The sequence below is a fragment of the Mesorhizobium sp. M1088 genome, from assembly GCF_040318575.1.
GTDB lineage: Bacteria > Pseudomonadota > Alphaproteobacteria > Rhizobiales > Rhizobiaceae > Mesorhizobium.
The window spans coordinates 1-57274 of sequence record NZ_JAMYMO010000012.1 but is presented as its reverse complement, the minus strand read 5'-3'; the positions used below and the strand labels follow the sequence as shown (position 1 = coordinate 57274).

Genomic DNA, 57274 nt, shown 5'->3' with positions numbered 1-57274 from the left:
ACCGGGGCCGAGACGCTTGCCGTGCTCAGGCTGGGTGACCTGGAGATCACCGGCCGTTTCGAGCCGGATGACGCTCCCGTCATGGGCGAGACGATAACGCTCGGCATCGACATGTCGCGCGCCTGTCTGTTCGATCCAACAACCAAGGCGCTTCTGTAGTTTGATGTCCGTACAATTCGCGACTTATCCAAGCTTGACCGATCGGGTCGTGCTGATCTCCGGCGGCGCCTCCGGTATTGGCGCCGATATGGTCCGCGCCTTCGTGGCGAACGGCGCCCGGATAGCCTTTCTCGATGTGCAGGACGAACCAGCGGAGGCGTTGGTGCGCGAGCTCGCTGGTGCCGCCGGGCCGGCTCCGTTATATCTCCATTGCGATGTGACCGACGTCGATGCGCTGAAGGCGTCGGTAGCACGCGTACGCGCGCGGCTTGGTCCGGTCGCCGTCCTGGTGAATAACGCAGCCAATGATCAGCGCCATCCCCTCGACGCGATAACGGCCGACTATTGGGACCGCAGCTTCGATGTCAATCTGAGGCATCACTTCTTCGCCGCGCAGGCAGTGCATCCGCATATGAAGGAACTCGGCTTCGGCTCGATCATAAACTTCTCCTCCATTGCCTGGCGGTTCGGAGCGGACCAGATGGTGGCCTATGCCACCGCCAAGGGGGCCGTGGTGGCGCTGACGCGTGCGTTGGCGCGGTCGTTCGGACCGGATAACATCCGCGTCAATGCGATCGAACCCGGCGCCGTCATGACCGAGCGGCAGCGCGAGCTGTGGTTCAAGACGCGGGAGGCAGTCGACCAGACGGTGCAGCGGCAATTGATCCGCCGCGTCCTTCTGGGCGAGGAGATTGCACGCACGGTGCTCTTCCTGGCAGCCGACGACAGCCGCATGATCACCAAACAGTCCATTACCGTCGATGCCGGTCTGCGCTAGTGACGCCTCTCCGCTCTCCATTGGAACCGCCAAGCTGATGCTTCGTCTCGGCCTCAACCCCTACGGACTGACCTATCATCTCGGACTGCAGGGCCGCGGCACGCCGCGGCACAATCCGCACGGCGCGGGGCTGGAAGGCTTCATCACGCTGGGGCAGGAACTGGGCGCACGCACGCTCGAGATCTACGAACCCTGGTTGACCGACTTGACTGACGCCGAAATCGTCGCGCTGCGCAGGCGTCTTGCCGCGCTGGACATCGTCCCGGTGGTGAGCGGCGGACTGCTGGTGGCAGGTCCGCTGGACACCGCCTTCCGGGCTGCGCGCCTGCTCGAGGCGACGACGATCCGTATCGCACTGACGCCTGTCCTGTGCGGCGACCGCAATGCGTGGGGTCCGAAATGGAGCGAGTTCAACGCAACGATTCGCGCTGCCTTGACGGAATGGGGGCCGCGTGCGGCGGCCGAGGGACGCGTGCTCGGCATCGAGAACCATCAGGACTTCGGCAGCGACGAACTGGTTGCCTTCTGCGAACTTGGCGGGCCGGGTGTCGGCATCACCTACGACACCGGCAACACCTTTCCTGTCGGCGAGGCGCCGCTTGCCTTCACGCGCCGGATCGCGCCCCATGTCCGCCACGTTCACCTCAAGGACTATCGCGTCCAGTTCACGGATGAGGGCTACCGCCTGGTCCGCTGCGCGATCGGCGACGGCGCCGTGCCTTTCGCCGAACTGGCAGCCATCCTTGGCGAGCACCACGACACGCTGACGGCGGTGCTTGAGCCCGGCGCGCTGGAGGCCCGTCACGTTCGCTGTCTCACCGACGACTGGTGGAACGGATATGCGCCGAAGACCGCCCGCGAATTCGCGGCCTGCCTGAGTGCTGCGCGCCTGAACCGCCTTGCGGACGACGCCGACTACCGCACGCCATGGGAGCGCGATGATGACGGTGCGCTCGTTTCGTACGAACTCGACATGATCCGGCGCAGCGCCGCCAACATGATGAAATTCGATTTCATTGCAATGGAGAAATCAGCATGACTGCCCGAGAACTCAGCGGCCTGACCGCCTTCGTCACCGGCTCGGGACGCGGCCTCGGCCGCGTGATGGCCGACCGCTTGGCCGAACTTGGCGCAAACGTCGCGGTCCACGACCTCGATTGGGCCCGGCCATCCCAATATGGCGAATTCGCGGACCTCGGCGACTCTGCCAGGGGCTTGGAGAAGCACGGGACGCGCATCACCGCGGTCACCGGCAACATCGGCGACAAGCAAGCTGTCGCGGAAATGAAGAAGAAGATCGAGGCGGAGCTCGGCGATGTGCACGTCTTGGTAAACTGCGCCGGCGGCGACATCGGCGCCAAGGGCATAAAGCCCAATCCCAACAACGCACTGGACATCGACTACGAAGACATCAAGGTTCTAACCGAGAACAACCTCATCGGCACGATGCTGGTCTGCCAGGCATTCGTTCCGCCGATGGTCAAGCGTGGCTCAGGCTCGGTGATCAACATCGCCTCGGCGGCAGCGCATATCGGATGTTCGCCCGAGGTGGTCTACTCGACGCTCAAGGCGGCTGTCGTCCATTATACGCGCTGCCTCGCCAAGGAACTGATCGACGATGGCGTACGCGTCAATGCGGTGAGCCCCGGCGCCACCAAGACGGCACGGTTCCAGGCGAGCCGCGTGGTCGATCCGCAGCGCATGGATTCGAGCAAGAAATCGCTGAACCGGTACGCGGAGCCTGAAGAGATCGCCGAAGCGGTGGCCTTCCTAGCCGGTCCGCGCGCGCGCTTCATCAACGGGCAGGTAATCCGAGTCGATGGCGGTTTCACGATCTTTCCAGGTTAGGCCGCCATCGTCCATACCGGGTACCGGAAGCAACTTCGCCATCGCGCGCTGCAGATAGCTCCGCCCGAGTTCGGCCAGAACTATGCACTGCATTACAGTCGGAGCTTGACAAAAACTGCGGTATGGCGGGTATATTAATCGAATAATATGACGCCATCCATTGTGAGGAAGGCGGGGCAAACCAGGGAGGAGACCAAGATGAGCCGCTACAAGTCAGTCGGATTCCTGCACGGTGTGGTTTTAGGCGTGGCCCTGACGACCGTGACTGCGGCCCATGCCGAGACCTTGACGCTCTATTGGAACGCCGGCCACGCCTATCAAGCTTATGCCGATGCAATAGCAAAGTTCGAGGCCGATCATCCCGGATGGTCGGTGCAGTGGGAGAAATTCCAGTGGCCGGATATGCGCACCAAGCTGGTGGCGGATTTTGCGGCGAAGAGCGCGCCCGATCTCGTCGCCGAACCCGGCGGCTGGGTGCAGGAATTCGGCCAGCGGAATCTGCTGCGGCCGCTGAACGACTTCATCGAACAAGACGGCAAGGCGATCGGCTATCCCGACGACTGGCAAGCCTATTCCGTCGAGCGCAACAAACTCGGCGACCAGTACTATGGCGTCCAGATCCACCTCACCTGCGCCGCCCTCGTGTACAACGTCGATATGCTTAAGCAGGCGGGCTTCGACGCGCCGCCTGCGACCTGGGAGGAGTTCCTGAAGGTTGCCAAGGCGACGACGACCGGCGCCCGCTTCGGCTTCGCTCCCAACCCGAGCATCGGATATTATTCGTCGTGGCTGCTGCAGAACGGCGTAAGCTATTACGATCCCAAGACAAACAAGGTCAATCTCGACAGTCCTGAGGCGATCGAAGCGATCCAGTTCCTCGCCGACCTGATCCACAAGGAAAAAGCAGCGACCAAGCCGGCGGCGGGTGCTGACTATGAGGGTCCGCAAAAGCTGTTCACGGCCAACCGGGTCGCAATGATCATAACCGGTCCGTGGGACGTGAAGCCGATCCGCTCGGGCAACCCGAAGCTCAACTGGGCGGTTGCGCCATCACTCAAGCACAAGGTGCAGGCGACGTTCGCGGGCGGCGTCAGCGTGATGATCCCTAAGGACGCCAAGCACCCGAAGGAGGCCTGGGAGTTGTTGAAGCGGCTCGTCGCGCTCGACACGGAACTAGCGGCTACCAAGGAAGCGGGCATGACGATGCCGCGCAAATCCTGGGCCAACAACGCCGAGGTTCAGGCCGATCCGGTCATCGGCAGCTTCAGCAAATGCCTGCCTTACGCGCAAGACGTCACCGCCGAGCTGCGCCTCACCGGCAAGCACGCGCGAATCGAGAAGCTTCTGCAAAGTGCGCTCGAGGATATCATCTACAATCAGAAGCCAGCAGCCGAGATCATGCCGAAATTCGCGGCCGAGGCCAACATCATCCTGGCCAACAACTAGGCCGATGTTTATCAGCGGCAGCACCGATACGGCCGATACGGACATTCGCGTCGGCGCGATGCCGACCCGGCGAGCTGCCCGCTTCAGCCGGCGCACCAGACAAACGCTTCTCGCTTACCTGCTGCTGTCGCCAGCAATCCTCTATTTCTCGGTCTATTTCTTCTATCCGATAGGACTGGAGTTTTGGGCGAGCCTGTACAGCGGCCAGCCGCTGATCGGCGAGAGCCGATTCGCCGGACTGGACAACTACGTTGCTGCGCTCGGCGACGCGCGCGTTCGGCAGTCGCTCTTCGTGACGCTGGCCTTCGCGATAGGCGTCACCGCGGCCAGCATCGCCATTGGCCTCGGACTGGCGGTCGTGCTCAACCGGCCGATCCCGGGGCGCACTCTGATCCGCGCAATCATCTTCTTTCCCTACATCACCTCCTTCGTGATCGTCGCGTTGATGTGGCAGGCAATTCTCGATCCCTACACTGGCATCTTGAACAGCTTCCTTGCCGAGCTTGGGCTGCCGACCCAGAATTGGCTCGGCGACACCTCGACCGCGCTGCCGACCCTCATCGCCATCACGGTCTGGAAGGATGTCGGCTATGCCATGCTGATCTACCTCTCCGCGTTGCAGTCGATCCCGTCCGACTTCTATGATGCCGCATCCATCGACGGCGCCACGCCGACGCAGCAATTCCGCTATCTGACCTGGCCGTTGTTGACGCCGACCACGCTGTTCATCGCGGTCGTCAGCACGATCAGCCAACTGCAGGAGCTGGCGCCGGCCTACCTGATAACCAAGGGCGGACCGGCCGACGCGACGCGGTTCTTCAGCCTGCACGTGTTCGAGGCAGCCTTCTTCGAACTCAACATCGGCTACGCCTCGGCGCTGTCTTTCCTGATGTTCCTGCTGATCCTGGCCATCACCTTCGTTCAGTTCCGCCTGCTCAACCGCGAAACCACCTATTGAGGTTGGCATGACATTCGCAAAAACGCTCCCGTCCTACCTACTGCTGCTCTTCTGCGTGGCGCTGTCGATCTTTCCGTTCCTCTACATGCTTTCGCTGTCGCTGCAGAGCGATGCCGACGTCTTCAGTGGCATTCCGATTCTGATCCCCGAGACGTGGCAATTCACGAATTACATCGACATCTGGCAGAAGGCGCCGTTCGCGCGTTTCACGCTCAACAGCTTCATCATCGCCGGCGGGATTACCTTCCTCCATCTGATCTTCGATCCGTTGATCGGCTACGTCTTCGCGAAGATGGAATTCGCCGGTAAGCGCGTCATGTTTGTCGCGGTGCTGTCTACGCTGATGATCCCATTCTTCATCCGCATGATCCCGCTCTATGTGCTCACCGCGCGGATGGGATGGCTCAACACCTATCAGGGCCTTATCCTTCCATTCGCCATGAGCGCCTATGGAATCTTCCTGATGCGGCAGTTCATCCGTCCGATTCCCGACGAGTTGCTTGACGCTGCACGGATGGACGGCTGCTCGGAACTCGGCCTTTACTGGCGCATCGTGCTGCCGCAGGTCCGTCCGGCACTGGCGACGCTGGCCCTCCTCACCTTCGTGTTCCAGTGGAACGAATTCCTCTGGCCGCTGGTCGCCGTCAACACCACCGAAATGCGGCCGATCACGACGGGACTGACGCTTTTCAACCAGGAATTCTTCACCCAGTGGAACCTGACGGCGACGGGCGGGATCATTCTCTTCATCCCGAGCCTGCTGCTGTTCCTCTTCACGCAGCGCTACTTCGTCCGCAGCGTGATGCTGGCAGGCATGAAATGACCATTCGGAGCCATTGCACCCTATGACGTCCCGCCGACCGAACGTAATCGTCTTCTTCACCGACCAGCAGCGTTGGGACACCGTTGGCGTCCATGGCAATCCGCTCGAGCTTACGCCAAATTTCGACCGCCTCGCCGGGACCGGCACGTTCGTGGCAAATTCGTTTACCTGCCAGCCCGTTTGCGGACCCGCCCGCTCCGTATTCCAGACGGGGCGGTACCCGACCATCACCGGCTGCTACCGCAACGACATCCCACTGCCGAAGAGCGAGCGCACGCTCGCGCATCATTTCACCGCGGCAGGTTATGACACCGCCTACATCGGCAAGTGGCACCTGGGGTCCGCCGAGCCGGTCACCCAGGAACAACGCGGCGGCTATCGCTACTGGCTGGCCTCCAACATCCTGGAGTTCACTTCCGGCCCCTTCGACACCGTCGTCCACGACAATGACGGCAAGGCGGTGAAGCTGCCGGGATACCGCGTCGATGCCCTAACCGACGCTGCAATCCGCTATGTCGCATCGAGGGAAGACGAGCCGTTCTTTCTATTCCTGTCCTTCCTCGAGCCGCATCACCAGAACCAGACGGACAACTACCCTGCCCCGCTCGGATACGAGGACAGGATCCGCAAGAAGCTCGCCATTCCCGGCGATCTCGCCGCACTTGGCGGCACGACAGCGGAACATTTCCCCGGCTATCTGGGCATGGTCGCACGCCTCGACGAGGCGTTTGGACGGCTGATCGAGGCGCTCTACAGCCTTGGCCGGCTTGACGACACGATCATCCTCTTCACCTCCGACCACGGATGTCACTTCAAGACCCGCAACAACGAATACAAGCGTTCCTGTCATGAGGCGTCGATCCGCGTGCCGACGCTATTCCACGGCCCCGGCTTCCAGCGCATCGGCACTTATGAAGGCCTGGTCAGCCTCGTCGATCTCGCGCCGACCCTGCTCGCCGCGGCCGGCCTGAAAGTGCCCAATTCGATGCAGGGCGTCTCGCTGCTCGACGCACTGCAGGGCGAACGGCCGCCGCGCGACGAGATATTCATTCAAATCAGCGAGCACCATGTCGGCCGCGCCTTGCGCACCAGACGGTGGAAATATGAGGTCGAGGCACCGGGAAAAGACGGCTGGCGGGATTCCGGCAGCGATTTCTATGTCGAGGCGAGGCTCTACGACCTCGATGCCGATCCAAACGAACTAACCAATCTCATAGCTTCGCCCAATCACGCAGAGACGCGTGCATGGCTGCGAGGCCGCATCGTTGCCCTGATGGAGGAGGCCGGCGAGGCAAGGCCCGAGATCCTTGCCGCCGGGCATGGAAGCTGGAATGAAATCCGGCTGAGCGACAGCTGATCATGTCACGTCGCGCAGCGGATCCAACAATGCACGAGAGAAGTCCCGATCGCAGAAAGGCGCCGACCATGGCCGATGTCGCCCGGCGCGCCAATGTATCGACCGCTGCCGTGTCCTACCTGCTCAGCGGCGACAGCACGCGCCTGAAGTTCGTCGGCAAGGAGGCGCGGCAGCGCATCCTCGAGGCCGTCGCTGAGCTCAACTATGTGCAAAACCGCACCGCGCGGCAGCTGCGCCGCCAGCAGGCCGAGCGAATCTGCCTTGTACTGCCTCGTCTCGGCGTGCCGTTCAGCGACCGGATCGCGCAGGATATCCAATCTGGAGCGGCGCTGAGGGGATTTTCGACAATTATCACCGCGGGAGACACGTTCGAACGAACCGACCGGATCGTGAGGGAAATCGAGAGCGGGCTGGCAGACGGCATTATCGCCGACTGGCAGCATCTCTCCGAGCCCGAGGTGATGCTTTTGGCCGCGCGCCTGGCGGCCGCGGGCCGGCCAGCGGTGATCTTCCATCCGACCATCGAGCCGGCAGGCTTCTCGGTTGTGCGCCAGCATACCGGCAGGGCCGTCTTCGAGGCACTCGACTACCTCTACCGAGCCGGCCATCGCTGCATCGCCTATATGGTGCATGAGCAAGCGGTGGACGGGAGCCGTCTCGCCGCCTATCGCAGCTTCCTGCAAGCACGCGGCCTTCCGCTGCGAGACGACCTGGTGATCGGCGGTGCAGAGGCGCGCAAGGCTGCGTTTGCCAATGCTACGGCGCTGGCCGCCCGCGCGGATCGGCCGACCGCGCTTTTCGTCGAATCCGATCTTGCCGCCGTGACCGCCCTGCACGCATTCGAGGAGGCCGGCCTCTCCGTGCCCGGCGACATTGCAGTCATCGGCTGCGGCAATATCGACGAGGGCGAATTCAGTCATCCGGCATTGACGACAATCGGCCCCGAAACTGCCCACTACGACCATCTTGCCGATCATCTGATCTCATTGATCTCGGCAACACCGGGCGCAATACCTACCCTTTTCAGCGTTTCGTGGCAGTTGGTCCGTCGCGCGTCCGCATGAGCAGGATCGCCGCTATTTGACGCCCACGCTTTCAGGCCAGAGGACCTGGATTTCCTTTGGCAGCGCATCCCGCACCTTTGCCGACTGGCCAAGGTCGATATGCCGTGCAAGCACACGCAGCACAGAGCGTGCCGCATCCTCGGGATCGACAGGACGGGTCGATTTCAATTCATCGGCGATGTGTTGCAGGAATTTCTCGAGCGAGCGTGTCTTGTCGGGCATGTCGGCGGGCCGATAGCGATCATAGTAGGCGCCGCGCACGAGCAGCGGCAGTTCCGCTCCCAATTTGGCCGCCAGTCCGATCTGCAGCCTGTCGCGAAGGGTTCGCAGAACGGCGCCCAATGTATGCCAGGCGACGTGTCGATCCGGACCAAGATCCGCCATGATCTCGTCAAGCCAGATGTTTGTTATTTGCAGCGTTTTGTCGAAAACGTCCAAGCCGGTTGCGCTCATCGTCGCCTCCTCGAAAGGTTCTGCGGGCGAAACGGCGACCGGAGATTATTGTTTCGTGGTCCTGTGAAAATCGTCCTGGCAAAGCGGCGGAAACCGGTTCGGTCGGAGAGCCTGTCGGCGTCAGATCTGCTCGACACTCTGCATCTGCTGGATTTCGGCGATCTGTCGGAAGCGGCCGTTTTCCACCCCGTTGAGTGCAGTCACAGCGGCCAGATTGTCACCCTTTTCATCCCACCGAACGGGCTCGCGATAAGCGATTCCCTTGAAACGGATATTGTGCACCGCCGCCAGAACGTCGCGCCGGCTCGGATGTCCCTTGGATACAGTGCTGGCGTCTTTGATCGCGGCAAGGAGAAGGCAGGCCGAATCGTAGGCGTTCGCGGCATAATTGCGCTTCGGCTTCGCCGTCCGACGATCTCGCCGGCTTCGGCGAGCGTCGCTTCCAAGCAATCCCTTCGCGCGTCAACGACGCCCGTTCAACCTTCCCACAGTTGTATTCGGCGCCTGCGTTCCGATCATTAAAGTCGGCCTTGCTGATCCGAAAGGTGGTTGTCCTCCGCCTAACTGAGCTTGTGCTCATCGGTTCCGAACGCCGTCTCAGCAATGAGACCAGTCATCACGTTGCCCGAGCCCGGGTATCTCTTGACTGACTGAGCGGCCCGCGCCGACAATGGCATTGGGAAGATGGCGGGATGGCGCCCACGGTGTTCGGCACCACTTGGCGATCAAGCTGCGAAAGGGCTGTCATGGATTGGAAGCTGGAGCTGGTCCCGGTCCCCGTATCGGACGTCGATAGAGCAATTGCCTTTTATGTTGGGAAGGTCGGCTTTCATCTCGATCACGACCACACCGTAAGCGACGAGATACGTTTCGTGCAATTGACGCCGCCCGGTTCGGCCTGTTCGATTGCCATGGGCAAGGGCCTCGTCGACAGCCCCCCGGGATCCATAAGGGGCCTGCAACTCGTCGTGCCCGATATCGATGAGGCTCACCGGTACCTGGCCGCTCAAGGTATCGAGGTCAGCGATATCAAGGATTTTCCCTGGGGCAGATTTGTCTTCTTTGAGGATCCCGACGGCAACACCTGGTCTGTCCAGCAACTTCCACCTCGCAGCTGAGGCGGCACGCTGCGGCAGGGTCGTGCCCCGACACAGATAGCGCGGGATGCACGGTTCAATTCGAACGCATCCCGGCCTAACGCCTCTTCTCGTCGAAGGCGGCATTCCAATTGTGATAAGGCGCGCGATAGGTGGGGATGCGGTCCTCGACATCGACAAGCGCTTCGAACGGTTTGTGCGGTTCGGCCTGATACCAGAAGGCGACCGACGAAATGTCGTCCGAGCGGCGATTGGCGTGACCGTGCTCGATGGTCACCCGGATGCGTTTGTGGAAGATGACCGGGTCCTCTATGTGCCAGCGATAGAGCGTAACCGGCTCGGTCCAGTTCGGCCCGCCGGCGGCGATGATGCCGTGATAGGGCGCGCTGTAGTCCTGTGTCGGGCACCATGCCGTATTGAAATAATCTTCCGTGCCGGTGCCGTGCAGCGTCGGCGGCCAGGCATCGTTGGCGCCGGGGCCGGTCTCGCCGCGATCGTCGATCAGTTCGGCCTTCGGTCCGATGCGCGGATCGGGCTTGCGCACTGTATCCGGCACGGAAATGCCCGGCTCGCCATCGACGAAGATCATGTCGTCGCCCTCGCCATACCAGTCCCATAGTGCGGAACGCCGCCGCGAATAGACGGAATAGAGTACGCCGACATAGTGGCCATGACCTTCCGCCTCCAGGATGGTGTAGTTGCCGTTCCCGTCGGTGTTTTCCCCGCCAAACAGGACCTGCTCGTTGGCCAACCCCGTCTCGTCTATGCCGTCAGGTCGCTGCTGACTGTATTGGGCGTGGAAGCGGCCCAGGCCTTCCTCGAGTTCCTCATGCAGTTCGAGATCGACATAGTAATAGAAAAGCAGGTCGTCCTCAGCTTCATTGGCGACGGTGAAGCGCATGTGGCTGGCAAACGGCATCGGAAAGTAGCAGTTGAAGGCCTTGCCATCCTCGGGGCTTGCCTGCAGCGGCAGGCTGGCAAAATTGCGGGTGCGGGCATGCCCCATGCCGAAGAAATCACCGATCGGCGTTTCGATGCTCGGATACTCCTCGCCATCCCAGTAAGCGCGCAGCACGATCTTGCGCAGGAAGTCCTCACTCTTGCAGGCGAGCGTCGCCCAGATATGCGTGACAATGCCGGCACCGTCATGCTCGGCAATCACCACCGTCTGGCCGGGTTCAACATGCAGCCGGTCGTCATTGCCGCCGGTGCGGTCGTAGCTCGAGAACCGGCGGGTTTTGGCGTCGCGCAATTTGGCGAGCCCGCGAAGCGGCGACAAGCCGGCATTATCCATGTGTTTCTCCTCTTGCTTCAGCGGTTATTTCAGGCCGCTTGTCTTGATCGATTCCATGATCTGGCGTTGGAAGATCACGAAAAGAACCAGCATCGGCACGGCGACGATGGTCGAGGCGGCCATGACGTAGTTCCAGGCGGCGGCGTACTGGCTCTTGAAGTTCGCAATGGCTACCTGCACCACCCAGAGATCGAGGTCCGATGTGATCGTCAACGGCCATAGGAAAGCATTCCAGTTGGCGAGGAAGAACAGGATCGCCAGTGCCGACAGGATCGGCCGGCTGAGCGGCAGGATGATGCTCCAATAGATGCGCCAGTAGCCGGCACCATCCATGATCGCCGCTTCTTCCAGTTCCCTGGGCAGCGACAGGTAGTATTGCCTGAGCAGAAAGATGCCGAACGCGTTGAAGATCGCCGGAATGATCAGCCCGGCATAGCTGTCCAGCATGTGCAGCATCCGCGTCAGGATGAACAGCGGCACGATGATTACCGGCAGCGACACCAGAAAGGTCGAGAACATGGCGAGGAACAGCGTGTCGCGGCCCGGAAAACGCAGCCGTGCGAGCGAATAGCCGGCCATCGAATGAAAGAACAGCGCGGCGACCGTCACCGTCGCCGACACGAAGAACGAATTGAAGAGATAGCGCAGGAACGGCACCTCGGTCAGCACATAGAGGAAATTGCCGAGCGTCGGGCGTTCCGGAATGAGGCTCGGCGTGAAGACGTCGCTCGCCGGCTTGAGCGAGATGACCAGCATCCAGACAAGCGGGAATACCGTCATCAGGCCAAGTGCGGCGGTTGCCAGCATCCAGGCAAGTCTCGCCGCTCGTATCTGCGAACGGCCGGAAGGAGTTCGGCCGTCAGTCATGCTCGAAACGTCCGCCGCGCGTCAGCACGAAGAAGAAGACCGTGACCAGCATCAGCGCCAGCACCAGCAGCGATGCCATTGCCGATGCATAGCCGAACGCGCCGAACTGGAATGCCTGCTTGTAGATGTAGATGATCAGCACCGAGGTCGAATTGACCGGACCGCCTTTGGTCATCACATAGATCAGGTCGAAGACCTGGCCGCCGGCGACAGCCGCGACGAGCGAGACCAGGAGGACGAAGAAGTTGGTCGGCTTGAGCAGGGGCAAAGTAATGTACCAGAAGCTTGTCACCGGCCCGGCACCGTCGATCTTTGCGGCTTCGTAGTACTCTGCCGGGATGTCCTGGAGCCCGCCGAGGAAGATCAGCATGTAGAAACCCATCAGGAACCAGACGCTGACCAGCACCAGCGTGAACAGCGCCAGATTTGGATCGCCGAGCAGCGAAATTCCGCCGAGGCCGACGAGCGGCGCCAGCCGGCTGACGATGCCGACCTTTTCGACCAGCATGAGCTGCCACACGAGCGCCACCACGACCAGGCTGACCATCTGCGGCGCAAAGAACATCGAGCGCATGACCGCGTTGAAGCGGTTGGTCTTCTGCACCAGAAGCGCCAGTCCCAGTCCGGCGACGTAGAGCGCCGGCACCAGCATGACGGCATAAGCTACCGTCACCTTCACGGACGACCAGAACAGCGGGTCGCCCCACATGCGCCTGTAATTGCCGAACCCGACGAACCTGTAGCCGCCGAAGCCGTTGACCTCGAAGAACCCGACGGCGAGCGACAGCAGCATCGGCACGCCGACGAACACCAGCAGGCCAACCGCATCGGGCAGGACGAACAGCCATGCGGCGCAGCGCTCCCTTTGCTTGGCGGTGAGGCCGCGGGCGGAATTCGCGCCCGCGGCTGGCGGTTTCATCTGATCCATGCTGGAAAGGGGGCCTAAAGGATCGGCGCGCCGGAATAGGAAGCGAGGAACGCATCGAGTTGCTGACTGGCCGTCGTCGCCGCCTGCTGGGCATCAACCCCGCCAAGCTGTGCCGACTGGATGGCGTCGGAGATGATCTTGTAGGCCTCCGGCGGAACCCGCGGCTCGGCGCGCGTCCCCGGATGGATCTCCTTGGCGAAGGTGCCGAACTTGCCGGTGCTGAAGACATCGGCGCCGGCCTTCAGCGCGCTGTTGCGCGGCGGCATGTCGCTCTTGGCGACAGTGCACCAGTTGACGACCCGGTCGATCGATGCCGGATCCATTGAGGCCAGCGCCCAGGCGCAGAACTGGGCGGAAGCATCCGGGTTCTTGCCTCCGGCATTCGCGACAAAGGCCCAGCCACCGCCGACGGTGACGTATTTGCCATTGGCCGGTGTCGGCAATTTGAAGATGCCGTAGGGCACGTCCTTGGCGTTGTTGTCCATCGCCGAAATGCCCCAGATGCCGCAGTTCTGCATGGCGCACAGCCCTGCCCCGAGATTGGCGACTATGTCGAAACCACCGCCGACCACTTGACGCGGCGCCACGCCGGTATTGATGGCATCCTGCCAGAGTTTCAGCGCCTGGACGGTGGCCGGCGAATCGAAGGCGCTCTTGCCGTCCTTGCCCTGGAATTCGCCGCCGCCCTGCCACAGGAACGGATACCAGGTGAAGTTCTGGTAATAGCCGGGAGTCGTTTCGAACAGCACGCCGTAGCGACTGGGCGTCGTCAGCTTTTTGGCGACCGCCAACAGCTCGTCCCAGGTCTTCGGCACGTCGTTCTCGTTGAGCTTTGCATCCTCGAAGGCTTTGACCGAATAGTAGAAGGCCATCGGCTCGACTTCCATCGGCACACCGTAGATCTTGCCGTCCACCATGCGGTTGGCGATGACGCTTTCCGGGAAATCGGCTTTGGCGGCATCCTCGATATGCGGCGTCAGGTCGGCAAGCACGCCGCCATTGTAATAACGCAGGAAATCGCCGGGGCTGATGAGGAAGATGTCAGGACCCTCGCCCGACGCGAAGGCCGTTGCCAGCTTGGAACCGGAGATGTACTCGCTGTTGACGACATATTCGAGCTCGACCTTCTGGTCGTGGCCGTCGTTCCAGTCGGCCACCAGCTTCTCGAACCACTGGACCTGCGGCTTCACGTCTCCGCCAGGCGCATAGAACTGCCAGAATTTCAGCGGCGCTTCCTGAGCGCGCACGGCCATCCTGTTGATGAACGGGAAGCCTGTGAGGCCGGCGGCAGCGAAAGTGGCGCCGCCCTGGATCAGCCGACGGCGATTCAGGCTGGCCAATGGCCGGTCGCGGGTCGTTTTGTCAGTCATCAATTCCTCCCTTGGATGTTGTTCGGTCGAACGTTGGCGAAGGGACCTCCGTTCCCTTTGCCGGCATCTGGCGTCACGCGCTGTCGAATGGGCTCAACGCGCATGGGATCACTTCGGTGCGCGGCGCGCCCTCGACTTTGCCGCCCAGCCGTTCGAGCAGCATTTCCGTGGCGCGCTTGGCAAGCATTGTCGGACTGTTGCCGACACAGGTCAGCTTCGGCCTGACATATTCCAGTTGAGGCAGGTCATCGAAGACTGCGATGGCGATATCCTGAGGGATATTGATCCCATGGTCGTAGAATTCGGTCAGCGCACCGGAGGCCATCAGATAATTGGCGAAGAACATCGCCGACGGCAGGTTTCCGCCGTGCTTCTCCCTGAGCCAGGTGACCGCTTCCCGCCCTGACGGGGCAAGATAGCTTCCCTCGAACCGCAGATCGGCGGAGATTGGCACGCCATTGTCGGCGAGCCCTTTTTCGAAACCGGCGGCGCGCGCCATCGCCTCCTTGAAAAAGGATGGCCCGGTGACATGGGCGACGCGGCGATGGCCCCTCTTCGCCAGATACTCGCCCATCAGATAGCCGCCGCCGAAATCGTCCAGCTGGACGCTGTCGACAGCATGGTTCGGCAGATGGCCGATGAAGACGGCGGGCAGATCGAGGCTGAGCAGTTCGCTGTGCATGCCGTGCAGCGCGAAGTCGGCAACGATGACGCCGTCGACCCGCTTGCGACCGATCTGGCGCAAATACTCGCGGCCGTGATCCTGTGAATGTCCGCCCGGCACGTCGGTGTTGAAGATCAGCATGTCGAGGCCGACCACTTCGAGCGTCGACTGCGCCGTTTTCACCAGCTCCGGATAGAACGGGTTGCGGATGTCCGGGATCAGCATCGCGATAATGTTGGTACGGCCGGTGCGCAGGCTCTGCGCCTGCGGGTTCGGGGTGTAGCCGAGTTCGTCGATCGCCGCTTGTACGCGCTCACGCAGCGATTTCGATACCCGGTCCGCATGGTTGATGACATGCGACACGGTCGTGCGCGACACGCCCGCTCGCGTGGCAACTTTGGAAATCGTGCTCATGGTGACAGGCTATGGGCACTTGAATGCATTTGCAAATCGATTTTACCGATGTCTCGCAAACTAGGGCCATCAGGCGATTATACAAATGCCAAAAGAAAAGGCCGGGTTGTTAAGCCCGGCCAAGTGTGAAGGTCTATAACCTCCAGAGGGGAACGCGCCGGACGCAATGGGAGGAGACATCCGACGCAATTCGCATATGGGTCTGCATTGGTGGCGTTTCAACGATGCGGCAGTAGACCAACGGCGTTGCTGCCATAGAGCCAGAAACGCAAAGCATTCGAAGGGGCGGTGGATCGCAGCTGCCAGTTGGACACAAAGGTCGCCGAATGCAGGGCAGGCTCCTGGCATAGGGACTTCAGTCTGTAAGCCTATCGACCAAGGACCCGCACAGCCAAACTTTGGTCCGAGGCTGCTATCGCAAAAGCCCGAAATGCGAGAGTTTCAGGAACTGAGTTCCGAGGAGCCCCGTTGCGATGCCGACTGTTACAGGAGGCCGCCATGGACCCGAGCATTCACCAGGCACGTTGGCTGCTTTTTCCGTTATTTGGCCTGTGTTTCGGGGTCGCGGCCATTGGATTTATTGTTGGCTGACGGTGGAAGTCGGCGCTACCGCGGAGAGACGCAACCAAAGGAAGGCAAAAGACTTGCGCAGTAAATAGTCCCTTCCTGCGCTAGCGAGACCCACCAGTTACCATCGTGGGACTGGTGGGCCTTGACGTTCCGGACGCAAACCATTGTTTTAAGCATCACACGAATTCGAACAGGAGGCAGTACGACAGAGCCGTATGATTAAGGGGAGTTCCGACATGCGACGGGCAAGTTCATTGATGACGACCCGGAAACGAAGGACCGGATCTTCACGAGGACGTCGTGTCGGCATTTCTGTAGTCGTCTTGACCTTCATTCTCGTCGTAAGCCCCTATCGCGTCGTGTTCGATGGCCCGCAGGCTGCCTGGGCCAAAGATGGCGGGAACGGCAACGGCAATGGCGGGAACGGGAACGGGAACGGGAATTCGGGCAATTCGGGTGGAAACTCCGGCAATTCGAACTCGAACGCTGGTGCCGGCAAGGGCAAAGCAAAGTCGCAGGACGACAATCTCCCTGATCCCGCCCCTGCGGTAAACCCCGATAGCAAGCCAAAACTCTTTGTCAACGCATCCACAGGAGACCGGGTCGAGGTGAGCGGCCCGAGCATTGGCGTGGTGCATTCGAACGGACTCAGCGAACGCATCGACAGCGACCAATATGAAATGCGGGATGCCGAGGGCCGCATCATCATTCGGCGCCTGGCGACGCGTTCCGATCGGGACAGGTTGCTTGGAATGATCAACTGAGGGCCAGTTCACATGGCCGCGCAGTGCGGCAATTTCGGCTCAAGCATGATCGCGAACAGGCGGATGGCGGCGCTCAGTCGCGTCGCGCAAGGTCATGGCAGCTTCGGTCCTGTTGCTGACGTTGAGCTTGGCCAGGATTCGCGTCATGTGGTGCTTTATCGTCTTTTCATGGAGGTTCAGCCGAAGCCCGATCCGCTTGTTGCTCAGTCCCGCGGCAACCAGCGTCAGGATCTCCCTTTCGCGGCTGGTGAGGTCGGCAAGTCCGTCAGCTTTCGCCGGCTCTTTTGATTGAGCCGAGAGATCGGCCAACAGGCGCGCCGACAATTGTGGACAGACATATCGTTCGCCCGACGCTACCGTGCGCAGGATCGCAGCCAACGTCCTCGACCCGACCCCCTTCAGAACATAGCCCCTTGCCCCGCTCTGCAACGCGGTCATCACGTGCTGGTTTTCTTCCGAAACGGTCAGCATCACAATTTTCAGTGCCGGATGCCGCTCAAGGGCCGGTCCGATCACGCCAAGGCCACCTCCAGGAACCGAGATGTCCATCAGCAGAATGTCGGGCCGCTGGTCTTCGATTATCCGCAGGGCATCGTCTCTGCTGCTTCCTTCACCGACGATCTCGAACCCGCCGATCTGATCGAGCGTGCGCACAACGCCTTCCCTGAACAGCGGGTGGTCGTCGACGATGGCGAGCTTGATGGCTACTGTCATGTCTGCCCCATTTCAACGATGTTGAGGGCCATTCTTACGACTGTGCCACTCTGTGAGGAAGTTACGGTAAACTGGCCCCCGAGGCTTTCCACCCGCTCGCGCAGCCCTACGAGTCCCAGCCTCTCGGGACGCACGATTTGCGGGTCAAAGCCGGCGCCGGCGTCGGCCACTTCGATACAAACGCGCTCGCCGTCGAAATGTTTCTCGACCGACTGACCTTCACCTCCGGCATGACGGAATCCATTGTTCAGCGCCTCCTGGACGAAGCGGAAGATGCAGATCTTGGCCGCCGGCGACAATGGCGCATGGCCGCCGGTCATCGATAGTGTCACTTTGACGCCGGTTCGTTCTTCGTGCGCCCGTACGGCAAGCTGGAGAATTTCACCCAGTTCGGCATGCTCGATATGCGGCAGGACAAGGCCCTTGCTGATGCTCCTGATCTCGCGCATGGCATCGTCCAGATGTGCTTTGATGGCCAGCAATTCCTGTGCACGCTTCGATTGCGGCGTAGCGGGATCGGCAATGACGGGGCTGTCGATCCCCAGCGCCGCGAGAGCAACCAATTGCGCCGGGCCATCGTGCAAGTCCGCACCGATGCGCCTGAGATAGCGTTCGTTAAGTGCGGTGGCACGCTGCGAGGCACGCTGCACCCGCAGCCTCAACAGTCTGTTTTGCGCAAGCAGATCGGAAAGCTCGGCAATGCGCTGCTTCAACGAGCGGCTCTGCGAACTGATCATGCGGCTGCCACGGAACACGATTGCCGACAGCCCGAGAAAGAAGGCCGCTGTGACGGCGGCAACGTCCAGCCAGGTTCGAATGAGTGCCTGATGCAGGTTTCTTTCAAAATCAGTGGCGACCTCGTAGAATTCTGAAACGGCCACCACTTCCCCTGACCATGGCTGCAGCACCGGATTGTAGATCTCGAGAAGATGCAAGCCGCTGGCCCTTTCGGCCTCGCTGTCCGAATCGTCCAGCTTGTCGAACTCCGAGACCATTTGGCCTGCGAATGCCGCCCGGAGATTGTCGCTGGGTTCAAAGCGCTTGCCGATCAATGTCTTGTCGGTCGAATACAGGATGGTTCCGTCGCGACGCCAGAGCTTGAAGGATTCGAGCCTTGTGCCGAGTGCCCCTTGTCCCAGCGTTTCATCGAGCGCGTGGGCGACGCTCTCGTCGAGCACTTCGCTCTTGCGCATATCCGGAAGCAGCGGCGCGATGACGCTGTCCACGTAAAGAGCCGTTGCGGAAGCCGAATTCTGCGTGACCACGGTTTCTATATGGTTCGTGACGGAAATCCCCACCACCACCATGGCTGACAGGGAAAATAGACCGCCCGCGAGCAGGAACTGCGTTGCCAGCGACAGCGCATTCCAACGGTCAACAAGGCTTGTCAGCCTGTGTGGCTTGGTGTTCCGAATGGCCCGCTCGGCAGCACGCCGCACCAGTGGCGCGATTCTGGAGAGCCGGCTAATCCTTTGTCGAACGTCGCTGAAAGACGCCATCCTAGGTGTGTAACCGATCAATCGCGATGGAACTAGGGCCTGATGAGAGGGCGAACAGCGTATCCGGCGCTTTTTTGGGCAAACCGTCTCATTGCGTCGTTCGGTAAAGCTCGGACGCGGCCTGCTTCAGTGCCGCCCGTCCATCCGGCCTCAGATACATCATGTGCCCGCCCTCCAGCACCTCGGTGCGAATGGGCTTTGCGCCGGCAAGCGAAGGAATTTGACCAAGCAGGTAGCGCGAGCCCATGTACGGCGTCACCAGGTCGCTGTAGCCGTTGACGATCAGCACGCCGAGGCTGGGGTTTAGCACGCGCGCCTGTTGAAGGTCGTCCATGACACCCGCATAGCCCTGACGCGTCGCGCTCGTCCCATAGTCCCAATTGCCGCTGACTTCACGGTTGAGAAGCCGATAGCTGATATCCGTGCGGAAGTTCAATTCATCACGCACATAGCCGACGAAAGCGGAGGTGAGCGCCGGCACGCTTCGGTCGAGCACCGGATCGGGACCCTCGACTCCCAGGCTCTCTGGCGCCACGTCCGCTGTCGCGATGTTGCCGTCATAGGCGCTGAGAACATTGCCCTTTGCCCGTGCAAACTCCTTGGCGAACAGCCCTATGGGAATGCGTGCAAAGTGCCGCTGGACGAGATCGAGCGGCAGACCGGTGATTGCGGCGACACGCTGGCTCGCCAGGCGTCCACCCTGCTCCAGCCCACCGGCCAGCGCGGCCAGATAATCGCCGAGCGCATAGCGTTCGACTTCCGCCAGCCGCTCCTGCAGGGCCGGGCCGGAAACGCCTTCGCTGTGTAGGCGCACTGCCGCCAGCGACGGCAGTTCCAGCGCCCAGTGGAGCGGCTGGAACTCGTCCGGGCGCACCAGCGTGAATTCGAGCGCCGGCGAAATCAGCACGACACCACTCGGGCTGATGCCGATGTCTTCCTGAAGCTTCCTGGCGAGCAATGCTGCTCGAAAGCCGCCATAGCTTTCGCCAGCCAGGAAGACAGGCGATGCCGTACGGTTCGTCTGCGCCAGATAGAGTCGGATAAACGCGCCTATCGACGCGGCGTCCTGGCTGACGCCCCAGAAGCTGTGTGCTTCCGTGCCGGGCGCTTCACGGCTGTAACCGGTTCCGACAGGGTCCACAAAGACCAGGTCGGTCATGTCGAGCCAGGTGTCGGGGTTATCGAACAGCCTCTGCGGCGACGGCAGGAAACTTCCATCGGCCGCTGTCGCCAGAACCCGCGGACCGAGCGCGCCGAGATGGAGATAGGCGGAAGCTGCTCCCGGACCGCCATTGAACACGAAGGTGATCGGGCGACGCGGATCCGGTCCCGTTTCTTTCCCTGCGTGCAGAGCATAGGCGACATAGAAAATCTCGGCGGTGATATCGCCTTTGCCGGACGGCAATGACAGCGTGCCGGCCTTGGCCTCGTAATCGAGCGTGCGTCCGGCAATGACGATCGAATGATCGGAAGTCTGCGGCGGTGGCAGGAGCGAGAGAACCCCGCCTGTGGGCGGCGGCCGCTGGGCCGTCTCCGCATGACCGAACCCAGTTCCGGCAACCAACAGCAGAAGAGCGAGGGCGATTTCTTGCAGCTTGATAGGCATGACGTCTCCGGAGCAATTGGCTGGAAACTAGCACACCGTCGGCCGAACCAAAGTCACAGCACCGTGCGCCAGTACATCTGACAAGAAGGGGTCGGATTTGGAAATCCGATGCCCAGGCGGAAGATAGGGCGCGAGGGTCACGGCGGCAGCCTAACCTCTTCCAGCAGATGCGTGCGGCGGAATGGCGGACCAACGACTTCGTGAATTTTCTGCCGGTTGACTCGATTGGCCCACTTCCTAGGTTGGCATTCGGGCCTCCCGTGCAATCCGAAGTTGGTATGACATCTTTCCACACCCGAAAGCTTGCCCTTCTCCTTCTATCGGCAAGCGCCGCCATCCTGTCTTCCTGCGTCATGCCCGACGACACGTCGAGCACTGCGAAGGAAGACGCCACGGCGGCGGCAGCCCGCAGGGAGATGGTCGGCCTTAGCGAGGCGGACGTTCGAATGTGCGCCGGCTTTCCTACCGCCACTGCCGATGTCGGCAAATCCGGCCAGATCTGGACCTATCAGCGCGTCGTTCAACGCGGCAATCTCAACATTGTCGTTCCGACCGTGGCCATTGGCCCCGTCCCGGCGTTGGGGGGTTCCGTCAACGTCGCCCCCGGCGGCTATTGCAACACGCAAATTCGAATGGTTGACGGTCATGTTGCCGAGGTTGCCTACGCCGGCGACAACAACCTGCCGAACAACCGCGATGCGCTCTGTGTCAGCACGGTAGACGCCTGTGTCGCCTACGCCCGTCAGTATCATCCAGGCAGGACAATGGGCAGATAGCGTGATGAGTGGCATTGCCGCTGATCTGAACGCCTGAGATTTCTGGTTTGCCGGCTAGTATCCTCGATCCCGATCGAGCATCACCGATTTGACCTGACATTCCCCGCTCTCAACCGCCGACCCCATCGCGAATAGCGGAGAAATAGCGGTCGGTTCCGACCTGCCCACCCTTGAGGGCAATTTCCAGCCCATCGATCGCCTTAATGCTTGAATGCGCCACACAAAGTGGCGAGCCCGGCGATGCCGGCAGCGGCATTCGCACAGTCAGCGCGTCTACGCCCATCTGGCCAAGTGCATGGCTCGACGTGTCGCCGCCGGCGATGACCACGCGCAGTAGCTTCTCTTGAAGCGTCAGTTCGCGGAGAACCTCGCCAAGGCCGTGGCCGAGCTTATGGCGGGCGCCTTCCCGGAGATCGATTTCTGCACCGCGGTCGGCCGCAGGCCCGAGCGCGGTGTAGAGGATGACGCTGCGCCCGGCCCGTAGGCTGGAGCGGCCGGTTGCCACCGCGCGCGCAATCGCGTCGTTCGAAGCCTCAGAAACCAGTTCGACTGGGTCGAGCTCGATCCCGTCGAAGCCGTCGGCCAGAGCATAACGGATCTGTCGTTCCGTCGTCGGCGAGCAGCTCCCCGAGACCACGGCGATCCTGTCGGCAGCGCCCGGCGGCGAAAAGGCGGATGTGGTATCCACGATCCGGTTCGCTGCCCATTCGACCAGCAAGGCATATTCGATGCCTGAAGAGCCGACGACGAAATAACCGCCCGGCTTGCGAGCGCGCCAAATCTCCTTGCCGGCAAGTGCCTGGGTTTCCAGGCTATCGACATCGACAAGCACAATACCTGAGCCATTCTCCACAAGCCGGTCGAATGCTTTCGACCGCGACGCAGACTGCAGCGTCGCCAGGTCGACCAGGCCCGAGGCGAGGCTGGTCTGGCGCGACAGATGGATCAGCAGGTCGGATTCGTCCATCGGCGTGGTCGGATGGCGGCTCATCACGGGATGGCGGTCGATGCGGAAATATTTTTCGCGATAGGCCGCGAACAGATGACCGAAGGCGGTGTAGCGCTTCAGCTGCGGCGCGCCGACCACCAGCGGCACGCCCTCTTGCCGGAAAACCGAGCGGCCGATTTCGATCGCCCGGCCGATGCTGCCGATTGCCGGGCTGGAATCGAAGGTCGAGCAGACCTTGTAGTGGCAGATCTCGGCGTTGACGGTCTTCAGCCAGGCGAAGGCATCTCGCAGATGCGTGTCCATCCACTGCGGCGTCTCGCTGCGGCTGGTGCCGGCCAGCCCAAGGGCGCGGCAATGCGCAAATTGCGAAAGCAGCGCCTCGTCCGGCTGGCGCATGAACAGGACGGTCGGCACGCCGCCGAGCTCGAGCGCCTCCATAACGTCGGTCGAGCCGGTCAGGTCGTCGCCATAGTAACTCAGAAGCAGGTTTTGCATGGCGTCAGGCCGCCTCGCCGCCGCCGAACTTCTCGATCGACCGCGCCAGCTCGACATGGCTCAAGGCATAATCCGCCAACGAAATGTCCTGGACCGCCGCCTGCCAGGCCTGCTGCACGGCGCGCACGCCGGCGCCCGGCCCGTCCGGGTGGCTGACGATGCCACCGCCGCAGAGATAGAGAAGATCGACCGTCCGGCCGGTTCGCTGGAAGGTTTCAGGCGCCTGCCCGCCCCACTGGCCGGAGCCGGCGACCGGCAATGCGCAATCGGCTGGCGAAAAGATCGGCGTGGTCACCGCCTTGAAGGATTCGACGAAGGACCAGTCGGGTTCCCAGTATTTTGAGGCGATGCCGTTGATCTGGAACTGGTCGACGCCAAGCAGGCGCCAGAACTGCTGCCAGACCCTGAAATCCATGCCAAGGCCGGGATGACGGGTGAGAATGTCCCAGCCATTGCGGTGGGCATGGAGCACAAGGCTGGAGCGTTTTCGAAGGTAAGCCATGCCGCCGAAACCGATCGAATTGATATTGACCACCGCGCAATTGCCGCCGGCCTTTGCCACCAGATCGTGGTTTCGCATCATCTCGTCGGGATCGGCATGTGAAATGCCGAAGGCATACATGACCTTCTTACCGGTCTTCTGCTCGTGGTCGAGGATCAGCGGCATGATTGCCCTCACCCGCTCCGACAGCGGCGAATAGGCCGGGCTCATCAGCTTCTCGTCGTCCTTGATGAAGTCGACGCCGGCCGCAATCAGCTCTTGCACCATTGCGGCCGTCTCGTACGGGCGGAGTCCCAGCGCCGGCTTGACGATGGTCCCGATGATCGGACGATCCACGACACCGGTCAGCCTGCGGCTGCCCGTGACGCCGAATTGCGGGCCCGGATGCGCGCCCCGGTACTCCTCGGGTAGCCTCATGTCGACGACACGAATGCCGGACAGGCCCTTGATCGAAAAGGTGCCGCCGATGACGATGGTCATCAGCGCCGACAGGTCGGTGCCGATGGCGTCCAGCGGAAAGGCGATGTCGACGTCGGCGCGCTTGACCGGGCCGTTGCGCGCTTCGGGACCGGTTTCGGGAAGAGACGGCCGATCCGCATCCGGCAGATGCCGTATCGCCAGGACTCGCGCTGCGACCCTGGCCTTGAGCTCTTCGGTCTCGCCGGCCAGCGCGACGAAGGTTCCGGTCGACTGGTCGCTTGCGATCTTGGCCGCCAGCGCCTCGATATTGCCCGGCGTTTCGATGCGATAGGTGAGAACAATCATATTCGCGCGGCCTGCCGGGTGGTTCGAAAAAGGTTCCTTGGCCCTTGAAATCTGGTATAATGAGTACATAAGCTTTGCAAGCCCTATCCGGCTTGGCGGTAAGGGCGAGCCGGCAGCAGGCGTTCCGGAATTCACGGCGGAAATGCTAGGTAGGGGCCGGTCAAAGGAGTGATTCGCGACGATGAACCGTTCGGAGCCGATCGTCCGGCGCAAGCTTTCCGACGAAGTATTCTTGAGACTGAAGCGCCTGATCACCAGCGGCGAATTGCTGCCGGGTGACGACATGCCGTCGGAGCGCGAATTGATGGAGCGCTTCGAGGTCGGCAGGCCGGCGATCCGCGAGGCAATGCAGGCGTTGAGCAATATGGGCCTTGTCGCGATCTCGCATGGCGAGCGGGCGAAAGTGCTGCAGCTGACCGCCAAGTCGATCATCAAACAGGTCGACGGTGCCGCCAAGATCATCCTGTCGTCGTCGAAGGACACGCTGGAGCACCTCAAGAACGCGCGTATCTTCTTCGAGCGCGGCATGGTCAGGGAAGCCGCGGAGAAGGCAACCGCCGAGGACGTGCAGCGGTTGCGGGCAACGGTTGCCGAGCAGCGCAGCCATCGTGGCGACTCGGAAGCCTTTATATCCGCCGACATGAAATTCCACACCCAGATCGCGGCAATATCCGGCAATCCGATCTATGTCGCCGTCAGCGAGGCAATGCTTGGCTGGCTAAAGGAATACCACACCGAAATGCTGATCTGGACTGGCAAGGAAAAGTTCACGCTGACCGAGCACGAAGAGATCATCGGACGCATCGAGGCCAAGGATGCGGATGGCGCCGAGAAGGCGATGATCAAGCACCTCGAACGCTCGCGTGCGCTTTACGTGATGAACTCCGGCAGCTGAAAATCAAGAGCAAGGTCCCGACCGCAGCGGCCGGCACCTTGCTCTCGGCCTACTGACTGACCACAGATCAGCCTGAGCCCGGACCGAAGCAGTTTTCTGTTGCGTCTGAATCCGATGTATGTGCCGCGTGTTTTCATTCAACGATTTCAGCATTTGCATCTTCCCAGCCATGGATTTCCGCGGCCCGCTTTCGTCAGCAAGCCCGCATAGGCCCTCCTGGAGGCGCCGCGCTTGTTCTGGGATTGGCAATTCTTGCAAAGACTATGGTAGGCTTGCCATCCGAGAACGATACTGGAGTACCGCAATGGCTGACAGGGGCCTCCACGTTGTGATCTGGCTGCCGTCGAATTTCTATTCGGCCGTCGTCTCGACGCTCGTGGAAATGTTTCAGCTTGTGAATGACGTCTGCCGTTCGCAGGTTCTCTCCTGTGAGTTCGTTTCAAGGAGCGCGCCGTCGGCATCGAGCACCGGAATTTCCTTCCCGACAAAGGCTCAACCATCCCGGAAAATGGATGTCCTGATTCTCATTGCCATGCCGGGTGTCGAGATTCCGGAGCTTCTGCGCTCGCTCGACGAGGAGAGTGAGCATTCAAAACCGCTGATCGCGCTCGCGCAGCAGCAGGACGCAATCATCGCAGCACATTGCGGCGCGTGTTATCTGCTCGCCACTTCGGGATTGTTGGACGGCAAGCGCGCAACGATATCCTGGTGGCTGAAGAACGAGGCAAGCCGCCGGTTTCCGCAAGTGCGATGGGACGCTTCCCGCCTGCTCATTCGCCAGGACCGCCTTTACACATGTGGAGGCGGGTTTTCCGGACTCGAACTCGCCAGGGCTTTGCTGATCGATCTGGGCTTCGAGAAGGAAGAGCGGATCATTCGAAAACTTCTGGTTCTTCCTCCGCCGCGCAAATTCCAGAGTCCCTACGAATTTCCTCTCGACAAAATTTCGAACGACGCCAGCCCATTCGAGAACAAGCTGCGCGAGCTCTCGAAAGACAAGATGTCAGAAATCGATTTGAAATTTCTTGCAACCGAATTGGCGATGTCTTCGCGAACCCTGTCTCGCAGGTTTTTCGACGAACTCCAGACAACGCCGGGAAAATGGATCCAGGAAAGGCGGCTGGAGTTGGCAAGGTCCATGCTTGAGGAAACGAAACTGAGCGTCTCAGAAATCTGCTATCGGGTGGGATATCAGGACGTCGCTTCGTTCAGCCGTCTTTTTTCCAAGACAACTGGAATGGCACCAGGCGAGTTTCGAAAGCAAGTCCGGTGACAAGTCGGCAGCGGAAGTGCTGCGGCTACGGGCAACCGCTGCGGAACTGCGGCGATTCATGAACCCCGGCGTGACTTCAGCCAATCCGGACGATTGCGTAGGGCGTCATGACAAGACGGTCTCGGCCCGACGCGTCGCGCTGAATCTGGCGTGACGTTCGTCCATCCCAGATATTCAGAAAACCCTGATCGGAACCGAGCCCGGAAACATCGACTGGAAGGTCGTCCGGAGTAAGGTTCGCCAGCCAGACGATGATCTTGCCTGTCTGGGAGTGGCCGGCCAGTGCCAGCACCCGCGTCTCATCGGTCGTTGTCGCCGCCACATGCGCATGGCCGGCCAGATCGCAAAGTCCTTTCACCGCGTGGAAAATCGGCCGGGGTGTACCTTCTTTGACAGGTTCGCCCGACGAGGCCAGCACGCCGAGTGGTCCGGTGAAGCTGCAGAGCGTCAGCATTTCGAGCCCGGCCGGCGCGACGCGCGCCGCATAGCCGATCGTCCATGCGGCCCCGAACAGCCCGGCATGGCGAGGGTCGCGGTCGGCCATGGCAATGCGCTGATTGTCGGGATTGGCCTTGGTCGCGCCGCCATAAGGGTTCTGGCGCATGGCAATGGTCGACGGCCCGACCCGATAAGGTATTGTTCCGAAGATCGTTCGTACTGACGCCGTGATGAAAGGCAATGCTTCCAGCGATTGCATGACGCTGAGATCGTCGGCGGCGTGCACGATCGGGCAGGTGCAATGCGTGACGAAATCGAGCGGGTCGGCCGGCACACGCTTGCGATTGAGTTCGGTGAAATAGCTGAACATGCCGCCGCCGAGGCGGCTGTCGGGAAAGGAGCGCCGCGCCGCGGCGTAGACGTCTTCGAGCGGCGGGCAGTGCGGCCACGCGCTGCCCGGTGGCGTCGACTGCCGGTCGACCGAAGGCGAGACGGCAATGGCCGAAAGCTTGAGCCCGGCCTGGCGCACCCTGTCGGCGACGCCTGAAAGCTCGGCGTCGAGATCGCCGTCGCCGGCAATGACACATTCGAGCGTTGTCCGGACCGGATAGGCGGCGGCGAGCCGGGCGTAGGATCGCAAGGCGTCGAGCCCATGGCCACGCGTCGGGTCGTAGTGGAACATCAATTGCTGCGGACCAAGCTCGCACAGCATCGGCAGCTTGCCCAGCGCCGCCTCGACCTCATCCGGGTAGATGATCACGCCAACATCCGGCAGCGCCGGTCCGGCTTGGCCGAGCGTGACGCGAACTGGGTCCGCGATTGCCGCAGCGGCCGGCACTTTCCCGCGACCCTCTATCCGCAAACTAGTGGTCTGGCGGAAGGTCTTGCCGGCAGGCAGCACATAGGGCCATGGCAGCGCGAGCGGCCGGACATAGGTCTTGTAGGAGGCATCCGACCAGTTGCGCTGGTCCTCCATCTCGAACGTGTCGCCTTGCATCCGGCATTCGGCGGTGACGCCCGGCCGGATCTCATGGGTGATCGCCCGCAGATCCTTGAAAGGCTGCCAGGCATCGATCAGCTCTGGAAGCCGCGTCGCGACCACGCTGCCATCGGTATGCTCGACCGTGACCGGGCTGCCGGCCAGCCCGGCAATTGGATGCAGGATGCAGAAGCCGCAGCGATTGGTCTCGAAATCGTTGTCGGGAAGAGCGCTCACGTCGAAGATCAGCTGGCCATCGGCCGAGCCCTTGATGGTCGCACGGAAGTCGAGCCGGCTTCCCTCTGGTCCGAAACAACCTGCCGAATAGCTGACGAAGAAAGCGTCATCGCCCTGGTCGATGATTAAATCGGTGAGCGCCGGCTCGTAGGTGCCCCAGTCGCGATCCCTGACGATGAAGGCGACGGCGCGCAGAACCTCGGTGCCGCCATGCCGGATGGTGCGCAGATTGCCGTTGACGAAGTCCGCCGTCAGCGCGCCGGCGCGCAGCTTGACCGGTTCGGCTTCAACGGCACGTGTGCCGTAGAGGAGGAAGGCGTCGGCTGTCATTTCAGCAAGGCGTCGAGTTGCACCGGCTCCCGGCTTGCGGCGCCAGCGTACGCAGCCTCGACCAGCGCTAGTGTCTTGAGGTTGTCCGCGCCCGAGGTCGCGGGCTCGGTTCCCTTGGTCAGGCAGTCGACCCAATGCTTTTGAATGGCGACGACGCTTTCCTGGATGTTGTGCCACGGCCGTGATGCCCAGGCCAGCAGCGGCGGCGAGACGTCGCTCACAGCTGTCCCGCTCCTGCCGGTGACGGTGAGGCGGTAGCCCTGCGCCAGCCGGATCGTGCCGTCGCTGCCGTCGATCTCGATCAGCGTCTCGGGGAACGGCTCTGTCGCGAGCCTGCTGGCGTAGCTGCAGTCGACCACGGAAGTGGCTCCGCCCGTGTGGTCCATCAGCATCGTCGCAACGTCCTCCCCGGCAATGCCGGGATTGATGCGCGCCGTTCGCGCAGTGACGGTCGAGACGTCGCCCAGCAGGAAGCGGGCTATGTCGAGGATGTGGATACCCAGATCCTCGATGATGAAGCGCTTTCCCGTCGCCAGATAAGGCTGGCCGGAAAACACGTCATAGGCAGAGCGGAACGAGATCCGTCCGAAAAAGGGGGTGCCGATTTCGCCGCTGTCGAGCACGGTACGCACCGCCTGGATCGGCGACTGCCAGCGAAAATTCTCATGCACCATCAGCGGCACGCCGGCGTCAGCACAGGCCTTTACCATCGCCTTGGCGTCGGCAAGCGTCGGCGCAAACGGTTTTTGGCAGATTGCCGGAACGCCGTGCTGCGCCGCCATCTCCACGAGCATTCTGTGGCTTGGTGCCGTGGTGGCGATGTCGACGAAATCCAGCCTTTCGCCGGCAAACAGCGCTGCCGCGTCGGTATAGCGCCGTGCGACCCCGAACTGGTCGCCAATGATCCGTAGCCGGTCCGGATCGCGGTCGCAGATGGCGGTGATCGAGGCGCCCTCTATATCGCGCCAGGCATGCATCTGGTTGATGGCAAAGAAGCCGCAGCCGATCAGCGCTCCACGCAGTTCCGCCATGTCAGCCGGCCTTTGCCATCTGCATCAGCGTGACACGGCTCTGCAGCCGGCGCTGTGCCTGGTCGACGACGACGGCGACGATGATGACGAGGCCCTTGATCACCATCTGCCAGAACGAACTCACTCCCATCATCACCAGCCCGTCCGAAAGAATGCCGATTACGAAGGCGCCGACAATGGTGCCGCCGATCGTGCCGCGACCGCCCGACATCGAGGTGCCGCCGAGCACCGCCGCGGCAATGGCGTTGAGCTCGAAGCTCTCTCCGGTCGCCGGATGCGACGCCATCAGCTCCGACGAGATGATCAGCCCGACGATCGCCGCGCAGAAGCCGGAGAACATGTAGACGAACATCTTCACCATATTGACGCGGACGCCCGAAATCCGCGCCGCCCGTTCATTGCCACCAACCGCGAAGATGTGGCGGCCGAGCGGGGTGTATTTGGCGAGATAGGCCGCCCCTAGCGCAACGACGAGCAAAATCCAGAGCGCGACCGGCAGGCCGAGCAACCGGCCGGCGCCGAGAAAGCCGAATCCGGTGGTGCCGAGCTCCGGCTTGCCGACGAGATTGGGGAAAGTACGGCCGTCGGACGACAGCAGCGCCAGGCCGCGCGCGACATAGAGCACGCCGAGCGTGGCGATGAACGGCGCAACGTTGAGCCTGGTGATCAGCAAGCCGTTGACGGCGCCGATCAATATGCCGACGGCAAGCGTGATCAGCGCGATCTCGAAGACGTTGAAATAGATGGTATAGCCGACCTGCAGGTCGATGCCGTTGAGCACGAGATAGCCGGCCACCATGCCGCACAGGCCGACGATCGAGCCGACCGACAGGTCGATGCCGCCGGTGATGATGACGAAGGTCATGCCCATTGCGAGGAATGCGTTCAGCGCCACATGCTTCGACATCAGGATAAGATTGGCGGCCGATAGGAAATTGGGGGCGGCTATCGAGAAGAATAACAGCACGGCGATCAGCGCGATGAACGTCCTCGCCTTCATCAGCGTCAGCAGGACCGAGCCGCCCGACATGGAGTTGACCGCCGCCTTGGCTGGGATGTCAGTCATGCGTCTTGCTCTCCGTGCGGGACCGGTCCGTGGCCGAAGGCGGAGGCAGCGACGAGTGCGGCCTCCGTCGCGTCGGCGCGGTCGAACATGCCGGTCAGTTTTCCATTGCTCATCACCGCGATGCGGTCGGACAACGCCATCACTTCGTCGAGATCGGAGGTGGCAAACAGAATCCCCAGGCCGTCGCGCGACAGCTTGCGCATGGTGCGGAACACGTCGGCCTTGGCGCCGACGTCGATGCCGCGGCTGGGCTCGTCCATCAACAGCACCTTCGGCCCGGTGAGCAGCGCCTTGCCGATCACCACCTTCTGCTGGTTGCCGCCTGACAGCGACGAGACTTCCTGCGCCGGATCGGCGACCTTGATCGCCAGTTCGCGCACCGTCTGGGTCACCGCCTGTCGTTCGGCGGCACCACGAATGTGGAACAGGCGCACGAACCGCGACAGGCTGGCCAGCGTCAGATTGCTGGCGACGGAGAGGATCGACACCAGCCCTTCGCGCTGGCGGTCTTCGGGGATCAGCGCCAGGCCGCGCCGGATGCGCCGCGTCGTGTCGCGCTCGTGCACTTTTTTGCCGGCAATGAATATCGTGCCCGTCGAATGGCCGTGGCGGCCCATGATGCAGTCGAACAGCTCGCTGCGTCCGGCGCCCATCAGGCCATAGATGCCGAGAATTTCGCCGGCGCGCAGCGACAGCGAGACGTGATCGACCGCAAGCCCGCCGGTGACGCGCGGCAGGCAGATGTCCTCGGCGCGGAATATTTCCTCGCCCGGCACATGGCCGTCGGCCTTGGCGAAGTCCTTGGCATCCGAGCCGATCATCTGCCGCACGATCCACTGGGTGTCGACGTCTTTCATCTCCGCCTGGCCGGTGATGCGGCCGTCGCGCAGCACCGTGATGGTGTCGCCGATGCGGATCAGTTCCTCGAGCCGGTGCGAGATGTAGACGATTGCCACGCCGCGTGCCTTGAGGTCGGCAATCACCTTGAACAGTATCTCGACTTCCGCCGCGCTGAGCGCCGAGGTCGGTTCATCCATGATCAGGATGCGCGCATCGAGCGAAACCGCCTTGGCGATCTCGACCAACTGCTGCTGGCCGATGCGCAGATCCTCGACCAGCATGTCGGGCCGGATGCCGGCTTCCAGGCGTTCAAGGAACTCCGCCGCACGGCGCTCCTGCTCCTTGCGGTCGATCTTGCGGAAGCGGTTGGTGATCTCGCGGGTGGCGAAAATATTTTCGGCGACAGTCAGATTGCCGAACAGATTCAGCTCCTGGAAAACCATGCCGATGCCGCGGCTCACGGCATCACCGGAAGACGAGAATGAAACCTCCTCGCCGTCCAGCAGGATGCGCCCGAGCGTCGGTTGCTCGACGCCGGCGATGATCTTCATCAGCGTCGATTTGCCGGCTCCGTTTTCGCCGACCAGCACGTTGACCGCGCCTTTGCGCACCTCGAAATTCGCCCGCTTGACCGCGACGGTGCCGGAATAGACTTTCGAGACGTCCTCCAGCTTCAGGATGACATCTTGATCGCCGCTCATGACTTCGGCCCGATCTTTGCCTCCGCCGGCGTCACCAGCGGCAGGTCCTGGCCACTGCCCGGCGTATAGGCGCCAAGTACCTCGACGCTGCGGCCCTCGAGTGCCTCGCGCGGCAGCTTGGAAAGCACGGTCTTGTCGGCATAGGCGTTGAAAGCCTTGCCGAACTGGGCGAAGTCGATCTGGTTGGTGAAATCGTTGAACTGGATGAAGTCGAGGCTGTCGCGCAGCGCGGTTCCGCGCATTGCGGGTCCGATCTGCACCCGCGCGTCCGCCTTGCCGTCGCCGTCGGCATCGACGTCCATCGTCGCCGCGCGTGACTGTGTGTTGGCTGCCACGACCTTGCCCTCGATCCGAACGGCGAAGGTCCATGGCGAATTCGCCTGCTTCTTCGGGTTGCCGTATTTGGCGCCGGCAGCGGCGGGATCGGTCTTGGCCAAGGTGTGAACCTCGGCAAACGGCCCGGCCTTCTGCTGCAGATAGGGTATGACTTTCGCCGCCCAGATGTCCTCGACCATCTTGTCGGGATCGAATGCGGAGCCAGTGCCGCCGTTTTCCGCCGACGGCGTCGGCAGGATCTTGCAGGCGGTCAGGCTGCCTATTGCTGCGAGGAACAACGCGACAAGGATCGGCCGGGTCAGCGTGTTGAACATCTCGGCTCGTTCGGCATGGCGGTCAGGAGCACCCAGAGAAATGGAGGCAAGGGCGAAATGGAAGCAAGGGACGAACCGGAGGCTCGTCCCTTGCTGCTTGATGTTACGCCGGCTCAGTTGGTGAGCGCGAACGTCTCCAGCTTGGCGGCATTGTCGCCATTGACCAGGACGCAATCCATCAATTGCTTTTCCTCGGCCGGAGACTTCTTGTTCTTGATGAAGTCGTTGGCCTGCTCGACCGCCATCTGCGCCTGCGCGAAGGCCGGCTGCAGGACTGTCGCCTTGATGCCGCCGGAGGTGATCGAGTCGCGCACGTCGTTCGACCCGTCGAAGCCGACGACGATGACGTCCTTGCGGCCGGCAGCGGCAAGTGCCGCATGAGCGCCCATCGCCATCGTGTCGTTGCCGGAGATCACGCCCTTGATATCGGGATTGGCCTGGAGGATCGATTCCATCTTTGAATAGGCCTCGGTCTGGCTCCAATTGGCCGACTGCTGCGCCACCATCTTCAGGTCCGGATAGTCGTCGATGACGTCGTGGTAACCCTTGGAGCGGATGCCGGCATTGGTGTCGGATTCCTTGCCGACGAGCTCGACGAAATTACCCTTCTCGCCCATCAGCTTGACGAATTCCTGCGCGCCGAGCTGGGCGCCCTGATAATTGTTGGAGACGATCTGCGCGACGGCAACGCCGGTGGCATTGATCTCGCGATCGATCAGGAAGGAAGGAACGCCTGCGTCCTTGGCCTTCTGCACCGCGGCGACGGTGGCGTCGGCGCCGGCATTGTCGAGGATGATCGCCTTGGCGCCGCGGCCAATCGCCGTGTCGATCAATTCGGACTGCTTGTTGGCGTCGTCGTCATGGACGAGCACCAACGCCTCGTAGCCGAGTTCCTTGGCCTTCGCCTCCGCGCCGACAGCTTCCGCCTTGAAGAACGGATTGTCATGCGAGGGCGTGATGATGGCGATCAAATCCGCCGCATAGGCGGGTGCGGCGGTGCCAAGCGCCAGCATGCCGGCAAAAGCCGCAAGCGTCATTCTGCGTGTCAGTTTCATGTATTCCTCCCGTTGAAAATCTGTGCCTTGTCCCCAAGGCTATATGCATTCGATTTGGTTAGTCGTAGGCGGCGGGTCGCGTCATATTCACAAGCCCTTGGCCGGCTTCACTTCGACGGATCGCTCCCCCTATCCTCCACTCATCCAGCGCCTGACTCCTGCTGCGAAGCTTGACGGTCCGATCCATCGAACAGCTAAGCCAACTGGTATAATGAGTCAATGACAATTTCAGGTGACATGTTCCGGAGAACGCGTCGCTGCCCTCAAGTGATGCGCTGAATGCTCGCGGCAATCTCCTCCGGCTCGAACACCCGCTTCCAGTCGTCGCGCATCAGCACCGGCTTGCCGAACTCTATCGCCTTGTTGCAGGCGTCGGAGAACACGCCTTTGGTCTCGCCGAAGATGACGGCGCCAAGCACGTTCATATGACCAAGCAGGAAGTCGAGCGCCGCCTGCTTGTCGACCCCGCGCGCCACCACCTCGTCAACGGCCTCCTTCATGACGACGAGCAGCGAAGCGCATACCGTTTCCGAAAGGCCGGGCTCGAGCAGCGCCATCTGATCGACGGTGACGCGATGCGAGCGCATGACCGGGGCCCAGATGATCTTGGCGATCGCCTCACCCTTGGCGAAATCCTCCTCGGGTCCCTGCATCAAGGCGCTGACCATGTGTTGCTTGGCCTTGACGCCGCCGAAATAGTCCTTCTTCGCCGCCATGTCGGTCTCGTCGTTGAAAATCGGCGGATGGCACGGGTGGGTGACGAAATACGTCAGGTCCGGCCGCTTCGGCAAATGCCCGGCGAAAGGTGCCGCGGCGTCGAGCACGACGACCATCGTGCCTGATGCAAGCTTGCTCTCGATGTTCGCCGCGACCTTGCCGATATGCGTGTCCGGCACCGCCAGGATCACCACATCGGCGCCATCAAGCGCCTCATCGGCGCTGACGGCATCGATGCCGAGGCCCGACTTAAGCCGCTCGCGGCCGGCGTCGCTGACCTCGACATGGCGTATCGTATAGGGAGATCCGCGAAAATTGGTCGACAGACGGTAACCCATTTTGCCGCCCGCACCAAACAGCGCAATCGTTGTCATGTGTCCGTTACTCCTGAATTCCAACGATGGCCCTGCCGATCGTCATCCCATTGACTTGTATGCACATTGCCGCCGGTTGGCGGATTAGAGAACGCAGGGGAGCCGCCGCTCAAATGACGATGCCATGGACGATGTCTCGGGCGCCCGGATGTCCAGCACAGCGCAGCTACGCGGAGCATGCTACCTTAGGTACACATTATACCAGCATACCAAATTGGCAAGCGGCCATGGCACGGCTCTGACCACTTGCTCGACCGTCGTTTACCTCCTGTTCAACGGCAAGGAGCGATCATCGCGCTGAACCGCCGATCGGCGGGATGATTCGCAGCCGACAAAGGCCCATGCTCGAAACTTCACTCTACAGCCCGGTCAAGACCTTCCTGGAAGGCCTGGGATTTATGGTCAAGGGCGAGATCGGCGGCTGCGATCTGCTGGCGCTGAGTGCCGACTCTCCGCCGATCGTCGTCATCTGCGAGCTGAAGCTGAAGTTCAACCTCGAACTGGTGCTCCAGGGCGTCGACCGTATGGCGGCGAGCGACGAGGTCTGGCTAGCGGCATGCATGTCGGCCCGTGGCAAGGGCCGTGAGAGCGATGTGAGATACCGCAATCTCTGCCGTCGGCTCGGCTTTGGCCTGCTTGGCGTGCGGCCGAACGGCGAGGTTCAGGTGCTGCTCAGCCCGACGGCATTGGCTCCGCGTCGGGACCCCCGGCGCCGCTCGAAGCTGATCGACGAACATCGGCGTCGGCAGGGAGATCCTGTCGCCGGCGGCGGCTCGCGTGCGCCGATCATGACCGCCTATCGCCAGCAGGCACTGGCATGCGCCGCAGCACTCGCCGACGGCCCAAAGCGGCCGCGTGACTTGAAGCCCAAGCTGCCGAACGCGCCCAAGATTCTGCTGCACAATGTGTATCGCTGGTTCGCGCGCACCGATCGCGGGATCTACGAACTGACCGCTCAGGGCCGTGAGGCGTTGCAGCGCTGGCCGCAGCCCGATCGCAGCCACACCGCTGCCTGAGACAGGCAACGCCGGATTTCGCGCCCTGCTTTCCGCGACAATCACGGCTTTCGGCAAGACATCACCTCGTCACGGAACCATATTTCGACACGATGGTTTTGTCGTCACCGAATTGATCGTCCGCTGAGCAAACGGAAGGAACGGCCATGCGCCTATCGACGACAATTGCCACACTTTCGGCGCTGGCCCTTGCCTCGCCGGTCTATGCGCAATCCGTGGCACCAGAGCTTGCCCCTGTCCCGCCGACGGCCCCGCAAACCCTGCCAGAGCAAGCCACGCCCGAAGGGACCACTCCCGACCAGGCTACACCTGACCAAGCCTTCTCCGCCCAGAATTTCACCGCTGTGACAATCGTGGCGATGGAGGATCTGCCTCCTGAAATCAAGGCACAGGCGGAGGCCGTCGTCACCCAGACCAGCGCCGAGGATTTGCGCATCCTGCAAAGTTCGATCGACGCATCGCCGCAGGCGGCATCGGCGTTGGCGGCGAACGGGCTTAATTCCACGCAGGTCGTCGCAGCTAATATCGACGGCGACGGCACCCTGACGCTGATCATCCAGACGACGACGTGAGCGGCTGAAAGCGGACAAGCCGGCTCCGGCACGGAACCAAAGCCCGCTTGATCGCGGAGGACTGTCATGGCCGAGGCTGCAGTTCGCAACTTCACCATCAATTTCGGGCCACAACATCCCTCCGCTCACGGCGTCCTGCGGCTGGTGCTCGAACTCGACGGCGAGATCGTGGAACGCGCCGATCCCCATATCGGCCTGCTGCATCGCGGCACCGAAAAGCTCATCGAGTACAAGAACTACCTGCAGGCCTTGCCCTATTTCGACCGGCTCGACTACGTCGCGCCGATGAACCAGGAGCATGCATTCTGTCTCGCCGCCGAGAAGCTCCTCGAAATATCGGTTCCGAAACGCGGACAGCTCATCCGCGTGCTTTTCTGCGAAATAGGCCGGCTGTTATCGCACCTCCTCAACGTCACCACGCAAGCCATGGACATCGGCGCGCTGACGCCGCCGCTCTGGGGTTTCGCCGAGCGCGAGAAGCTGATGGTCTTTTATGAGCGCGCGTCCGGCGCCCGCATGCACGCGAATTATTTCAGGGTCGGCGGCGTGCATCAGGATCTGCCGCCGGAACTCCTAGACGACATCTGGAAGTTCTGTGATCCGTTCCTCAAGGTCTGCGACAATCTCGAAGAGCTGTTGACCGAGAACCGCATCTTCAAGCAGCGCAATGTCGATGTCGGGGTGATCGGCCTCGATGATGCCTGGGCCTGGGGCTTTTCCGGCGTGATGGTGCGCGGATCGGGCGCGTCCTGGGACCTGCGCAAGGCGCAGCCATACGAATGCTATTCGGAGATGGATTTCGATATCCCAGTCGGCAAGCATGGCGACTGCTACGACCGCTATCTCGTCCGCATGGAGGAAATGCGCCAGTCGGTCCGGATCATGCGGCAATGTCTGGAAAAGTTGCGCTCACCAGAAGGCCAGGGACCGGTCGCGATTCCGAGCCACAAGATCACGCCGCCGCCGCGTGCCACGATGAAGCGCTCGATGGAAGCGACGATCCACCACTTCAAACTTTATACCGAAGGCATTCGCGTGCCGAGCGGTGAAGTCTATGCCGCCGTCGAGGCGCCGAAGGGTGAATTCGGCGTCTACCTCGTGTCGGACGGGGGCAACGTTCCCTACCGATGCAAGATCCGCGCACCTTCCTTCGCCCACCTGCAAGCGATGGATTTCCTGTCCCGAGGCCATATGATCGCCGATGTTGCCGCGATCATCGGCTCGCTCGACATCGTGTTCGGAGAAATCGATCGCTAGTTTAGCCAGGTCGCAGGATCTTCCCCGATCGCAGGATCATTCGTCGTTAGTAGCCGCGCAGGCAGGCCTGGACGGCGCTCGACCACCGGTCAGACGAAGGCTCTCACCTGTGGCGGGCCAGCTCAAATTCTCACATCAAAGACGGACGCATGGCCGCGACAAGGCGCAGCCAAGCGTCAAGGAGTTTCACAATCTGCGCGGCCCGACGGCGCACGAGCCCTTCCAAGTTCGGAAGCGCTCTCCACGGCGCGGAAAGAACGCGTGTTCCGCCGTTCCTCGTACCGCCTCAATGCACGATCAAGCCCTTCATCCAGGCAACAAATCTGTTGCCGCGAACTATCCCGCGCACCCTGGCAGCGGCCCATCTCGCTTGCATCGTAGCGCCGACATGGCAATGGCAGACGATTTGGTGCAACTGCCGGTCGCTCAGTTCGAAGAAGCGCTTTGCCTCACCATAGGTATCATCGCTGAGGCCCATGGCACGCAGAACCGGATCCTCGAAGGCGACAGTGAGCGGCGTCCCAGCGCCACGCGATCTGTCGCGCGCTTCCCTGTTCATATATTCGGTGCCTGGAAGCGCCCCAAGGCATCGCGTCGGGTTTTGTTCGAGAAGTTCCGCCCAACGTTCAATCCGCTGGGTTCGAGTCATCGCCGGATACGCCGCGAAGGACTCAACTTCCGCGACGGCCTGCAGTTGGTCGAGTGTTTGATGTTTCATGGTCGGCTCCTGTCGACAGGTGAATTCGCCCACGCCTATATGAGCAATTATCGCGCCATGGAGCGCTGACAAGGCCGGACCGCCGCAACATGAGGCGTACGGATCACCTGCCCGGTGAAGCGGCGCTCGAATTCCGACGCGCCCCCGCCTGTGTTCGATGTCGACCCGTTAACCGAACCCGTTTCCGGACAGGAACTTTTGCGGAAGCTTGCCGTTTGGCTTTGCGTCCGCTTCGGCGGCTGCAATATCAATCTTGAAAGCAATTCCGTTGGACACGAAGCCTCAACGCGTCGAGCAAGACGTCGAGCCTGTAAATGAAACCCGGGAGCAACCGGCCCCTGTTCGAGAATCTCGTGAGCGATCGGCAGAGCCCCGGCAGGAAAACCCGACGGGAATGCCTCGCAACGAAAGGCCGGTCTGCTCGGCTTTCTCAGGCGCCATCCCTATGCGGCCGCAGCCATCGCGCTTGCGCTGTTGCTCGTCGTGGCAGGCATCGCGATCTGGTGGCTGAACGCTCGCCAGTACGAATCGACCGACGACGCCTTCATAGATGCGCGCATAGTGACGATCGGTGCGCAAATAGCCGGCCGCATTACCGAGCTGGCGGTTACCGACAATCAGCACGTACAGGCGGGCGATGTCCTCCTGCGTATCGACGACAGCGACTATCAGGCAAACCTGAAGCAGGCCGACGCCGGCGTCGCCGCGGCCGAGGCCGAAATCGTCAATGTCGCCGCGCAGATCGAGGCTCAAAAAGCAAAGGTAAACGCTGCCCAGAGGCAGGTTGCACAGGCCAAGGCAGCGCTGGATTTCGCCAAGGCCGAGGATCAACGCAATCGCGAACTCCTGGCCAGGGGCACGGCAACGCAGCAGCAGGCGCAGCAGGCGGCATCGACGTTGCGTCAGGACCAGGCTGCGCTGGACAGCGCCGAGGCCAATGTCGCCTCGGCAAAAAGCCAGGTTTCGGTCTTGCAGGCACAGGCCAGGAGTGCCGAGGCGCAGCTCGAGCAGGCCAAGGCCAGCCAGGAGCAAGCCCGCACGACGCTGTCACGCACGACTATCACAGCACCCGCAGCCGGGCGGGCAACGAGCATTTCTGCGGCTAACGGCACCTACGCCCAACCTGGCCAGGTATTGATGATGTTCGTTCCCGACGAGGTCTGGGTGAAGGCCAATTTCAAGGAGACGCAGCTCGATCTGATGCGGCAGGGACAGCCGGTCGACATCGATATCGACGCCTACCCGGACAAGTCCTTCCATGGTCGCGTCGACAGTATTCAGGCCGGCAGCGGCACCGCCTTCAGCCTCCTGCCGGCCGAAAATGCCACCGGCAATTACGTCAAGGTGGTGCAGCGCGTGCCGGTCAAGATCGTCTTCGACAAGCCGCCGGATGTGCTTCTCGGGCCAGGCCTGTCGGTGGTGCCGACGGTCAAGGTGCGATGAGCGGCGAAACCGCCAGAAATCAGGGTGAAAGCCGATCCGCCGCCGGGACGCACAATCCCTGGCTTATCGCCGTCGTCGTCTCCATCGCCACTTTCATGCTGGTGCTCGACACCTCGATCGCCAATGTCGCCCTGCGCAACATCGCCGGCAGCCTGGCGGCCGGAATGGACGAAAGCACCTGGGTGATTACCACCTATCTCGTTGCCAACTCGGTGATCATCCCGGTCAGCGGCTGGCTGGCAAGCGTCATCGGCCGCAAGCGCTACTACATGCTCTGCGTTGCGACCTTTACCGTCGCGTCGCTGCTGTGCGGACTGGCGCCCAACCTGGAACTGCTCATCCTGTTCAGGGTCCTTCAGGGACTCGGCGGCGGCGGCATGGCGCCAAGCGAGCAATCGATCCTTGCCGATACCTTTCCGCCAGAAAAGCGCTCGCAGGCCTTCGCGCTTTACGGCATTGCCGTCATCGTCGCACCGACGGTCGGGCCGACGATCGGCGGCTGGCTGACCGACCATTTCTCCTGGCACTGGATCTTCTTCATCAACGTGCCGTTCGGCATCCTGTCGCTGGCCCTGGTGCAATGGCTGTTGGTCGAACCGGACGTACTCGAACGCGAACGCAAGGAACGGCTGAAAGGCGGCCTGAAGATCGACGGGATCGGGTTCGTCCTGGTAGCGACGGCATTGGGGTGCCTGGAGATTTTTCTCGACCGGGGCCAGCGCTACGATTGGTTCGCCTCGGATTTCATCACCACTTTCGCAGTGATTTCCGCGATCGCGTTCCTGCTGCTTATCCCATGGGAACTCAGTCGCAGCGATCCGGTCGTCGACATGCGCCTATTATTCACGCGCCAGTTCGGCACGGCGTTCCTGGTCATGATGGCGGTCGGTGCTATCCTGTTCAGCACCACCCAGATCGTGCCTCAGCTGCAGCAGACGACATTTGCCTACACCGCGACGCTCTCGGGCCTTTCGATGATGCCGGGCGGCATCGCCATGTTGATCTTGATGCCGGTGTCCGGATTTGTAGGCAGCATCGTGCAGCCCAAATATCTGATCATGATGGGCATGTCGGTGGTCGCAGTGGCCCTTTGGCATATGACCTCGCTTACTCCGGACGCCAGCTTCCGCTTCTTTGCCTTTGCCCGTGTTTTCCTGATGGTCGGGCTGCCGTTCCTGTTCATTCCCATCTCGACCGCGGCCTATGTCGGCCTGCCCCCGCAGAAGACCAACCAGGCATCTGCGCTGATCAACGTTGCACGCAATATCGGCGGCAGCATCGGCGTCTCGCTGTCCAACACCGTCATTGCGCAAAGCTCCCAGATCCATCAATCGAATCTGGTCGGCCACACCGTGCAGTCGTCGCCCGCCTATCAGCAGGCGCTTCGGCAGGCGACCGAGCATTTCGTCGCCCAGGGTTCGCCAATGGTCGAGGCGAAGCAGCAGGCGATCGCCTGGCTTGGTCAGTTGATCGCTCGCCAGGCCACGCTGCTCGCCTATGTCGATGTCTTCCGCTACTGCGCGGTGGCAACCGCCCTGCTCGTTCCGCTGGCGCTGCTGCTGCGGTCAAGCAAGTCAGGCGGCAGCCAGCCGAATCCGGAGATGGGCTGACCCGCAGGCGCGACGGTGTAGTTCCAAAAACGGGCAAGCCGGGAACCAGCCGACCCGTTGCGTTGTTCTGCGCCAAGAGGAGATGATTACGATGGCCACTATTCCCACACCCGAGCCAACACCGACCCCGGTGCCACCGCCTCCCATCCCCGATCCCAAGCCCGTGCGTGAGCCGGACCCCGACAGGCTCCCCGATGAGGATCCCGTTCCCAACCCGGATGAAAACGACATTCCACCGAAGCGGATGGCTGTTACCCGGCAATTGCCATGATCGTTCTGCAGCGTGCACGGGCGATTGCTTCCGCCAGTGGCGCTGCCTGTCAGATTTCGAGCATGGCGTAGGGGCGGCCAGTCGGTTTGGCGACATGCATGGCAACGTTATAGACCGTCGCCCCGCCCGGTGTGCGGCCCTCGTAGGCGCCGCGATGCGCATGGCCATGCACCACCGCGCTGACCTGGAACCGGTCTATTGTCTCGGCCAGGCGTGACGAACCGAGAAACGGGAAGATCTCCAGCGGCTCGCCTTCGACCGTCTCGACGACAGGCGCGTAGTGAAGAACGACAAGCGTGCGTTTGGCGCGGACCTGCCGCATCGCGTTTTCAAGCCGCATCGCTTCGTTCACGCTTTCCGCCACCATCGACTTGATGGCCGGTTCGCCGAAGGAGCCGAGCATGCGCGATCCAAAACCGCCAACGAAACCCTTGACCCCGACGAACCCGACCTCGTGAATCTCCGTCGCCTCGCCATCGAGCAGATGAACGCCCGCCTGGCGCAGAATGTCGGTGACCTGCTCGACGGCGCCTGACTCATAGTCGTGGTTGCCAAGTACGGCGACGACCGGGATCGTGCAGGCACGCAGTTCCTCGGCAAGGATTTCGGCCTCCCGAGGCTTGCCGAGATTGGTAAGGTCGCCGGTCAGCACGAGAACCTGGGCTTCGCGCGACATCTCGCCGAAAAGATCGCGGTACGACGCCTGGTCCTCCTTGCCGACATGCAGATCGCCGATGGCGGCGATCTTGAGTGTGCCGCCGTTTTCCGCCTTTGCCGAAGCAGGTTTGAGTTCGTCAGCCATCGCTATATTCTCCTTCACCGCCGACGTCGGCAAAGCCCCATTCCTTGACGTCGATCTCATAGTCGGTTCGTGAAAGCATGCGCCCGCGGCAGATCCGCATCCGGGAGGGCGGCAGTTCGCGCTGTTTGGCCAGCCGGTCGAGCAATTCGTCGAGCAGCCACGCCGGCACACGGTCTCGCTCCGTCGGATAGATCCATCGGAAGTTCAAGAGATGCATCAGCAAGACTTCCCAATGGACTTCCATGTAGGAAAGCAGCCTTTGCCAATCGATCTGGTCGTGCGCCTTGAGGATGGTGTGCGCGACGTCGGCGCCATCGTGGCGGCGGCGGTCCTGGATGAAACTTTTGGACCAGATAAGCTCGGTTGGGCCGATGATCCGCACCTGGCTGCCCAGCAATTCGCCCTGGCGGGCGTGCTCCAGCCACAGGTCGTCGACGGGCATTGTGCCGTTCATCGAGGCGAAAATGACGTCGAAAAAATGCGTGCCCTTGAACACTTTGCCGAGCCACCGGTCGTCCTCGACCACGACGGCGTAACCGATCCGCTTGAAATGGGCGAGGATGCGCGGGCAGTCGCCGGCCTTGCAGAAAATATCGAGATCCTTGGTCAGGCGGGTGATCCCGGTATAGGCGCTTACGGCATAGGTGCCGGCGACGAGAAAGGGGATGCCGGTCGTGACAAGCTCGCGGATCGCCTCGATATAAAAGACCTCCGCTTCGGCATTGCGAGGCGTCGGGGCGGCTTTTGGATCGACCGACGGAACGGATGCCGGGATGGCGCTTTCCGGTGGGGGATTAATGATCATAGCTATGGCTCCTGGCCCGGCAAACCAGCAGCCGCCTGTATCTAATAGCCAAGCACGCCCGATGGTTCCCGCCGTTACGCGGCACTGCCGCTCCCGCCGCTGCATCAGGCGAACACATCGCCGTCGCAGGCCTTCGAAGCGGTCATGGCTGTCGCCGTCGCGGCAGTGATGAAAAGACATGCGACCGGTTATTTTGGCGTCAGGATCGCAGTGCAATCAGCCTCAAGCCCGTCGAGGCGGAGTAGGCCCGCTATCATCCTCAGGTCCGGAAAGGATTGGCTTCAACATGGTTCCGGAGCTGTCGGAGGCGCTGCGCACCCGGCGCAACAGCCCTTTCAGCGCCCGTAGCCAAACCGACTCTGTTTTCCGGAACGCTGCAGGCGGCGTGGCGAAAAGGCCATTCTCCATTTTGTAGTTCCTCACAGTCTCAGTCCAAATCAGCGTTCTTCAACGAGCAAAGCTTGTGTTGGTTCCGCGTCGCCATCGGCGGGAGCACGGGCTGGACGGGGCGAGGCCATCATTGGCAGGTTCGAGCAGGCTAGCCTTCTGCAGCGAGATCAGCGCCTCGCGAGATCAGCTTCGGCGATCAAGTGGCGGAATTCAGCCACCAGCCGGCGGGATTCGGCTCGTATCCTGATGCGCCGGCTCTGGACACGACCCGCGAAGGCTGAAATTGTGATCGTATTTCCAGTTGCAAATTTGGTTGGGCTCGGCGGGGATGGCGCTGGTTTCTGAAGACATTGCCCGCCATCCGGCGCTGCGTCGCCATGTCCAGGCTCAGTCGCGGACGCTTCTCCAGACCTATGAAGCGAACCCGCGGCTGGCCTCCGTATTCGCCACCCAACAACGTTGGCTGATGGCCCATATCGGCCTTGCCTTGTATTTCAATCGAGAGCCGGACGATCATCGCAAGGGACTTACATCCGCACGGTTCATGGACGACATCTGCCGGCATTCGGTGGCCAGCCGCAACACCGCCGATGCCTTCCTGAAGGTGATGCTGCATTACGGTTTCATCCGGCATCTGCCGATCAAATATGGGCGCATCCGCCCCTTTGAGCCGACCGCGGGCACTCTGGAGACGGTTGCCGGCTGGGTCATGGCTCATCTCAGAACGCTGGACAGCCTGGACAGCCTGGACAGCGGATTTCGACTGGCTGCATTCGTCGCACAACCGGACATGCTCGCCAAACTGCAGCCGCTGGTGGCCGACGGCCTGCTTTCGTCGCATGCCGTGCGGGAGCCGAGACAGACCTTTTCCTTGTTCACCTGGCTCGACAATGGCGGCATCGTCATGGATTGGCTGATGTCCGGCGTCGACCCGATCATGCCGACCTGGACCGAATCCCGACCGGTGTCGTCTCAATCGGAGATTTCGCGAACTGGCTCAAGCTTTCCCGGACCCACCTGTCACGCAAATTGGGCGATGCCGAAGAACTCGGCAGCGTCGGCTGGTTGGGCCAGCGCGGTCACTCGGTCATGTGGGTGTCGAGCGAGTTCTATCAGGAATACATGACCGCCATCAAGCTCGCCATCATCGATGCAGCCTTCGACAGCTGTGTTGTAACTTCGCAAGCCAGCTGAACGGCGAGCTGACCGCCGTCGTGGCAGCCTTGGCGCCGCCGCGACGGAGATCTGGCATTTCAATCGATGTCGAACGACACGCCCTGCGCAAGCGGCAGCGCCTTGGAATAATTCACCGTATTGGTGGCGCGCCGCATATAGGCCTTCCAGGCATCGGAGCCGCTCTCGCGGCCGCCGCCGGTTTCCTTCTCGCCACCGAAGGCACCGCCGATCTCGGCCCCTGACGTGCCTATATTGACGTTGGCGATACCGCAGTCCGATCCGTCGACGCTAAGAAAGCGCTCGGATTCCTGCAGGTCGCGGGTAAAGATCGAGGATGACAGCCCCGCTCCCACCGCATTGTGTTCTTCTAGCACGGTGTCGAAGTCCGAATATTTCATCACATAGAGGATGGGCGCGAAGGTTTCCTCCGTCACCGGCGAAACCTGCCGCGGCATTTCGACCAGCGCCGGACGCACATAGTAGGCGTCGGGGTGACCGTTCTCGACCCGCATTCCGCCGGTTATCTTACCGCCATGCGAAGCCGCCTCCTCCAGCGCCTTCTGCATATTCTCGTAGGCAGCCTTGTCGATCAGCGGGCCAACCAGAGCGCTTGTCTCCAGCGGATTGCCGACCGAGACGCTCTCATAAGCCTTCTTCAGGCGCGGAACGAGCTGGTCATAGACGCTCTCATGCACGAACAGGCGCCTGAGCGTCGTGCAGCGCTGGCCGGCCGTGCCCATGGCGCCGAAGGCGATAGCGCGGAGCGCCATGTCCAGATCGGCCGTCGGGCAGACGATGCCGGCATTGTTGCCGCCGAGCTCCAGCACGGCACGGGCAAAGCGCTTCGCCAGCCGTGGGCCGACATCCCTGCCCATGCGCGTCGAGCCGGTGGCCGAGACCAGCGGCACCCTGGGATGATCGACCAGGATCTCGCCGACGGCGCGATCGCCGATCAGCACGGGCGCCAGTCCCTGCGGCGCGTCAGCACCGAAACGCTTTACCGCGCGTGCAAAAATCGCCTCACAGGCGAGCGCCGTCAGCGGTGTCTTCTCCGACGGCTTCCACACCACCGCGTCGCCGCAGACCAGCGCAAGTGCTGCGTTCCACGACCACACCGCGACCGGAAAGTTGAAGGCCGAGATGACGCCTACGACGCCGAGCGGATGCCAGGTCTCCATCATGCGATGGCCGGGACGCTCGGTGGCGATGGTCAGGCCGTACAATTGCCGGGAAAGACCGACGGCGAAATCGCAGATGTCGATCATCTCCTGCACTTCGCCAAGACCTTCGGATGGGATCTTGCCGACTTCGATCGATACCAACCGGCCAAGCTCGGCCTTGTGTGTGCGCAATTCCTCGCCGAGCAGCCGCACCAGTTCGCCACGCTTGGGAGCTGGCACCTGCCGCCACGCCAGGAAAGCTTTGTGGGCATTGTCGATGGTCGTTGCCGCATCGGCCGGCGAGATGGTCTTCAGCGCGGCGATCTGCTCGCCGGTCACCGGGCTGCGCACGATAAGATCGCCGCCCGTAAGCGCGCGCTCGGCAACGCCCAGTTTCGCCAGAAGCCCGGCCGTTTCCTTCGCAATCGTCATTTTCATCCCTTTCAGATCCCGTCGCTCATATGGCGTCGGTCCGAGCCTTGCGCCATACCCGCTCCCTGCCGGTTGGCACACCAGGCGCTGTCATGGCGTGGCATTACGCGTTTCAGGGAGAAATCGCCACCCCGGCATGGTCCAAGCCGGCGTCCGACTGTTGAACCAGCCAGATGGAGCGAATCAGTGTGCCGTCTTGGCGGTTTCCCGCACGGCGCTTTCTTTCATCAGCCGGTCGATATGCATGCGGATATGCGCTGCCTCGGCGGCCGTATTGGCAAGCGCGATGGCGCGGTCGAAAGCGACGCGCGCCTCCTCGCCGCGGCCAAGCTGCATCAGCAGTCCGCCCTTGAGGCCGAAGAAATGGAAATAGCCGGAAAGCCTTCCCTCCAGCGGCTCGATCATGGCGAGTGCGGCTTCCGGTCCACGCACCTTGGAGACCGCGACGGCGCGGTTGAGCGTCACCACCGGCGACGGCTGCATCTGCTCGAGCAGGCCGTAGAGCAGGTCGATCTCGTTCCAGTCCGTATCCTCGGGCTTTTCCGCCCGCGCATGCAGTGCGGCTATCGCCGCTTGCACCTGGTAGGGACCGGGCTTGCGATGGCGCAACGCCTTATCGACCAGCGCCAGGCCTTCATCAATCATCTTGCGGCTCCACAGGCTGCGGTCCTGGTCTTCGAGCAGCACGATCTCGCCGTTCTCGTCGAAGCGAGCCGGCGAGCGTGCATGCTGCAGCAGCAACAGCGCCGTCAGCCCCATGATCTCCGGCTCGGTCTGGAACAGCCTGAGCAGCAGCCGGGCCAGCCGGATCGCCTCTTCGCAAAGCGGCGCACGCGCCGAAGCCTCGCCGCTGTTGCTGGAATAGCCTTCGTTGAAGATCAAGTAGACCATGGCGGCGACGGCGGCGAGCCGTTCGGAGCGCTCGACCGCTCCCGGCGTCTCGAACGGCACCCCGGCGTCGGCGATACGCGCCTTGGCGCGCGTGATACGCTGCTCCATGGCGCTTTCACCGACCAGGAAGGCGCGGGCGATCTGCTTGACCGTCAGGCCGGAGACGATGCGTAACGCCACCGCGATCTGCTGTGTGGCCGGCAGGTCGGGATGGCAGCAGATAAACAGCAGCCGCAAAATATCGTCGCGGTAATGCGCCCCGTCCAGCCGCTCGGCGACGTCGCTCTCGGCATCCTCCAGATCGGAGATCTGGTCCTCCTCCGGCAGCGGCGCCTGCTTGGCGCGCTTGCGCACCGCATCGATGCCGCTGTTGCGGCCGACGAAGATCAGCCAGGCTGCCGGATCGCGCGGCGGACCGTTTTTCGGCCAGTTGTTCAGTGCCCTCAGGCAGGCGTCCTGGAATGCTTCCTCCGCCGCGTCGAGGTCGCGGAAGTAGCGCAGCAATGCCCCCATCGCCTGCGGGCGAGCGGTGCTGATTGCCGTGCTGATCCAGGCGAGTTCGGTCATGCGGAAACCTTGGCGGGATTGAAGAGCGAGACCGGCCGGATTTCGTAGGAGCCGCCGCTCGGGTTGACCTCGGAAAGCTCGCGCGCGAAGTCGACGGCCTCATCGAGGTCGGCGCATTCGAGCGTGTAAAAGCCGAGGAACTGTTCCTTGGTTTCGGCAAACGGGCCGTCGATGACGATCGATTCGCCCTTGACCTTCCTCAGCGTCGTCGCCGCGGTCGTCGGCAAGAGCCGCGCCACCGGGCCAAGCCGGCCCGCCTGGGCATATTTTTCCTGCACACCCAGAAGTTTTTCCATGACGGCGTCGTCCTGCTCCTTGCTCCAGGAGCAGACGACGTCTTCGGAGGCATAGCAGAGGATCGCGTAGAGCATGGGTCGTCCTTTTCTCTGTCAAAGGACGAAACACTAGGACCGATGCCGACATGGCGTCGACAAAAAAATACGCTCCGTCCGGCGTCCCAGCCCCTAACTGAAATGTGGAATGCTTTCTGCTGCAAAAGTCGGTCGCATAACTTCGAATTTTTGCGACTGACTTTGCGGCAGGAACTTCCCTGAAAATTCAACGCGATCGATTTTGTCGCAAAACTTAGGAGTTTCGCGACACCGGAATCGATGCAGTCGAGAAGTTGATGAACGTCGGATTCTCTCCAAAGAGCGGAGGGTTCTCGCGTCGTCATCCCAGGCTGCCTATGATGCGGCATGGAAGCAAAAGTGTTCATTCGTGACGATGGCGAAACAGACGCAACGGGCGTTACGGATTCGATTCCATGGTGGAGCTTTACGAAGACGGCGCTCTCCGTTGCTCTGTTGCGCCTGTCGGAACGCGGCAAGATCAACCTCGACGAAGCTGTCGAGGGGAAATCTTTCACACCTGCCCAACTCCTACAGCACGAGGCGGGGTTACCAGACTACGGTTCCCTTCCGGCCTACCACGCCGATGTTGAAGCGGGTCGTCCGCCGTGGTCTGTTGATGACCTGTTGAATGCAGTCGAAGCGGATCGGCTGCGATACGAACCCGGTCAAGGGTGGGCTTATTCGAACATCGGCTACCAGGAGGTCGCCCGATTGATCGAGGAGGCAACGAATGTCCCTCTTTCCGAGGCTCTTTCCAACCTCGTATTCATCCCTGCCGAACTCGCCACGGCCCGGCTCGCCCTCACTCCGGCTGATTTAGCAGACGTGCAGATGGGCGATGCGATCGGCTATCATCCGGCCTGGGTCTATCACGGATTGGTGGTCGGCACGGCGATGGATGCGGCCCGACTTCTTCGCCATCTACTCGCCGACAATTTGGTCGACGGGAACGCGCTGTCCAGAATGCTCGAACACAGGCCGCTCCCGCAATTCCGCTCTGAACTCCATCCCGATCCAGCATACGGATTGGGGCTGATGCTGCGGGCAACGAACTCGCTCGCCCATCCCATCGGTCACAGCGGAAGCGGTCCCGGAAGTCGAATTGCCGTCTATGGGCAGCAGGGGAGAACATGCGTCGTTTGGGCAACCGCCGCTTCAAGCACCATTCCCGAGGCGGAAGTTTTCCGTGCCTTGGAAAACGGGGGCTTTTGACACCCCCACCCGAAGCCGATCGGCCGTTTTCCAACCTTCCGCGATCTTGCCGTATCGCGAAATTCCCGATTGAAGCGACAAAATAACCGGCAAATGCCGATTAGGCATATTCCAGAACGCGCATTTCAACATGCAGTCCGGCCGCGACCACCATGTTGACGAGGGTGTCGAGGGCGAACAGGTTGATCTTACCGCGCAGGAGATCGGACACGCGGGGCTGCGTCACGCCGAGACGGCGCGCGGCTTCGACCTGCGTCCAGCCCTTTGCCCGGATATGCTGTTCCAGCGCCATCATCAGTGTGGAGCGGAGCTTCATGTTCTCTGCTTCGGCGGGGGTGTCTTCGATGGCGTCCCACACGCTTGCAAAAGTCTCGTTGCTCATTGGCCTAACTCCTTCATCAGATCGCCGTAGCGTTTCGTAGCCAGGTCCAGATCCATTTTGCTGGTCTTCTGCGTTTTCTTCTGAAAGCAATGCAGCACGTAGACCGCATCGGCGACTTTGGCGACGTAGATCAGCCGGAAGGCGCCGGCTTCGTCCCGAATCCTGATCTCCTGCACACCCTTCCCGATTGTCGCCATTGGCTTCCAGTCGGTTGGAGGTTGCTCATTCTGTACCTTGTCGAGCTGGTAGCCCGCTTCGCGCCGTGCCGAGTTCGGGAAAGCGCGCAGATCATTGAGGGCGCTGCCCCGGAACTTGAGCATTTTCATGCGGCGACTATACAAAAATTTGTATAGTCGCCGCAAGCCTCTTTTCTTCGGGCTGCATCAAGGACTACTTGTCACCTTGCCGCACCCAGATCTGGATGCAAATAGTGCAAAAGTCAGGATTTTCGCGACACGAAGGCAGCGGTTTTCGACCTCGAAGCGGCCATGACGGTCGGCGCAATCCGTGGTCAGGCAGGAACGTAAGTCAACCTGATGACCTCCCCGCCGATCCGATCGCTGGCCACAAGGCGGAGCGGCGGCCGACGACCGGTGAAGAAGGGCTTGCCGTGACCAAGCACCACAGGGTGAAAGTAGAGACGGTATTCGTCGATCAGACCGAGGTCAGTCAGGCTTTGCGCCAACTCCGGTCCGGAGGCGGAGATCTCTCCTGCAAGCCGGGTCTTCAGCCCGCGTATCACCACCTCGACGTCATCCATGACAAGCGTTGCGTTAGGGCCGATCGACTTCAACGAGCGGGACACGACCCATTTCGGCAGGCTTCGCCACGCCATCGCGAAGTCGCGTTGCTCCGGGGTCCACTCAGGATGGTTGTCGTCCCAATAGCGCATGACTTCATAAATGCGTCGACCGTAAATGCTGCCTGTCAGGTCGCGGACGTGGTCGATCCAATGACGAAAGAGAGCAGGATCAGGTCCAAATTCCTGATGGTCGACATAACCGTCGAGGGAGAGATTCATTCCAAAAACGAGCTTCGCCATGCCGTAAGTTTCCGTGCCGGTCAGGGTATGATGGCCACCCTGCTGCGTCATTCCTTTGTCGCGAAAATCCCATTAAAGCGACAGTTTTGCGATTGAATTTTGCGACGCCGCAAAATGGGACATTTTGCTACAATCGGGTGCGCAGAATGCCGCACGAGGATATTTTCGGCAAGAAGATCGCCCAGCACACCAATGCTGCAAACGGATTCGGCACCCCTATCTGCTTGGTTTTCACATTTCGGTTAAGAGCTGGGTCCCGGCGTCATTCCCTCGCCTTCAGCCATCTCAAGACCAAGGCCTCCTCGTCGTCGAGCCCGGCGATCGAGCGCTTGCCTTGGTTGGCATCCGCCATTTCGTCCAGCAGCCGTCCTTCGGGCCAGGCGCGGAACACTTCCGGATGGATGTAGCATTGGCGACAAACCGCGCGCGTATTGCCGAGCCGCTCGGCAACCTTGTCGATGACATTGTTCATCACCCGCTTTTGCTGCGCCTGGCTTTCCGGACGTTCGGTTTGCGCAAACAGCGACGCCGCATGGATGGTGCCACCCCAGGTTCTGAAGTGCTTGGAGCTGAACTCCGCTCCGGCGTTCTCCCTGATATAGCGGTTGACGTCGTCTGAGCGCACCGGATGCCTGTTTCCGTCCTCGTCGAGATACTGGAACAGTTTTTGGCCCGGCAGGTCCTGCGCTCCACGCACGACCTTGGCAATCCGGCGATCGACAAGCTTCAATCTCCATTCCTTGCCGGATTTACCGATGAAGGCAAAACGCAGGCTCGAGCCCTTGATGTCGACATGGCGGTCACGCAGCGTGGTCAGCCCAAAACTCTTGTTGTCGCGGGCATAGGCGGCATTGCCGACACGGATCATCGTGTTGTCGAGCAGCCAGACGATAGCCGCAACGACGCGTTCCAGCGGCAGGCCGTGACGGCGCAAATCGACGTCGATCTGCCGCCGCAGTTCGGGCAGGCTTTCGGCGAAGGCGATCAGGCTCGAATATTTGACGCCGTCACGCTCCTCCGCCCAGTGCGGGTGATAGCGGTATTGTTTGCGGCCGCGCTGGTCCCGACCGGTCGCCTGGATGTGACCGTCGGCATCCGGCGAGATCCACACATCCGTCCAGGCCGGTGGAATGGCGAGCGCCTTGATGCGTGCCAGCGCCTCCCCGTCGACAATCCGCCCGTCGGGTCCTTTGTACGAGAACCCCTTGCCCGAACGCAGCCGGCGAATACCGGGTTCAGTGTCGGTGACATAGTTGAGCGAGGCCCGAACGGCCGAGGCTTGCGCGCCGTTCTCCAGCGCTCCGTTGTGCGGCACCGCGTTTTTTGGTGCAGCTTTCCTCACAGCCGATTGGCCAGACGACGACCCGGATTTGTCCAGCATGTCCTCTCCACGGAATTTCCGTAGATAAGCCGCTTGCCGGCTGCGGGTTCCAACGCCTCTTGATCTCTTGGTTCCAGAACAGCCTATCGACGTCGCCGTGCAACGAAGACGTGCGTCGTCACGCCTTTTCGAGCACGACCGGAATGACGTCGACCGCTTGCTCGCCGACCTGCCCGCCGGTGGTTTTCAGCACGCCGACGATCGGCGCCACATCGGAGTAATCGCGGCCGTAGCCGACCGTGATATGGTCGTTGCTTGCCCGCATGCCATTGGTCGGATCGAATTCCTGCCAGCCGGCATCGCGCCCGCACCACACCTTGACCCAGGCGTGCATGGCGTCGGCACCTTCGAGCCGCGGCTTCCCGCGCGGCGGGATGGTGCGCAGGAACCCGCTGACATAGCCCGCGGGAATACCGAGGCCGCGCAGGCCGGCGATCATGATGTGGGAAAAATCCTGGCAGACGCCGCGCTTCAGGCCAAAGGCGTCGCTGGCCCGCGTCTGCACGGTGGTCGCCTCGCCGTCATAGGTGAAATCGCGGTGAATGCGGTTGCACAGAGCCATGGCCGTGCCGACTGTCGAACTGCCGGCACTGCCTTTCGCATAGGCAGTGATTGCCGCGTCGATGCCGGCATGATCGCTGGCGGCCAGAAAGTGATGCGGCGAAGCCGGCGCCAGCGAGTGCACTGCGCCGAGTTCTTCCCTCAGCCGGCGTATGTCCGGCGATACGTCGAGCCCGGGTTCGGGCCGCGACACTGAAACACGCGCGCTCATCCTGATGTCGAGCGCATCATGCGCGTCACGAAAGGCGATCGAGGTGACACTGTTGCCGAAAAAGTCGGAAAAGTCGGAACGTTCGCTGGGCGCCGGCACAAAAGACAGTGAAGCGGCAATGACGCGCTGCACGCCAGGGATGGTCGGCGGCAGCACGCGCACCTGATGGCGGCCGCCGCCGGCCGCCGCATCATAGTCGTAACGCAGGTGAAGCCTGATGTCGTAGAGCATGCTGTCTCTACCCGAAATAGGCTTTGGCGAGGCTGTTGTAGAGCCCGCCGATTTCATTGGCGAGATCGCCGAGGGCCTTGGCCGTCATGTCCGAGGGCTCCTTGATGGCGATCGACGTGTTGAGCTGCAGGATTTCCTTGGCCGCCGGCGACATATGGCCTTCAGCGCCGACAGCGGGCAGCAGCGCGATTTCGGCTTTCAGCCGTTCGAGCTGGAAAAGGATTGAGCGCGGGTTGAGCGGATCGAGCGCCAAAAGGTCGACCACCGTGCGCCGCCCCGCCTGCACCGGATACTGCCGACGGTGGGTCATGACGCTGTCGCCGATCTCCAGCATCATGTCGAGCGCGCCTTCCGGCGCCTGGGCTCCGGTCAGCCGGGCGAGCGTGCGGGCGATCTGGATGCCGCGTTCGAGCCTGCGGCCGATTTCCAGGAAACGCCAGCCGGCAAAGCGGTACATGTTCTCGTGCAGCAGGCCGGAAAACCCGGCCAGCTTGCGCAGGATGACCGTCATTGCCCTTGTCGCGTCGTCGCCCGGCGCCACTGTCGCGGCAAATTGATGGATGGTCTTCGACAGATCCTTCAATGCCAGCCAGCCATCGGGCGAGAAGCGGTCGCGGATCTGCCCGGCGCTGTAAACGGCGCTGTCCAGCGTGCCGATGAGCCCCAATGGGATTGCCGTTTCGACGTCGATGCCGAACGGCGCGAGATAGTCGCTGATATCGGCGAGCAGCGGCATCTCGGGATCGGATGTCTCGGCCAGCCGCACATGGTAGGCGCGCAGGATGCGCACCGTGTCTTCCGATCGCTCGATATAGCGGCCGAGCCATGTCAGGTTCTCAGCCGCGCGGCTGGGCAGACTGCCCGGCAGGGTTCGGGTGAAGCTGTCGTGCTCCTGCGGCAGCAGCGTCTCGCGCTCGACCGGCCTGTCGCTGACCACCCAGACATCCGCCGCCTGGCCGCCGCGCTGCATGGCAATGGCCGTCGGGTCGAGCGAAAAGCCGACACGGGCAAAACCGCCCGGCATCACCGTCCAGCCTTCCGGCGTCCGCGCCAGATAGACGCGCAGGCTTGCCGGCCGCGGCTCCAGCCAGCCGCCGACATAGACAGGCGTGGTCGACAGCGTCACCGCTTCCTGGCCGACGAAGTCGCCGCCGTCCCGTTCGATCCTGGCGACGAGCTCGGCCCGTTCCTCGACCGACAGCGCTGACCCGAGCTTGGTCGAGCCGTCGTCCTCGAAGGCAAGCCGCGTCGACAGCGCCGGGCCGATCACCATGCTATCGATATTGGCGAGCACATGTTCACGCTCCGTCTCCTGCCCGCACCACCATGTCGCGACCGTCGGCAGCAGCAGTTCCTCGTTGCGCAGGGCGCGCGAAATCTTGGGCAGGAAGGCGAGCAGCGCGCGCGTCTCCATCAGGCCGGAGCCCAGCGCATTGACGGCCGAAACCGCCCCTTGCCGAACCGCCTCGACCAGCCCCGGCGTGCCGATCTGCGAGTCCGGCCGCAATTCAAGCGGATCGGCGAAGGCGGCGTCGAGCCGCCGCCACAAGACGCTCACCGGCATCAGCCCCGAAACCGTGCGCACCATCAGCCTGCCGCCCGAGACGGTCAGGTCCTCGCCCTCGAGCAGCATGATGCCGAGATAGCGGGCGATATAGGCATGTTCGTAATAGGTTTCGTTTAGCGGTCCCGGCGTCAGGATGGCGACACGGCCGCCGGCTTGCTTGGCCATGCCGATCAGCGCGTCGCGGAAGCGACGGAAGAAGCCGGCCAGGCGGTGCACATGCATCTCGCCGTAGATGTCGGACAGCGCCCTCGTGGTGGCGACGCGGTTTTCCAGCGCAAAGCCGGCGCCCGACGGCGCCTGTGTGCGGTCGCCAAGCACCCACCAGCGGCCGTCCGGGCCACGACCGAGCTCGAAGGCGCAGAAATGCAGGAAATGGCCGCTGGCCGGCCTGGTGCCGACGACCGGCCGCAAATATTCCGGGCTGGCCGCGATCAATCCGGCCGGCAGAATGCCTTTCTCGACCAGCCGGTTCGGCCCGTAAATGTCGGCGATGGTCTCCTCGAACAGATCGGCGCGCTGGACCAGGCCGGCGCTGATGTCAGCCCATTCCTGCTCCTCGATCAGCAGCGGCACATGCGCCAGCGGCCATTCCCGCTCGTTGGCGCCGGCCTTGTCATAGACGCGGTAGTAGACGCCGGCGTCGCGCAGGTACTGGTCGGCGCGGGCGAAGCGCTGGGCAAGCTTTTCCGGCCCCAGGTCCTCCAGCGACTCGATGAAGTGCCGCCAGGCCGGCCGCGGATTGCCCGACGCATCGACCATCTCGTCGACGACGCCGTCGATCGGCTGGTAGTGCTCCAGCAGACTGTGGGTCTGCGGCTTGCTGCGCAGCCTTTTGTGATTCCCCTTCGCCATGGCTGATCAGAGTCTTTGCGGCCGCCGAAGGTCAAGGGTCATCGGGAAATCTTCAGAGGCTTCTTCGTTGCGCAGCACATAGCTGGACGGCGTATGGCCACGCGGCTCGAAGCGAGCGAGCCGCCGCGCCTCCGCTTCGTTGCCATTGACCGGGAAGGTGTCATAGCTGCGCCCGCCGGGATGTGCGACATGGTAGACGCAGCCGCCGACTGCGCGGCCCGACCAGCGGTCATAGATGTCGAAGACCAGCGGGGTGTTGACCGGCAGCGCCGGATGCAGGCCGGACGCCGGCTGCCAGGCCTTGAAGCGCACGCCGGCCACCGCGATCTCGCGGTTGTCGGTCACCTTCATCGGCACGACGCGGCCGTTGCAGACGACGGCGTGACGCTCCGGGTTGAGCCCCTCGGTCTTCACCTGCAGCCTTTCGACGGAGGAATCGACAAACCGTACGGTGCCGCCGATCGCGCCTTGCTCGCCCATCACGTGCCACGGCTCGAGCGCCTGCCTGAGCTCCAGCTTGACGCCGGCATGCTGGACGTCGCCGCAGAACGGGAAGCGGAATTCGAGCTGGGCATCGAACCATTCCGGACGGAACGCAAAGCCGTTCAGCTTGAGGTCGTCCAGCACATCGAGAAAATCCGCCCATACATAATGCGGCAGCATGAAACGGTCGTGCAGCGAAGTGCCCCAGCGCACGAAGCGGCCGTCGAGCGGGTTCTTCCAGGCCCGGGCGATGATGGCGCGCACCAGCAATTGCTGCGCCAGGCTCATGCGCGCGTTGGGCGGCATCTCGAAGCCGCGGAATTCGACCAGCCCGAGCCGGCCGGTCGGCCCGTCCGGCGAAAACAGCTTGTCGATGCAGATTTCCGAGCGATGGGTATTGCCGGTCACGTCTGTCAGAAGATTGCGGAACAGCCGGTCGACCAGCCACGGCAGGGGTGCCGCGCCCTTGTCCGGATGCGGCACCTGCGCCATCGCGATTTCGAGTTCGTAAAGCGAATCGTGGCGCGCCTCGTCGAAGCGCGGCGCCTGGCTGGTCGGGCCGATGAACAGGCCGGAGAACAGATAGGACAGCGACGGATGCCGCTGCCATTGCAGCACCAGGCTCTTCAACAGGTCGGGGCGGCGCAGGAACGGACTGTCATTGGGCGTTGCGCCGCCGACGACGACGTGGTTGCCGCCGCCGGTGCCGGTGTGGCGGCCGTCGATCATGAACTTGTCGGCGCCAAGCCGCGTCTGCCGCGCCTCTTCGTAGATCGCCGTGGTCGTCGCCACGCAATCCTGCCAATTCGCAGCGGGGTGGATATTGACCTCGATGACGCCGGGATCGGGTGCGACACGGATGACATTGAGGCGCGGATCGTGCGGCGGGCCGTAGCCTTCTATATGCACCGGCAGGCCGATCGCCCTTGCCGCGTTCTCAGCCGCCGCCACCAGTTCGAGATAATCCTCCAGCGCCTCGACCGGCGGCATGAACACACAAAGCCGTCCGTCGCGCGGCTCGACCGAAAGCGCCCTGCGCACCGCGCCCCCCAAAAAGGTGATATACAGTTAGACACGGTACAGCTGGCCCGTGGCGGCCGAGAATGAAAAGCCCAGCAGGCGTCGCGCCCATTAGTAAGCCCC

General features: G+C 62.1%; 51 protein-coding genes and 2 pseudogenes (1 of these 53 cut by a window edge). 21 read left to right on the top strand and 32 right to left on the bottom strand.

Annotated features, from left to right (window positions below; translation table 11 throughout):
* The 9 genes from NKH49_RS16995 to NKH49_RS16955 all read left to right on the top strand — a co-directional run.
* Positions 1-159: the end of an ABC transporter ATP-binding protein gene (locus NKH49_RS16995; RefSeq protein ID WP_352448125.1), read on the top strand. It extends 939 nt beyond the left edge of the window; the window shows 159 of its 1098 coding nt (coding positions 940-1098); its start codon lies beyond the left edge, outside the window; the stop codon is at positions 157-159.
* Positions 160-163: 4 nt separating this feature from the next.
* Positions 164-937: an SDR family NAD(P)-dependent oxidoreductase gene (locus NKH49_RS16990; RefSeq protein ID WP_502907895.1), complete on the top strand. Its 774-nt coding sequence runs from the start codon at positions 164-166 to the stop codon at positions 935-937.
* A 37-nt stretch (positions 938-974) separates the two neighbouring features.
* Complete coding sequence (locus NKH49_RS16985; RefSeq protein WP_352926846.1) at positions 975-1976, top strand: sugar phosphate isomerase/epimerase family protein; 1002 nt, start codon at positions 975-977, stop codon at positions 1974-1976.
* Positions 1973-2785, top strand: a complete 813-nt coding sequence (locus tag NKH49_RS16980) for an SDR family NAD(P)-dependent oxidoreductase (protein WP_352469614.1) — start codon at positions 1973-1975, stop codon at positions 2783-2785. Before NKH49_RS16985 ends, NKH49_RS16980 begins: the two co-directional genes overlap by 4 nt.
* Positions 2786-2983: 198 nt before the next feature.
* Positions 2984-4231, top strand: a complete 1248-nt coding sequence (locus NKH49_RS16975) for an ABC transporter substrate-binding protein (protein ID WP_352926843.1) — start codon at positions 2984-2986, stop codon at positions 4229-4231.
* Between the two features lie 4 nt (positions 4232-4235).
* On the top strand, positions 4236-5189 hold the full coding sequence (locus tag NKH49_RS16970) for a carbohydrate ABC transporter permease (RefSeq protein WP_023675501.1): 954 nt from the start codon (positions 4236-4238) through the stop codon (positions 5187-5189).
* Positions 5190-5196: 7 nt separating this feature from the next.
* Entirely contained in the window at positions 5197-6012 is an 816-nt protein-coding gene (locus tag NKH49_RS16965; protein ID WP_023675500.1) for a carbohydrate ABC transporter permease, read from the top strand.
* 22 nt (positions 6013-6034) lie between these two features.
* A complete protein-coding gene (locus NKH49_RS16960) occupies positions 6035-7369 on the top strand; it encodes a sulfatase family protein (RefSeq protein ID WP_352926840.1) in 1335 nt (444 codons plus the stop codon).
* 68 nt (positions 7370-7437) lie between these two features.
* Positions 7438-8433, top strand: a complete 996-nt coding sequence (locus tag NKH49_RS16955) for a LacI family DNA-binding transcriptional regulator (protein ID WP_352539305.1) — start codon at positions 7438-7440, stop codon at positions 8431-8433.
* Positions 8434-8445: 12 nt separating this feature from the next.
* On the opposite strand, the gene NKH49_RS16950 is transcribed toward NKH49_RS16955, so the two are convergent.
* Both NKH49_RS16950 and NKH49_RS16945 read right to left on the bottom strand, forming a co-directional pair.
* Positions 8446-8886, bottom strand: coding sequence for a DUF2267 domain-containing protein (locus NKH49_RS16950; RefSeq protein WP_352448133.1), 441 nt, complete (start codon positions 8884-8886; stop codon positions 8446-8448).
* A gap of 120 nt (positions 8887-9006) precedes the next feature.
* Positions 9007-9336 (bottom strand): hypothetical protein, encoded by a 330-nt coding sequence (locus NKH49_RS16945; protein WP_352926837.1) that lies wholly within the window; start codon positions 9334-9336, stop codon positions 9007-9009.
* A gap of 242 nt (positions 9337-9578) precedes the next feature.
* Between NKH49_RS16945 and NKH49_RS16940 the strand changes: the two genes are divergently transcribed.
* Positions 9579-10004, top strand: coding sequence for a VOC family protein (locus NKH49_RS16940; RefSeq protein WP_352469607.1), 426 nt, complete (start codon positions 9579-9581; stop codon positions 10002-10004).
* 76 nt (positions 10005-10080) lie between these two features.
* Here the strand turns inward: NKH49_RS16940 and NKH49_RS16935 are convergent, their stop codons facing one another.
* The 5 genes from NKH49_RS16935 to NKH49_RS16915 all read right to left on the bottom strand — a co-directional run bounded on the left by NKH49_RS16935 (position 10081) and on the right by NKH49_RS16915 (position 15520).
* Positions 10081-11277: a glycoside hydrolase family 172 protein gene (locus tag NKH49_RS16935; protein ID WP_352926835.1), complete on the bottom strand. Its 1197-nt coding sequence runs from the start codon at positions 11275-11277 to the stop codon at positions 10081-10083.
* Between the two features lie 24 nt (positions 11278-11301).
* The gene (locus NKH49_RS16930) at positions 11302-12144 is read right to left on the bottom strand and encodes a carbohydrate ABC transporter permease (RefSeq protein ID WP_352469604.1); all 843 of its coding nucleotides are present in this window, start codon (positions 12142-12144) and stop codon (positions 11302-11304) included.
* Positions 12137-13063 carry a carbohydrate ABC transporter permease gene (locus NKH49_RS16925; RefSeq protein ID WP_352926831.1) on the bottom strand — a complete coding sequence of 309 codons (927 nt, stop codon included), beginning with the start codon at positions 13061-13063 and terminating at the stop codon, positions 12137-12139. Before NKH49_RS16925 ends, NKH49_RS16930 begins: the two co-directional genes overlap by 8 nt.
* Positions 13064-13086: 23 nt before the next feature.
* Positions 13087-14442, bottom strand: coding sequence for an ABC transporter substrate-binding protein (locus NKH49_RS16920; RefSeq protein WP_352539309.1), 1356 nt, complete (start codon positions 14440-14442; stop codon positions 13087-13089).
* A 73-nt stretch (positions 14443-14515) separates the two neighbouring features.
* Complete coding sequence (locus NKH49_RS16915) at positions 14516-15520, bottom strand: LacI family DNA-binding transcriptional regulator (protein ID WP_352918183.1); 1005 nt, start codon at positions 15518-15520, stop codon at positions 14516-14518.
* 893 nt (positions 15521-16413) lie between these two features.
* On the opposite strand from NKH49_RS16915, the gene NKH49_RS16910 reads away from it, so the two are divergent.
* Positions 16414-16854 (top strand): hypothetical protein, encoded by a 441-nt coding sequence (locus NKH49_RS16910; protein ID WP_352918185.1) that lies wholly within the window; start codon positions 16414-16416, stop codon positions 16852-16854.
* Between the two features lie 39 nt (positions 16855-16893).
* On the opposite strand, the gene NKH49_RS16905 is transcribed toward NKH49_RS16910, so the two are convergent.
* The 3 genes from NKH49_RS16905 to NKH49_RS16895 form a co-directional block, all read right to left on the bottom strand.
* Complete coding sequence (locus NKH49_RS16905; protein ID WP_352448141.1) at positions 16894-17568, bottom strand: LuxR C-terminal-related transcriptional regulator; 675 nt, start codon at positions 17566-17568, stop codon at positions 16894-16896.
* Complete coding sequence (locus NKH49_RS16900) at positions 17565-19007, bottom strand: sensor histidine kinase (RefSeq protein ID WP_352926828.1); 1443 nt, start codon at positions 19005-19007, stop codon at positions 17565-17567. The genes NKH49_RS16905 and NKH49_RS16900 overlap by 4 nt, the downstream gene beginning before the upstream one ends.
* A 148-nt stretch (positions 19008-19155) precedes the next feature.
* A complete protein-coding gene (locus tag NKH49_RS16895) occupies positions 19156-20673 on the bottom strand; it encodes a S10 family peptidase (RefSeq protein WP_352469598.1) in 1518 nt (505 codons plus the stop codon).
* 278 nt (positions 20674-20951) lie between these two features.
* Between NKH49_RS16895 and NKH49_RS16890 the strand changes: the two genes are divergently transcribed.
* Entirely contained in the window at positions 20952-21449 is a 498-nt protein-coding gene (locus tag NKH49_RS16890) for a hypothetical protein (protein WP_352469597.1), read from the top strand.
* 109 nt (positions 21450-21558) lie between these two features.
* Here the strand turns inward: NKH49_RS16890 and NKH49_RS16885 are convergent, their stop codons facing one another.
* Both NKH49_RS16885 and oiaX read right to left on the bottom strand, forming a co-directional pair.
* Entirely contained in the window at positions 21559-22893 is a 1335-nt protein-coding gene (locus NKH49_RS16885) for a four-carbon acid sugar kinase family protein (RefSeq protein ID WP_352926825.1), read from the bottom strand.
* A 4-nt stretch (positions 22894-22897) separates the two neighbouring features.
* On the bottom strand, positions 22898-24160 hold the full coding sequence (oiaX, locus tag NKH49_RS16880) for a 3-oxo-isoapionate-4-phosphate decarboxylase OiaX (RefSeq protein WP_352926822.1): 1263 nt from the start codon (positions 24158-24160) through the stop codon (positions 22898-22900).
* Between the two features lie 181 nt (positions 24161-24341).
* On the opposite strand from oiaX, the gene NKH49_RS16875 reads away from it, so the two are divergent.
* Positions 24342-25055 (top strand): transcriptional regulator NanR, encoded by a 714-nt coding sequence (locus NKH49_RS16875; RefSeq protein ID WP_292663135.1) that lies wholly within the window; start codon positions 24342-24344, stop codon positions 25053-25055.
* A gap of 304 nt (positions 25056-25359) precedes the next feature.
* Positions 25360-26328 (top strand): GlxA family transcriptional regulator, encoded by a 969-nt coding sequence (locus NKH49_RS16870; RefSeq protein WP_352469593.1) that lies wholly within the window; start codon positions 25360-25362, stop codon positions 26326-26328.
* Between the two features lie 76 nt (positions 26329-26404).
* On the opposite strand, the gene apnL is transcribed toward NKH49_RS16870, so the two are convergent.
* The 7 genes from apnL to NKH49_RS16835 form a co-directional block, all read right to left on the bottom strand.
* Positions 26405-28312 (bottom strand): D-apionate lactonase, encoded by a 1908-nt coding sequence (apnL, locus tag NKH49_RS16865; protein ID WP_352539315.1) that lies wholly within the window; start codon positions 28310-28312, stop codon positions 26405-26407.
* Positions 28309-29343 (bottom strand): Gfo/Idh/MocA family protein, encoded by a 1035-nt coding sequence (locus NKH49_RS16860; RefSeq protein WP_352926817.1) that lies wholly within the window; start codon positions 29341-29343, stop codon positions 28309-28311. Before NKH49_RS16860 ends, apnL begins: the two co-directional genes overlap by 4 nt.
* Before the next feature lies 1 nt (position 29344).
* Positions 29345-30409, bottom strand: a complete 1065-nt coding sequence (locus tag NKH49_RS16855; RefSeq protein WP_023675478.1) for an ABC transporter permease — start codon at positions 30407-30409, stop codon at positions 29345-29347.
* The gene (locus NKH49_RS16850) at positions 30406-31950 is read right to left on the bottom strand and encodes a sugar ABC transporter ATP-binding protein (protein WP_352926814.1); all 1545 of its coding nucleotides are present in this window, start codon (positions 31948-31950) and stop codon (positions 30406-30408) included. Before NKH49_RS16850 ends, NKH49_RS16855 begins: the two co-directional genes overlap by 4 nt.
* Positions 31947-32600, bottom strand: a complete 654-nt coding sequence (locus tag NKH49_RS16845; RefSeq protein WP_352469589.1) for a DUF2291 family protein — start codon at positions 32598-32600, stop codon at positions 31947-31949. Before NKH49_RS16845 ends, NKH49_RS16850 begins: the two co-directional genes overlap by 4 nt.
* A 113-nt stretch (positions 32601-32713) precedes the next feature.
* Positions 32714-33655 carry a D-ribose ABC transporter substrate-binding protein gene (locus NKH49_RS16840; RefSeq protein WP_352469588.1) on the bottom strand — a complete coding sequence of 314 codons (942 nt, stop codon included), beginning with the start codon at positions 33653-33655 and terminating at the stop codon, positions 32714-32716.
* Positions 33656-33918: 263 nt separating this feature from the next.
* On the bottom strand, positions 33919-34746 hold the full coding sequence (locus NKH49_RS16835) for a phosphogluconate dehydrogenase C-terminal domain-containing protein (protein WP_352469587.1): 828 nt from the start codon (positions 34744-34746) through the stop codon (positions 33919-33921).
* A gap of 341 nt (positions 34747-35087) precedes the next feature.
* On the opposite strand from NKH49_RS16835, the gene NKH49_RS16830 reads away from it, so the two are divergent.
* The 3 genes from NKH49_RS16830 (at position 35088) to NKH49_RS16820 (ending at position 37591) form a co-directional block, all read left to right on the top strand.
* A complete protein-coding gene (locus NKH49_RS16830) occupies positions 35088-35762 on the top strand; it encodes a DUF2161 domain-containing phosphodiesterase (RefSeq protein WP_352488814.1) in 675 nt (224 codons plus the stop codon).
* Positions 35763-35908: 146 nt separating this feature from the next.
* A complete protein-coding gene (locus NKH49_RS16825; protein ID WP_352469585.1) occupies positions 35909-36334 on the top strand; it encodes a hypothetical protein in 426 nt (141 codons plus the stop codon).
* Positions 36335-36400: 66 nt separating this feature from the next.
* Positions 36401-37591: an NADH-quinone oxidoreductase subunit D gene (locus NKH49_RS16820; protein ID WP_352501918.1), complete on the top strand. Its 1191-nt coding sequence runs from the start codon at positions 36401-36403 to the stop codon at positions 37589-37591.
* 286 nt (positions 37592-37877) lie between these two features.
* On the opposite strand, the gene NKH49_RS16815 is transcribed toward NKH49_RS16820, so the two are convergent.
* Positions 37878-38309, bottom strand: a complete 432-nt coding sequence (locus NKH49_RS16815) for a hypothetical protein (protein ID WP_023675469.1) — start codon at positions 38307-38309, stop codon at positions 37878-37880.
* A gap of 483 nt (positions 38310-38792) precedes the next feature.
* Between NKH49_RS16815 and NKH49_RS16810 the strand changes: the two genes are divergently transcribed.
* Both NKH49_RS16810 and NKH49_RS16805 read left to right on the top strand, forming a co-directional pair.
* The gene (locus tag NKH49_RS16810; protein ID WP_352926809.1) at positions 38793-39752 is read left to right on the top strand and encodes an HlyD family secretion protein; all 960 of its coding nucleotides are present in this window, start codon (positions 38793-38795) and stop codon (positions 39750-39752) included.
* Positions 39749-41362, top strand: coding sequence for a DHA2 family efflux MFS transporter permease subunit (locus tag NKH49_RS16805; protein ID WP_352539321.1), 1614 nt, complete (start codon positions 39749-39751; stop codon positions 41360-41362). Before NKH49_RS16810 ends, NKH49_RS16805 begins: the two co-directional genes overlap by 4 nt.
* A gap of 320 nt (positions 41363-41682) precedes the next feature.
* Here NKH49_RS16805 and NKH49_RS16800 read toward each other — a convergent pair whose 3' ends face one another.
* Together NKH49_RS16800 and NKH49_RS16795 are read right to left on the bottom strand one after the other, a co-directional pair.
* Positions 41683-42435 carry a metallophosphoesterase family protein gene (locus NKH49_RS16800; RefSeq protein ID WP_352926806.1) on the bottom strand — a complete coding sequence of 251 codons (753 nt, stop codon included), beginning with the start codon at positions 42433-42435 and terminating at the stop codon, positions 41683-41685.
* Complete coding sequence (locus NKH49_RS16795; RefSeq protein ID WP_352539322.1) at positions 42428-43240, bottom strand: nucleotidyltransferase family protein; 813 nt, start codon at positions 43238-43240, stop codon at positions 42428-42430. The genes NKH49_RS16800 and NKH49_RS16795 overlap by 8 nt, the downstream gene beginning before the upstream one ends.
* Before the next feature lie 718 nt (positions 43241-43958).
* Between NKH49_RS16795 and NKH49_RS16790 the strand changes: the two are divergent.
* Positions 43959-44824: pseudogene (locus NKH49_RS16790) on the top strand (hypothetical protein).
* 59 nt (positions 44825-44883) lie between these two features.
* On the opposite strand, the gene amaB reads toward NKH49_RS16790, so the two are convergent.
* From amaB to NKH49_RS16775, 3 genes are all read right to left on the bottom strand, one after another.
* Positions 44884-46398 (bottom strand): L-piperidine-6-carboxylate dehydrogenase, encoded by a 1515-nt coding sequence (gene amaB / locus NKH49_RS16785; RefSeq protein WP_352568310.1) that lies wholly within the window; start codon positions 46396-46398, stop codon positions 44884-44886.
* A gap of 183 nt (positions 46399-46581) precedes the next feature.
* The gene (locus NKH49_RS16780; RefSeq protein ID WP_352448164.1) at positions 46582-47856 is read right to left on the bottom strand and encodes an RNA polymerase sigma factor; all 1275 of its coding nucleotides are present in this window, start codon (positions 47854-47856) and stop codon (positions 46582-46584) included.
* Complete coding sequence (locus NKH49_RS16775; RefSeq protein WP_254817007.1) at positions 47853-48227, bottom strand: YciI family protein; 375 nt, start codon at positions 48225-48227, stop codon at positions 47853-47855. Before NKH49_RS16775 ends, NKH49_RS16780 begins: the two co-directional genes overlap by 4 nt.
* Positions 48228-48554: 327 nt before the next feature.
* Here NKH49_RS16775 and NKH49_RS16770 point away from each other — a divergent pair, with 327 nt between their 5' ends.
* Positions 48555-49421 (top strand): serine hydrolase domain-containing protein, encoded by an 867-nt coding sequence (locus NKH49_RS16770; protein ID WP_352469577.1) that lies wholly within the window; start codon positions 48555-48557, stop codon positions 49419-49421.
* A gap of 100 nt (positions 49422-49521) precedes the next feature.
* Here the strand turns inward: NKH49_RS16770 and NKH49_RS16765 are convergent, their stop codons facing one another.
* The 7 genes and pseudogenes from NKH49_RS16765 to NKH49_RS16735 form a co-directional block, all read right to left on the bottom strand.
* Entirely contained in the window at positions 49522-49803 is a 282-nt protein-coding gene (locus NKH49_RS16765; RefSeq protein WP_352469576.1) for a helix-turn-helix domain-containing protein, read from the bottom strand.
* Positions 49800-50129, bottom strand: coding sequence for a type II toxin-antitoxin system RelE/ParE family toxin (locus tag NKH49_RS16760; protein ID WP_352926802.1), 330 nt, complete (start codon positions 50127-50129; stop codon positions 49800-49802). The genes NKH49_RS16765 and NKH49_RS16760 overlap by 4 nt, the downstream gene beginning before the upstream one ends.
* A gap of 185 nt (positions 50130-50314) precedes the next feature.
* Positions 50315-50845 carry a dihydrofolate reductase family protein gene (locus NKH49_RS16755; protein WP_352926965.1) on the bottom strand — a complete coding sequence of 177 codons (531 nt, stop codon included), beginning with the start codon at positions 50843-50845 and terminating at the stop codon, positions 50315-50317.
* A 262-nt stretch (positions 50846-51107) separates the two neighbouring features.
* Complete coding sequence (locus tag NKH49_RS16750; protein WP_352926800.1) at positions 51108-52226, bottom strand: DNA topoisomerase IB; 1119 nt, start codon at positions 52224-52226, stop codon at positions 51108-51110.
* Positions 52227-52344: 118 nt separating this feature from the next.
* Positions 52345-53229: a transglutaminase family protein gene (locus tag NKH49_RS16745; protein ID WP_352448166.1), complete on the bottom strand. Its 885-nt coding sequence runs from the start codon at positions 53227-53229 to the stop codon at positions 52345-52347.
* Between the two features lie 7 nt (positions 53230-53236).
* The gene (locus NKH49_RS16740; protein WP_352926797.1) at positions 53237-55648 is read right to left on the bottom strand and encodes a circularly permuted type 2 ATP-grasp protein; all 2412 of its coding nucleotides are present in this window, start codon (positions 55646-55648) and stop codon (positions 53237-53239) included.
* A 6-nt stretch (positions 55649-55654) separates the two neighbouring features.
* A pseudogene (locus tag NKH49_RS16735) lies at positions 55655-57238 on the bottom strand (transglutaminase family protein); the annotation flags it as partial.
* Between the last annotated feature and the right edge of the window lie 36 nt (positions 57239-57274).

Coding starts and splice junctions, on each gene's coding strand:
- NKH49_RS16990 (WP_502907895.1), top strand. CDS start 164: ATGTCCGTACAATTCGCGACTTATCCAAGCTTGACCGATCGGGTCGTG.
- NKH49_RS16985 (WP_352926846.1), top strand. CDS start 975: ATGCTTCGTCTCGGCCTCAACCCCTACGGACTGACCTATCATCTCGGA.
- NKH49_RS16980 (WP_352469614.1), top strand. CDS start 1,973: ATGACTGCCCGAGAACTCAGCGGCCTGACCGCCTTCGTCACCGGCTCG.
- NKH49_RS16975 (WP_352926843.1), top strand. CDS start 2,984: ATGAGCCGCTACAAGTCAGTCGGATTCCTGCACGGTGTGGTTTTAGGC.
- NKH49_RS16970 (WP_023675501.1), top strand. CDS start 4,236: ATGTTTATCAGCGGCAGCACCGATACGGCCGATACGGACATTCGCGTC.
- NKH49_RS16965 (WP_023675500.1), top strand. CDS start 5,197: ATGACATTCGCAAAAACGCTCCCGTCCTACCTACTGCTGCTCTTCTGC.
- NKH49_RS16960 (WP_352926840.1), top strand. CDS start 6,035: ATGACGTCCCGCCGACCGAACGTAATCGTCTTCTTCACCGACCAGCAG.
- NKH49_RS16955 (WP_352539305.1), top strand. CDS start 7,438: ATGGCCGATGTCGCCCGGCGCGCCAATGTATCGACCGCTGCCGTGTCC.
- NKH49_RS16950 (WP_352448133.1), bottom strand. CDS start 8,886: ATGAGCGCAACCGGCTTGGACGTTTTCGACAAAACGCTGCAAATAACA.
- NKH49_RS16940 (WP_352469607.1), top strand. CDS start 9,579: ATGGCGCCCACGGTGTTCGGCACCACTTGGCGATCAAGCTGCGAAAGG.
- NKH49_RS16935 (WP_352926835.1), bottom strand. CDS start 11,277: ATGGATAATGCCGGCTTGTCGCCGCTTCGCGGGCTCGCCAAATTGCGC.
- NKH49_RS16930 (WP_352469604.1), bottom strand. CDS start 12,144: ATGACTGACGGCCGAACTCCTTCCGGCCGTTCGCAGATACGAGCGGCG.
- NKH49_RS16925 (WP_352926831.1), bottom strand. CDS start 13,063: ATGAAACCGCCAGCCGCGGGCGCGAATTCCGCCCGCGGCCTCACCGCC.
- NKH49_RS16920 (WP_352539309.1), bottom strand. CDS start 14,442: ATGACTGACAAAACGACCCGCGACCGGCCATTGGCCAGCCTGAATCGC.
- NKH49_RS16915 (WP_352918183.1), bottom strand. CDS start 15,520: ATGAGCACGATTTCCAAAGTTGCCACGCGAGCGGGCGTGTCGCGCACG.
- NKH49_RS16905 (WP_352448141.1), bottom strand. CDS start 17,568: ATGACAGTAGCCATCAAGCTCGCCATCGTCGACGACCACCCGCTGTTC.
- NKH49_RS16895 (WP_352469598.1), bottom strand. CDS start 20,673: ATGCCTATCAAGCTGCAAGAAATCGCCCTCGCTCTTCTGCTGTTGGTT.
- NKH49_RS16890 (WP_352469597.1), top strand. CDS start 20,952: ATGACATCTTTCCACACCCGAAAGCTTGCCCTTCTCCTTCTATCGGCA.
- NKH49_RS16885 (WP_352926825.1), bottom strand. CDS start 22,893: ATGCAAAACCTGCTTCTGAGTTACTATGGCGACGACCTGACCGGCTCG.
- oiaX (WP_352926822.1), bottom strand. CDS start 24,160: ATGATTGTTCTCACCTATCGCATCGAAACGCCGGGCAATATCGAGGCG.
- NKH49_RS16875 (WP_292663135.1), top strand. CDS start 24,342: ATGAACCGTTCGGAGCCGATCGTCCGGCGCAAGCTTTCCGACGAAGTA.
- NKH49_RS16870 (WP_352469593.1), top strand. CDS start 25,360: ATGGCTGACAGGGGCCTCCACGTTGTGATCTGGCTGCCGTCGAATTTC.
- apnL (WP_352539315.1), bottom strand. CDS start 28,312: ATGACAGCCGACGCCTTCCTCCTCTACGGCACACGTGCCGTTGAAGCC.
- NKH49_RS16860 (WP_352926817.1), bottom strand. CDS start 29,343: ATGGCGGAACTGCGTGGAGCGCTGATCGGCTGCGGCTTCTTTGCCATC.
- NKH49_RS16855 (WP_023675478.1), bottom strand. CDS start 30,409: ATGACTGACATCCCAGCCAAGGCGGCGGTCAACTCCATGTCGGGCGGC.
- NKH49_RS16850 (WP_352926814.1), bottom strand. CDS start 31,950: ATGAGCGGCGATCAAGATGTCATCCTGAAGCTGGAGGACGTCTCGAAA.
- NKH49_RS16845 (WP_352469589.1), bottom strand. CDS start 32,600: ATGTTCAACACGCTGACCCGGCCGATCCTTGTCGCGTTGTTCCTCGCA.
- NKH49_RS16840 (WP_352469588.1), bottom strand. CDS start 33,655: ATGAAACTGACACGCAGAATGACGCTTGCGGCTTTTGCCGGCATGCTG.
- NKH49_RS16835 (WP_352469587.1), bottom strand. CDS start 34,746: ATGACAACGATTGCGCTGTTTGGTGCGGGCGGCAAAATGGGTTACCGT.
- NKH49_RS16830 (WP_352488814.1), top strand. CDS start 35,088: ATGCTCGAAACTTCACTCTACAGCCCGGTCAAGACCTTCCTGGAAGGC.
- NKH49_RS16825 (WP_352469585.1), top strand. CDS start 35,909: ATGCGCCTATCGACGACAATTGCCACACTTTCGGCGCTGGCCCTTGCC.
- NKH49_RS16820 (WP_352501918.1), top strand. CDS start 36,401: ATGGCCGAGGCTGCAGTTCGCAACTTCACCATCAATTTCGGGCCACAA.
- NKH49_RS16815 (WP_023675469.1), bottom strand. CDS start 38,309: ATGAAACATCAAACACTCGACCAACTGCAGGCCGTCGCGGAAGTTGAG.
- NKH49_RS16805 (WP_352539321.1), top strand. CDS start 39,749: ATGAGCGGCGAAACCGCCAGAAATCAGGGTGAAAGCCGATCCGCCGCC.
- NKH49_RS16800 (WP_352926806.1), bottom strand. CDS start 42,435: ATGGCTGACGAACTCAAACCTGCTTCGGCAAAGGCGGAAAACGGCGGC.
- NKH49_RS16795 (WP_352539322.1), bottom strand. CDS start 43,240: ATGATCATTAATCCCCCACCGGAAAGCGCCATCCCGGCATCCGTTCCG.
- amaB (WP_352568310.1), bottom strand. CDS start 46,398: ATGACGATTGCGAAGGAAACGGCCGGGCTTCTGGCGAAACTGGGCGTT.
- NKH49_RS16780 (WP_352448164.1), bottom strand. CDS start 47,856: ATGACCGAACTCGCCTGGATCAGCACGGCAATCAGCACCGCTCGCCCG.
- NKH49_RS16775 (WP_254817007.1), bottom strand. CDS start 48,227: ATGCTCTACGCGATCCTCTGCTATGCCTCCGAAGACGTCGTCTGCTCC.
- NKH49_RS16770 (WP_352469577.1), top strand. CDS start 48,555: ATGGAAGCAAAAGTGTTCATTCGTGACGATGGCGAAACAGACGCAACG.
- NKH49_RS16765 (WP_352469576.1), bottom strand. CDS start 49,803: ATGAGCAACGAGACTTTTGCAAGCGTGTGGGACGCCATCGAAGACACC.
- NKH49_RS16760 (WP_352926802.1), bottom strand. CDS start 50,129: ATGAAAATGCTCAAGTTCCGGGGCAGCGCCCTCAATGATCTGCGCGCT.
- NKH49_RS16755 (WP_352926965.1), bottom strand. CDS start 50,845: ATGGCGAAGCTCGTTTTTGGAATGAATCTCTCCCTCGACGGTTATGTC.
- NKH49_RS16750 (WP_352926800.1), bottom strand. CDS start 52,226: ATGCTGGACAAATCCGGGTCGTCGTCTGGCCAATCGGCTGTGAGGAAA.
- NKH49_RS16745 (WP_352448166.1), bottom strand. CDS start 53,229: ATGCTCTACGACATCAGGCTTCACCTGCGTTACGACTATGATGCGGCG.
- NKH49_RS16740 (WP_352926797.1), bottom strand. CDS start 55,648: ATGGCGAAGGGGAATCACAAAAGGCTGCGCAGCAAGCCGCAGACCCAC.